Here is a 57,671-nt window from a genome sequence, read left to right on the forward strand (position 1 = left end):
CATCTCAAGCGATATCCGCAAGAAAGAAGGCAGCAGCTGGTACCGTGTGGTACTTGGCCCTTACAAACTTAAGCGTGACGCTGAGCGAGATCGCCATAAGCTACAAAGAGCCAAAATCGAACCTTGTGCGATTTGGAAAGACCAATAGATTCCGTAATGAAAACCTCCGCTTTCGGAGGTTTTCTGCTTTTTGAGCCCGCACCGTTTTCTACTGCCCTATCGGTATAAATTGCCCTACATCTACCATGGCAACTTGAATTCTCAGCAGGCCATCCTCATATTGTTTTTATACCCAAAGATAAAAAGATAAAGAGGCCCTACTCGTGACTACCATTGTATCTGTACGTCGTAATAATAAAGTCGTCATCGCGGGTGATGGACAAGTATCTCTAGGCAACACCGTAATGAAGGGCAATGCCCGTAAAGTACGTCGCCTATACAATAATAAAGTACTGGCAGGTTTCGCTGGCGGTACGGCAGATGCTTTCACGCTATTCGAAAAATTTGAAAGCAAGCTGCAAATGCACCAAGGCCACCTAACCAAAGCTGCCGTTGAGCTGGCGAAGGATTGGCGTAGTGATCGCGCTCTGCGCAAGCTAGAAGCCCTATTGGCTGTTGCCGATGAGACGGCATCTCTGATCATCACTGGTAACGGTGACGTAGTACAGCCAGAGCACGACCTAATCGCAATTGGCTCAGGCGGCAACTTTGCACAAGCAGCGGCGACAGCCCTACTAGAAAATACCGATTTAGATGCACGTGAAATCGCAGAGAAGGCGCTAACTATTGCAGGCGACATCTGTGTGTTCACCAACCATCACCACACTGTTGAAGAACTAGAAAGCACCGTTGAGCTACCGAAGCCGGAATAAGACTCAAACCAATATTGCACCCAACAGTGATTTAAGAATTAAGGAATAGACATGTCTGAAATGACCCCTCGTGAAATTGTTCATGAACTGAACCGCCACATCATTGGCCAAGAAAACGCGAAGCGCTCTGTGGCTATCGCCCTACGTAACCGCTGGCGCCGTATGCAGCTAGAAGAGAGCCTGCGTGTCGAGGTTTCTCCTAAGAACATTCTGATGATCGGTCCAACCGGTGTGGGTAAAACTGAGATTGCTCGCCGCCTAGCGAAACTTGCAAACGCACCTTTCATCAAGGTAGAAGCGACTAAGTTCACTGAAGTTGGCTACGTGGGTAAAGAAGTAGAGACCATTATCCGTGACCTGACCGACGTTGCGATCAAGATGACTCACCAGCAAGCGATGGAAAAAGTAAAATTCCGCGCTGAAGAGCAAGCTGAAGAGCGTATCCTTGATGCCCTTCTGCCACCTGCTCGTGACGCTTGGGGTCAAAACGAGCAAGCAGATGAAGGCTCATCAAACACGCGTCAGATTTTCCGCAAAAAACTGCGTGAAGGTAAGCTAGACGACAAAGAGATCGAAATCGATGTTGCGGCACCGCAGATGGGCGTTGAAATCATGGCGCCTCCAGGCATGGAAGAGATGACCAACCAGCTACAAGGCATGTTCCAAAACCTTGCTGGTGATACCAAGAAAAAGCGCAAGCTGAAAATCAAAGACGCATTCAAGGCACTGACTGAAGAAGAAGCGGCAAAGCTTGTTAACCAAGAAGAGTTGAAAGAGAACGCAATCTACAACGTTGAGAACAACGGTATCGTGTTTATCGATGAGATCGACAAGATCTGTAAGCGTGGTGATAGCTCGGGTCCAGACGTATCTCGTGAAGGTGTTCAGCGTGATCTACTACCCCTTATTGAAGGTAGCACAGTATCGACTAAGCACGGCATGGTGAAAACAGACCATATCCTGTTTGTTACTTCGGGCGCATTCCAAGTGGCTAAGCCATCGGATCTGATCCCTGAGCTACAAGGTCGTCTACCAATCCGTGTTGAACTTGAAGCACTATCAAGCCACGACTTCAAACGTATCCTAACTGAGCCAAAAGCGTCTCTGACTGAGCAGTATATCGCTCTAATGAAGACAGAAGAGGTGGACGTTGAGTTCACTGAAGACGGCATCACTCAGATCGCAGAAGCAGCATGGCAAGTTAACGAAACCACTGAGAACATCGGTGCACGTCGTCTACACACGGTAATGGAACGTCTAATGGATGAGATTTCATTCGAAGCGACAGACAAAGCTGGCAGCAAGCTAGTGATTGATGCTGGTTACGTGAAGTCTAAGCTAGGCGAATTCGTTGAAGACGAAGACCTAAGCCGCTTCATTCTGTAGCACAAAAATATCCAACTTGTTGCTCTAACGCAAAGAAACAGCAAGCTGATAACCGATTTCAAGGCCCACTCTCGAGTGGGCTTTTTATTACCTAAAAAATGAGCGTATACTCGAAATACGGTATGACACAGTGTCCTTACAACGACAAATAGACCTACGATGAAACAATCTCTACTGATTTGGCTTGATGCCGCACGACCAAAAACTCTGCCTCTCGCACTCGTCTCTATTCTTACAGGAAGTAGTTTAGCGTTCGCTAGCGATCAGTTTTCTCTCTCCATTGCTTTGTTGGCTTTTCTCACCGCGACCTTGCTGCAGATCCTTTCCAACCTCGCCAATGACTATGGCGACGCGGTAAAAGGCACCGACAATGATAAACGTCTAGGCCCAATGCGGGCGATGCAGTCGGGTGCTGTCTCAGCCGCAACAATGAAGCAAGCCATCATCCTAAACATTGTGTTTACCATGATTGCTGGGCTTATCTTAATTTTCCACGCCCTATCCTCTATTGAGAGTATTCTCTCTTTCATCGGTCTGGGTGTGCTGGCGATTGCAGCCGCGATTGCTTACACCGTCGGTAACAAGCCTTATGGTTATATCGGCTTAGGCGACCTGTCAGTATTCATCTTCTTTGGTCTGCTTGGTGTATCCGGGACTTACTTCCTGCACACAGGGCATATCGAACCAAGCCTATTCTTACCCGCTTTGGGCTGTGGCTTGATGGCGGTAGCCGTACTTAACATCAACAACATGCGTGACATCGAAAACGACAGTGAGTGTGGTAAACGCACCATGGCAGTTAGACTAGGACAGCGTAAAGCCAAGCAGTATCATTTTGTACTCCTGAGCATGGCAGTGATTGCTTTCGCTAGCTACCTGCTTATTCAAGATAAACCCGCTTGGATTAGCCTGCCGTTTTCACTGAGCATCATCACCGTTTACAAACATGGTAAGGCGGTTTGGGATACGGACAAACCCGCACAAATCGCACCTATGATGCCAGTTATCGTCAAATGCTCTCTGGTGACTAACTTATTGTTTGCTGGTGTTGTTGTAGCTCAAACTCTATTGACATAATTCAGACTAATCATTGCAAAGGGATCGAGCACCGATATACTCAAAGTAAGCTCATTGTTCAAAAGGTACGCGAATGGAATACAACACTTCAGCACTGTGCGACATCTATCTAGACCAAGTGGATGTCGTAGAGCCGATGTTCAGCAACTTTGGTGGAAGAGCCTCCTTTGCTGGACAGATCACGACACTCAAATGTTTCGAGGACAACGCGCTGATCCGCTCTGTGCTAGAACAAGACGGCTTGGGTCGTGTGTTGTTGATTGACGGTGGTGGCTCACTGCGTAAAGCGCTGATTGATGCCGAATTGGCACTGCTAGCCGAAGACAATGAGTGGGAAGGTATCGTGGTGTATGGCTGCGTTCGCGAAGTAGACGAACTAGAAGATATGAATCTCGGTATTCAAGCCCTTGCTTCTATTCCAGTTGGCGCTGTACAAGATGGCGTCGGCGAAGTCGATGTTCCAGTCAACTTTGGCAGTGTTAGCTTCCTACCTGAAGATTACCTCTATGCCGATAACACCGGCATCATTCTGTCACCAGAGCCACTCGATGTAGAGTTCGAGCTTGATGCAGAAGACGATGAGAACGAATAGTTGATACAAAAATGCCCGCTAACAAGCAGGCATTTTTTTCATCAGCGTTTATCGCAGCAAAAGTGGATTACTCAACTTCGTCCATCTTGCCTAGTAGGCTGCGAATGCGATCTTGCCATGCTGCATGCTCTTGCTGCATTTGCTGAGTTTTTTGCTCTAGCTCTTCACGGCTTGCTTTTAGCTCACCAGCTTCTGTCGCTAGCTGCTGCTTCTCTTCTTTTAGCTCTTCTACTTCCATTTGCAGAAGTGCAATAGTATCAACTGCTGTTTGAATTTTTGCTTCTAGTTGCTCTAGTACTTCAAAAGACATTCTGGCCTACCTTTAAGTTATCCATTTGATGTTGAAGGTTCACTCCACTTATTGCCCCATTCTACTCAGCAGAGCACGGATAAACACTCTATATCTTCGATATTTTGCGCCATTCGATGAAAAAAACATCGCTTTTTACCGAATATTGACGTTAATTGTGCCAGCACTATTACCTAACTGATTATTTCAGTGAATATTTTAAAATTTCAGCTCTGCTTTGATCGTAAGCAAAGCCACAAAAGCAAAAAAGCAAACGTTTCCTTTGAACTATGGTAAAATCCGCCGCGAAATTTCTATTCCCCCTTTGAAAATTTTGGAGTCCGCATGAAACGCGATTTAGCAATGGCATTTTCTCGTGTCACTGAAGGTGCAGCACTAGCAGGTTATAAATGGCTTGGCCGTGGTGATAAAAACGCTGCCGATGGTGCCGCAGTAGAAGTCATGCGCAGCCTGCTCAACAAAACCGAAATCAGCGGTGAAATCGTGATTGGTGAAGGCGAAATCGATGATGCACCGATGCTATACATCGGTGAGAATGTCGGTGTTGGTGGTGATGCCGTTGATATCGCCGTTGACCCAATCGAAGGGACACGTATGACGGCTATGGGCCAGTCAAACGCACTGGCTGTACTAGCAGCGGGTGAAAAAGGCAGCTTCTTAAAAGCGCCTGACATGTACATGGAAAAACTGGTTGTTGGCCCTGGAGCTAAAGGTGCTATCGACCTAGAAAAGCCACTAAAAGAGAACCTAGAGAACATCGCTAAAGCACTGGGCAAATCTCTAGATACGCTTGTGGTAACCACGCTAGCTAAACCTCGTCACGACCAAGTGATCGCAGAAATGCAGGCGATGGGCGTGCGTGTGTTTGCTGTGCCAGACGGTGATGTCGCCGCTTCTATTCTAACTTGTATGCCTGACAGCGAAGTGGACGTGATGTACTGCATCGGTGGCGCGCCAGAAGGTGTGGTATCAGCAGCAGTAATTCGCGCACTAGATGGCGACATGCATGGTCGTTTGCTGCCACGTCATGAAGTGAAAGGTGACAACGAAGAGAACCGTAAGCACGGTGAACTGGAACTTGAGCGTTGTGCTGAAATGGGCGTAACTGCAGGTGTGGTTTTAAAGATGGAAGACATGGCGCGCAGCGATAACGTAGTGTTCTCGGCAACAGGTATCACCAAAGGTGACCTATTAGAAGGCATCACTCGTCAAGGTAACATCGCAACCACAGAAACTCTGCTTATTCGCGGTCGCTGTCGTACGATTCGTCGTATCAAGTCGATTCACTACCTTGAGCGTAAAGACCCAGAAGTGATTGGTCACATTCTTTAGTAACGACCTCCACTCGATTCTCTTTAAGGCTAGCACTTGGGTGCTGGCCTTTTCTTTTTATAGCAATGCCGTTGAGTGACTATAGTAAATGGTTTGCTTTATAAATACCTTGCCTCATAATAGTAAGGTTCATGAGGTAGGGATAGTATGAAAACAAGCGACAGAATTTTACACACCATTAAGCGCCATGGAGCCGTTACTGCTAAGCAGCTCGCACAAGAGTTTGGCATGACCACCATGGGTGCAAGGCAGCATCTCCAAAGCCTAGAAGATGATGGTATTCTGGCGTTTCATGACGTTAAGGTAAAAGTTGGTCGCCCAACGCGTCACTGGTCTCTAACCCAACAAGGACACAGTCAATTCTCTGATCGTCATGGCGAGTTGACCATTCAAGTTATCGATGCCGTTGAGAATCTGTTTGGAAAAGAAGGCCTAGCCAAAGTCGCTGCAGAGCGTGAGCAATCGACCCTAAAGCAGTATCAACAAGCCTTAGTCAATTGTGATGACCTTCTTAGCAAACTCCAAACCCTCACTCAATTGCGTGAAGATGAAGGCTACATGGCCGAGCTGCACGACGAAGGCGATCACTATGTCTTGATCGAGAACCACTGCCCTATCTGTAAAGCCGCAACACGCTGTCCTAGCTTGTGCCAATCAGAGCTAAATGTGTTTACCGAACTGCTTAAAAATGACTGTAATATCAGTCGTTCCGAACACATTATTGCGGGTGAACGTCGCTGTACATACACTGTGATTCCGTTTTAGCGCTATCGACTATTGCTGTCTCAAATTTGAGAAGAACACAAACTGAACAAAAAATAACCAGATTTCTTTCTTAAGCTTAAAGTATCTCACTCACGATGCATCACTAAGGAAAGAAAGATGGGACATCCTCAACCCGATCTCAAACTGCCCCCTTTCGATGAATTGGTTGAACTTGCTCAGCGAGATCCGAATGCGTTCAACCAACTCAAGCAAGATATGTGCGAACAGATGATTTGTTCTGCCTCTCACATCATGCAGGACAGGCTGCGCGCTCAACAGAGCCATATCGACTTAGTGGTCAGTCGCTGTAAAAACCCTCATCAAACCAACGTTGTCTTAATGCGAGAGTTGCGCTGTCAGGTGTGTAAATTTCAGGAAGCGCTTCAGGGCAACGATTCTAACCCTGAGCCACCACAAGCTACCATCATTGCATTTAAACCAAGAAACACCGACTAACCCTTAGGGAACCTGATACAAAAAAGGAGGCGATATGCCTCCTTTTTCTTTCCTAACACTTTTTAACTTAATGCATCTCTGCAAGCTACTGCGGTTCGTCACCGTAATCATTACGACCCTCAGTGCCTTTCAAAAAGCCACACTCAACCAAAATCCACAGGCCACATACCAAAGCAGCGACCGTCGCCACCATATGAATTGGCGAAACAGTTTCAGCGGTTGGTGTCGCCATTGGTGATGCCAAACGTCCTAAAACTAAAGGCACATTCAACAGCAGCCACATATTTGATTTATTGCGGTCATGCCAGCGTTTTGCCGTAACTGCCAGATCAGGAACCACCAGCATCAGCAAGAATATTGGCAATAAGATGTATGAATATGCTGGGAACAACACAGAGATACCGGAGGCAAAGCCAGTAATCGCAACGTAGTAAAATACGTTCCAAATCCAGTAGGTTTTACGGCTGATTCTTCCTTGGAAGGAAAACAGTAACTCTTTCATCGACATCTTAAATACACTCTAATTTGGGATGCGGCCAAAAAGGGCTGCAAAAATTTAATTAATCACTTTTTGAAAACTGTTGATGTCCATATCGCGGATGTTCACTGTCAGGCTTCTTACATGGCTGGCTTGCTCTTGCAGCACCACCATTAATGCTCGTGACAGTTCTCTTTTCTGCTCATCAGTGCGGCCAGAAAGTAACTCAAAGCTGATATGAATAAAGTCCACACTGTCGTCTTCTTCCCCTACCAGCCAGTGATGGCAGCGCAGCGCACGAGATTTGACAGAAGGTGCATCAAACAATCCACAGTGTAATGCAACTTGATGGAGATCTTCTAGCAAACCTTGTACATTCACTCGCTCATCCACCGAGTTTGAGTACTCAAGAACTAAATTTGGCATGGTTACTTCCTATTCTTCACGCAATCGTTTGACCTTTAATAACAAGTTACCGTGAAAAATCCGAGGAGTTCACTATTATTCTGTCTGTTGGATCACTGATATCTGTCTATTATCTACTCTGACCAATCGATAAGATCCCATAAAGACATGACCACAATCATGATCTAACGCGTTTTATCTGTTATATTCTTACGAAGATTTTTTACATTAATTGATTAAATACGGAGATATTCCTATGCGTCGTCCTGTAGTGATGGGTAACTGGAAACTTAACGGTAGCAAAGCAATGGTAACTGAGCTGCTAACTGGTCTTAACGCTGAACTTGAAGGCGTTGAAGGTGTAGACGTAGCAGTAGCTCCACCAGCACTTTACATCGATCTAGCTGAGCGTCTTATCGCAGAAGGCGGTAACAAAATCATCCTAGGTGCACAGAACACTGACCTAAACAACAGCGGTGCTTTCACTGGCGACATGTCTCCAGAAATGCTGAAAGACTTCGGTGCTTCTCACATCATCATCGGTCACTCTGAGCGTCGTGAGTACCACAACGAATCAGACGAGTTCGTTGCTAAGAAATTCAAATTCCTACAAGAGAACGGCCTGAAGCCAGTTTTCTGTATCGGTGAATCTGAAGCACAAAACGAAGCGGGCGAAACTGAAGCAGTATGTGCACGTCAAATCAACGCAGTTATCGACGCTTACGGTGTTGAAGCTCTAAACGGCGCAATCATCGCTTACGAACCAATCTGGGCTATCGGTACTGGTAAAGCAGCAACAGCTGAAGATGCACAACGCATCCACGCTTCTATCCGTGCAATGATCGCAGAAAAAGACGCAGCAGTAGCTGAGCAAGTAATCATCCAGTACGGTGGTTCTGTTAAGCCAGAAAACGCTGAAGCTTACTTCGCACAACCAGACATCGATGGTGCTCTAGTTGGCGGCGCAGCGCTTAACGCAGCTGGTTTCGCAGCTATCGCTAAAGCAGCAGCTAAAGCAAAAGCTTAATTTAAACTTCACCGTTTAAATTGAAGAAAGGTCAACTTAGGTTGGCCTTTTTTATTGCCTGTTACCCCAGCCTCACCTGCTGATCTTTAGGCATAAAAAAACCGCTGACAATGCAGCGGCTCTTTACATTTTTAGACCAAGACCGGCTTAGAATAGCTCTTCAGCAACCTTGAATAGGTCTGAACGATCTGGGTTTTTCATGTTTTCGATACAGTCGATGATATCGTGGTGAACAAGCTGTTCTTTCTCGATACCAACACAACGACCACCGTGACCTTCTTGAAGTAGGTGAACTGCGTAGTTACCCATGCGAGAAGCCAGTACGCGGTCAAATGCTGTAGGGCGACCACCACGTTGGATGTGACCAAGAACCGTTGCACGAGTTTCACGACCTGTTGCCGCTTCGATCTCTTTCGCTAGCTCATTTGCATCCATCATTAGCTCAGTAAGCGCGATGATTGCGTGCTTCTTACCCTTCGCGATTCCATCTTGGATGTTTTGGATAAGTTGCTCTTTGTCTAAGCCAGTTTCAGGTGTGATGATGTATTCACAACCGCCAGCAATCGCAGACATTAGGGTTAGATCACCACAGTGACGGCCCATGATCTCTACGATAGAGATACGTTGGTGTGAAGATGATGTATCACGTAGACGGTCGATGTTGTCGATAACAGTGTTCAGTGCCGTTAGGTAACCGATTGTGTAGTCAGTGCCTGCAATATCGTTATCGATTGTGCCTGGTAGACCGATACATGGGTAGCCCATTTCAGTCAGCTTCTTCGCGCCCATGTAAGAACCGTCACCACCCACAACAACAAGTGCTTCGATGCCGTGTTTTTTCAGGTTTTCGATACCTTTTTGGCGAACTTCAACTTCTTTAAACTCAGGGAAACGTGCAGAGCCTAAGAAAGTACCACCGCGGTTGATCACGTCAGATACGCTAGAACGATCCAGTTTCTTGATACGGTCTTCAACCAGACCAAGGTAACCATCGTAAATGCCGTAAACTTCGATACCAGCAGACAGTGCTGTACGAACAACACCACGTACTGCCGCGTTCATACCAGGTGCGTCACCGCCACTTGTTAAAACACCGATTTTCTTAATCATGCTCACCCTCAATATTTGGGAATTTATTATCAATTCTTGCTCTTGCTGATTGTATATCAACAAGATTTTAAATCTATATTTGTGCGCTATGTTACATTTCCCCAACAGGAATACCACTTAAATCGCACAAAATTATGTAACTTTTCTACTTCTGTAGGAGTATTACAGTTTTACTCAATAACTTTGTTGATTCACATCAGAATCAACATTAATTGTTATTGGCTGGTTTTTATATCACCAAAGTATTAGCAAGTTTTACTCAATGTAGCCCAAAAATACCCCACTTACCATTTAGGTTGAATGGGGAGTCTCTCTACCAAGATTGAAACTTTTGCTGCTTCTCAGGGCCAAATACCACCGAATAGGGATCTTGGTGAATCAGTACATCAGCATCCGGGAAAACCGACAACAACTTGGCCTCAACTTCATCAGAAATGCGATGCGCTTCAATAAGTGGCATCTCATCTTGTAACTCCAAATGCAGTTGAATAAAACGAATTGGCCCCGAGCGACGCGTTCTTAACTGATGCACTCCCAATACCCCTTCAATACTGAGCGCCGCGCTTTTGATCTGTTTAAGTTCTTCATCTGGCAGTTTTCTATCGAGCAATGATTGAATCGCTTCCATCGCCATCTGATAGGCGCTGTAAAGAATGTAGCCACCAATTGCGATCGCAAAAATAGGATCCGCATGTTCAAAGCCAAACCAACTCAAAGCCAGTGCCAGCATGATCGCGGCATTCATATATAGATCGGACTGATAGTGGAGAGAGTCTGCGGCTATCGCTTGGCTGCCCGTTTTCTTAACCACATGTTGCTGGAAACGGACCAAACCAAAGGTGACGAAGATGGCAAACAAGCTGACATAGATACCTAGCTCTGGTGAGTTTAATTCTTGAGGTCTAAAGAAACGGTCAACGCCGTTTAGAATAAGGAAACAGGCCGATCCGGAAATAAACATTGCCTGTGCCAAAGCCGCTAAGGATTCTGCCTTTCCGTGGCCAAAAGTATGTTCTCTGTCAGCAGGTTGCAACGAGTACCGCACCACCAACAGGTTGACTAACGAGGCGGCAATATCGAGTAGGGAGTCGACTACCGAGGCCAATAAACTGACTGAACCTGTCACCCACCAAACGGCGACTTTTACGACCAATAAGAGTGTCGCAACGATAGTGGCTGCCCAGGCCGCGAGTGTCACAAGACGAGCGTATTCTGCTTTCATATTCTGACTATTGTTTGATCTATTGCACAAAGTATAACCTGACAACAACCGATTGAATATGACAGTCAGCCACTTAAATTTTTGTAATTGCGATCAAAAAAAGCGACACACGGTCGCTTTTTTAGTCTTGCTCATGTTGCTAGCGTGTGGTGTCACGCCCAATCATTAGCTGTCTTTATTTGCTCGTTTTTCCATTTTCTCTACACACTTAGCCATGCGCTCTTGTTGCAGCTCAGTCAGCTTAGTCTTCTGTTCAGGAGTCAAAACGCTCATCATTTCGTGCTGCTTCTTCAGCATAGCAACGCGACGTTCTGTCTGTTTCTCTACCATTTTGCTCGCCAGTTCATTCGCTGCTGCTTCATCGAAGGTATCCGCCAGAACCAATGCTTGAACTTGCTCACGGTGCGCCTTCATCTCGGCCATTTTTTCAGCTTTGTTCGCAGAGCGCTTCTCTTTCATCGCAGCTCGGTCTGCTTCACGCATCTCTTTAAGCTGATCTTTTTGTGCGTCTGTTAGGTCAAGCTGGCGCATCATTTTCTTATCAAAGCCACCGCATTTGCCGTGCATACCTTTGTGGTCACCTTTGTCACCGCCACCATACGCATACGCACTTGCTGTACCAAACACTAGTGGAAGAGCTGCAGCTGCTAGTACAAGTTTCTTAGTCATTTTCATAATCTTTGCCTCAAATTGGTATAATCATTTGTGTGTCTGCGTCTGTTGGTCAGCGCTTGAGTATAGAATAGAAGCTCACACGTAAAGCAACGTGTAGAAAGCGTAAAGAATCGTAAAGAGTGCAAATTGACGAATAGTTAGCAGTTATTATTTAGGTGTAAACAACACAACAAGGTTCTCCCTATGGCAAATATCCTCCTTATTGATGACGACACGGAACTGACCAGCCTTTTAAAAGACATCTTGAGCTTTGAAGGCTTTACCGTAACCGAAGCCAATGATGGTTACGCAGGCCTCGACGCGATCAATAGCGACATTGACCTTATCTTACTGGATGTGATGATGCCCAAGCTCAATGGGATGGAAACCCTTAAGAAGCTGCGTGAGTCATGGGAAACCCCAGTATTAATGCTTACGGCGAAAGGAGAAGAGATTGATCGCGTGATTGGGCTTGAGCTCGGTGCCGATGACTACTTACCAAAGCCGTTCAGTGACCGTGAACTGCTCGCTCGCATTCGCGCCATCTTGCGACGCACTCAATCGAGCAACAATAACGAGAAGGCAACCACCAGCGACTGCGTTCACTACCAAGACTTAGCCGTGTATCCGGGCAAGCAAGAGGCTTACTGCAATGAGCAATTGCTGGATCTCACCACCACCGAGTTCGCCCTATTGAGCCACCTAATTCAAAACCCAGGACAAGTGATCACTAAAGAGTCACTCAGCTTAGATGTACTTGGAAAAAGACTCGCGGCCTTTGATCGTGCCATTGATATGCACATCTCTAACCTAAGAAAGAAAGTACCAGAACGCCCTGACGGCAAAGCACGCATTAAGACTCTGCGTGGCCGTGGCTACCTATTTGTTGAGGAGGATTAATGCGCTTGCCTAAAATCACCAGCTTATATGGACGTATCTTTGCTATTTTTTGGTTCACCATGTTACTGGTGCTTTTATCAGTGCTATCTCTGCCACACCTAGATCCGCGTGTTGCACGAGATGTTCCTGCAGAACACTACGACAAACTCACTCGCATCGCTAAAGCCACAGAGAAACGCTTTGCGGGCGAAGACAACCTTGGCAAGATTGTCTTTCAACTTGAGGGGCCACCTCGCAGTCGCAAAGATTCTCGCCCACGCATTTACCTAACGGATTTGGACGGGAGCGTCTTGACGACTAAGCGTCACTCTAACTACAAGGTCAAAGCGATCCGCAACTTTGTGACGACCATTGATAACCCAGAGGTACCAAAGCAGAAGCTGTATGGGCATTACATGGTGGCAGGCCCGGTTCCTGTTGTGCTCGCCAATGAAGACCTGATGATGTACGTCAGTGTTAAATGGAATCAACCGCCACCTTTCCTACTAAGGTTGTTTGATAAACCACTGCAACTGCTTCTTGCCGTCATGCTGGCGAGTACTCCACTACTATTGTGGCTTGCTTGGGCACTCAGCCAACCCGCAAGAAGATTAGAGCGCGCAGCACAACGTGTCGCAAAAGGACAATTTGAGGTCGACCCAACCTTGGAAAAAGGCACCTCAGAGTTTCGTCAGGCAGGTGAAAGCTTCAACCAAATGGTCGAGGCGGTCAATCAGATGATTTCAGGGCAACAGCGACTGCTTTCAGACATCTCACATGAACTGCGCTCCCCTTTAACACGCCTAAGAATGGCTAACGCGCTTGCTATCCGCAAGCAGGGAGAAAGCCAAGAGCTGGAGCGAATTGACACCGAAGCGCAGCGACTGGAGCAGATGATCAGTGAGCTGCTGACTTTGTCGCGCATGCAGGTCGATAGCCATATCACGCGAGAGATCCAGCCACTTTCGAGCCTATGGGAAGAGATCCTAAAAGACGCAGAGTTCGAAGCAGAACAGATGAGTAAAAGCCTCACCTTCTCTGAGATTCCAGAACGCTCGATATCTGGCAACCCTAAGTTATTGATGAGCGCACTCGACAACATCATTCGCAATGCCATCTACTACGGTAAAGACAAGGTCGATGTACAGATGAGCGTGAAGCAAGACCAACTCACGATTCAGGTCAATGATAATGGCGATGGCGTCCCTGAAGCGGAGCTTGAGTCGATATTCCGACCATTCTATCGAGTGTCAACCGCGCGCGACCGCCATTCGGGAGGCACAGGGCTTGGGCTAACCATCACCGAGAGTGCGATTCGTCAGCACAGCGGCACCATTACCGCGAGTCGCAGTTCACTGGGCGGATTGCAGGTGGAAATTACCCTACCTATCATCCCTTTGTAATAACCTTACAAAGATCTAGTTGATAATGAGATCCATTATCATTATGGTAAATCCTCTAATTAAGGAGGATTTACCATGTCACACACCTTTCCAGAATTGCCTTATGCTTACGACGCTTTAGAGCCTTACATTGACGCAAAAACAATGGAGGTTCACTACAGTAAGCACCACAGAACCTATTACGATAAGTTCATGGCAGCGATCTCAGGTACCGATTTAGAGACGCAGCCTCTAACAGAAATTTTTGCCAACATCTCTAAGCATTCACCGGCAGTACGCAACAACGGTGGTGGCTACTACAACCACATTCTTTACTGGAACTGCATGTCTAAAGACGGTGGCGGTGAGCCAAGCGGTGATCTAGCTAAAGAAATTCTGGCGACGTTTGGCGACTTAGAAAGCTTTAAAGATCAGTTTGCTCAAGCCGCTATCAACACCTTTGGCTCCGGCTTCGCTTGGCTTGTCGTTAAAGATGGCGCACTGAAAATCGTCTCTACCTCCAACCAAGATAACCCTTGGATGGATGCGGTGGACAGCCAAGGTGAACCTATCCTAGCGCTTGATGTTTGGGAACACGCTTACTACATCAGCTACCAGAACCGTCGTCCAGATTACATCAATGCATGGTGGAATGTGGTCAATTGGAATGCCGTTGCCGAAAACTACGCGCAGGCACTCGCTAACAACGCTTAATCCTTCGGTGGCAACTGTACTCACCCAGCTTGCCACCGTATACTCAAGCTACTTTTTATCTATCTAGTGAACCAGTATGTTTGATATCGCGCTTTACGAACCTGAAATTGCACCTAACACGGGTAACATCATTCGCCTTTGTGCCAACTGTGGTGCCAACCTACACCTGATTGAGCCACTTGGTTTTGATTTAGAAGAGAAAAAAGTACGCCGCGCAGGGTTGGACTACCATGACCTAGCTCGTGTAAAACGTCACAAGAACCTTGAAGCGTTTCTAGAATATTTAGAGAACGAGCGCGAGGGTGAGTTTCGCATTTTTGCCTGCACCACCAAAACCACAGGCCATCACGTGGACGCGAAATTCCAACAAGGTGATGTACTGATGTTTGGTCCAGAAACTCGCGGCCTACCAGCCGAGTTAATTGAAAGCATGCCAATGGAGCAGCGCATCCGCATACCAATGATGCCCGATGCACGCAGTCTAAACCTATCGAATGCCGTTGCGATCATCGCGTTTGAGGCGTGGCGACAAATGGGTTTTGAAGGCGCTGTTTAGTTAGAAATCGAATATAGACAATAAAAAAGGCTCTCTCCTTTTGTTCTAATAAAGGAGAGAGCCTTTTTGATGGTGAGATAGAAATTAGTTCAAACGGTTACGATCGTTGTTATCGTCGTCTTTCTTCTCAAACTCACCCTCGAAGGTGTTTCCGCCTTTCGATTGGTCAAATGGGTCTTGCTTAAACGAACCTGAGTTGAATGGGTCATCTCCAAATGGGCTCTGACCAAAACCAGCATGACCACCTGCATGGAAGCCACCTGATACATTCTTCACCACCATTTTTTCCATCAGCTTTTTCGCGATAGCGGCGCGCGGCGCAGGCAACAATACCAACATACCCAAAGCATCAGTCATAAAACCTGGGGTTAATAGCAATACACCCGCTACAGCAAGCATAACGCCCTCAAGGATTTGTTGCGCTGGCATTTCGCCTTGCTGCAGACGACCTTGCACCGACATTAATGTCTGGATGCCTTGGCTACGTACTAGAGATGCACCAACAAATGCCGTCACTAACACCAAAGCGATTGTTGGCCACAATCCTAAGAAGCCACCAACTTGAATAAATAAGCCAATCTCAATGATAGGCACAAAGATAAATAGTAATAATAAGATAGGAAACACAAGCCCTCCTTTGTTGTGTTCAGTGTACGTTGAAAGCTGTATCAATCACAAATTTATCCTGTAAATAAGCGTGTCCCATCTTCAAAAAATAGTTTGCAAAAGATTGACGAAACAAAAGCAAAAAAGGTGATCAACTTACTATTTTTATGCGCTAGGTACAGTATTATGTGCCACATAAGTCAGGACGGATTTATCAGCCCAAAATTCTAGTGAACGGAGTTTCGCGTAACGAATAGGCTAATAACTAACTATATTATCAGAATAATTCTCTAAGGATCCTGTTATGGCTACTCAATCTAAAGCTCCTGTTGAAGCTCCTCAAGCCACTCGTCTCGAAGAAGATCTATTAGGTCAACGTCATGTTCCGGCTGATGCTTACTACGGCATCCACACTCTACGCGCTATCGAAAACTTTAACATCTCAAGTGTAACTATCTCAGACGTACCTGAGTTTGTGCGCGGCATGGTGATGACGAAGAAAGCTGCTGCTTTAGCAAACAAGGAGTTAGGTGTAATTCCAAGTGAAGTAGCGAAGCACATCATCGCAGCATGTGACCTTATCCTAGATACGGGTAAGTGCATGGACCAATTCCCTTCTGACGTGTTCCAAGGCGGTGCTGGTACTTCTGTAAACATGAACGCAAACGAAGTGGTTGCGAACGTGGCTCTTGAACTTATGGGCAAAGAGAAAGGCCAATACGAGTTCATCAACCCGAATGACCACGTAAACAAGAGTCAATCAACTAACTGTGCATACCCAACAGGCTTCCGTATCTCGGTTTACAACAGCGTACGTAAGCTTATCGATGCTATCGAATACCTAAAAGGTGCATTCGAGCTTAAGAGCCAAGAGTTCAACACGGTTCTTAAAATGGGTCGTACTCAACTGCAAGACGCGGTGCCGATGACTGTAGGCCAAGAGTTCCACGCTTGGGCAGTGACGATCAACGAAGAGATCAAAAATCTAGAGTACACATCAAAGCTGCTTCTAGAAGTAAACCTAGGTGCAACTGCGATCGGTACTGGCCTAAACGCAGCACAAGGTTACCAAGAGCTAGCGGTTAAACACCTTGCTGAAGTAACTGGCCTAGAAGTTTCTCCAGCAGAAGACCTAATCGAAGCAACGTCAGACTGTGGTGCATACGTAATGACCCACGGCGCACTGAAGCGTCTAGCGGTTAAACTATCTAAGATCTGTAACGACCTACGCCTGCTTTCTTCTGGTCCACGCGCGGGTCTAAACGAGCTGAACCTTCCTGAGCTTCAAGCAGGTTCTTCAATCATGCCAGCTAAAGTAAACCCTGTAGTGCCTGAAGTAGTAAACCAAGTGTGCTTCAAAGTACTCGGTAACGACAACACGGTTTCTTTCGCAGCAGAAGGTGGTCAGCTTCAACTGAACGTAATGGAACCCGTCATTGCACAAAGCATGTTTGAGTCTCTAGACATTCTAACTAATGCTTGTGTGAACCTACGTGACAAGTGTGTTGATGGCATTACCGTGAACAAAGAAGTGTGTGAAGCGCACGTGTTTAACTCTATCGGTATCGTAACTTACCTAAATCCATACATTGGCCACCACGAGGGTGACATCGTTGGTAAGATTTGTGCAGAAACCGGTAAGAGCGTTCGCGATGTGGTTCTAGAACGCGGTCTTCTCACTGAAGAAGAACTTGATGACATTTTCTCAGTTGAAAACTTGATGCGTCCTCAGTATAAAGGCAAACGTTACGAGTAAGTTTGAATGTAGGGCTCCCAACGGAGCCCTTTTTTAGTCTCGAAAACGATTAACCATATATTTGAAGTGGTTTTAGAGCGAGACAAATTCTTACAGTGGCTTCTAGCCAAGGTTCTATTATTTGAACACTCATTGGCGAGTTTTCAGATAATAAAATCTAAAAATGAGGTGTTACTATGATTGCAGTAGAACTGTTCGTTGTCCTACTCTTTATCTTTTTAGGGGCCAGAATTGGCGGTATTGGTATCGGCTTTGCCGGTGGTGCAGGTGTTATCGCACTGTCGCTGATCCTTGGCGTTCCAACCAGTCAATCTTTTATCCCAATTGACGTTATTCTGATCATCATGTCAGTTATCACTGCTATTGCAGCTATGCAGGTCGCAGGTGGTATGGACTGGTTAGTTCAGATTGCAGAAAACTTTTTACGCAAACATCCTGAGCGCATTACTTTCTATGCACCGATCGTGACGTTCTTGATGACACTAATGGCCGGTACAGGTCACACCGCATTCTCGACTCTACCTGTGATTGCAGAAGTAGCGAAAGGCCAAGGTGTTCGTCCATCTCGTCCATTATCTATTGCAGTTGTCGCGTCTCAGATTGCGATCACCGCTTCACCAATCTCAGCGGCGGTTGTTGCTTTTGCTGCGATGCTAGCGCCATTTGGTGTTGATTACCTAACACTACTAATGGTGTGCATCCCAACTACCTTCATCGCTTGTATGGTTGGTGCAGTTGTTGCGAACTACATGGGCAGTGAGCTTAAAGACGATCCTGTATACCAAGAGCGTCTAGAAAAAGGCCTAATCAAGCTGGCAACAGAAGAGAAACGCGAGATCCTACCTACAGCGAAGAAAGCAACTTACATCTTCCTAGCGGCTATCGGCTTCGTGGTTTGCTACGCAGCGGCAATCTCTAGCTCTGTGGGTCTAATCGAAAACCCTGCACTAGGCCGTAACGAAGCGATCATGTCTGTGATGCTAGCAGCAGCGGCTGCAATTGTACTGTTCACTAAAATCGATGCTGCGAAGATCTCTTCAGCACCAACATTCCGTTCAGGTATGACAGCATGTGTGTGTGTACTTGGTGTGGCTTGGTTAGGTTCAACGTTTGTAAACGCGCACGTTGCAGAGATCAAAGACGTAGCAGGTGCTCTTCTGTCTGATTACCCTTGGATGCTGGCACTAGTTCTCTTCTTTGCTTCTATGCTGCTTTACTCTCAAGGCGCAACCACTGTTGCTCTTATGCCTGCAGCACTGGCAATTGGCGTAGCGCCTCTAACTGCGGTAGCGTCATTTGCAGCAGTTAGTGCTCTGTTCGTTCTTCCAACTTACCCAACTCTGCTTGCAGCGGTTGAGATGGATGACACAGGCTCAACTCGTATCGGCAACCTTGTGTTCAACCACCCATTCTTTATTCCGGGTGTGGTAACTATCGCAACAGCGGTTGCGCTTGGTTTTGGCTTCGGTGGCTTGTTCATCTAATCAGAATCAATCAGTTAACTTTAAAAGGAAGCTTCGGCTTCCTTTTTTGTTTCACAACAACCATGAAGACTCTCTTGGTATAACCAAAACATTTTTATAATAAAAGCGGCAATTTGAAACTTATTAGTCAGCAATAAGGTCTGATTAAGTTAATATCGCTGTTAACTTAATCAAGATGACTTCACTTATGCGCGCATTTCTCATCACGCTGTGTGTTGGACTGCTTAGCTTGTCCCATTCAGCCTATGCTCTCTTTGGTAATAATGACCAAGGACTTGAACTCAACTCAGCCAATAGCTTTGTTCCTGTTGATCAAGCATTCCCTTTTAACTACTACCAGCAAGACGGCAAGGTCCTTATAGACTGGCAAGTAAAAGAGGGTTACTACCTCTATCAGCACAGTCTTGATTTTACGGGTAAAAACCTCGCGATCGGCTCAGTCGAAATTGAAAACGGACAACCATATCAAGACGAGTTTTTTGGTGAGGTAAGCATTTACACTCAACCACTGTTTGTACAAGTTCCACTACAAAGCTACCAAGATGGTTCTCAGCTTATCGTTAAGTATCAGGGCTGTGCCAAGGCTGGGTTCTGTTACCCACCCGAAATTCGTGTCATTGATATCGAGCCATTTACGCCATCAGCAGACGTAGCCAATGCTTCAAATACAACGGCCAATAACGAAACATCAGAGCAGGCAACTTCAACACCTCTCGCGGAAGAACGCAGCGCGGCTCCAGTTTCAAAAGAAGCAGGACTTGCTGAACAGCTCAGCGACAGTTGGTGGACTCCACTACTATTCTTAGCTCTCGGTGTTGGCCTTGCCTTCACACCATGTGTTCTACCGATGTATCCGATTCTGACGGGCATTGTGCTGGGTGGCGGAAAGCTAAGCCAAGGCCGTGCACTGATGCTGTCGTTCATCTATGTACAGGGGATGGCGCTGACCTACACCCTACTTGGCCTTGTTGTGGCATCGGCTGGCATGCAATTCCAAGCCGCAATGCAGCACCCTTATGTACTGATGGGCCTAAGTGTCCTATTTGTGGCGCTGGCACTGTCGATGTTTGGAGTCTACAACCTACAGCTTCCAAGCAGTGTTCAGACTTGGCTCAATAACCAGAGCAATAAGCAGCAAGGCGGTAACACTCTAGGTGTGTTTGCAATGGGTGCGATCTCTGGCTTGGTGTGCTCACCATGTACCACCGCTCCGCTCTCTGGTGCTCTACTTTATGTGGCACAAAGTGGTGATCTGTTTACTGGTGGTATTGCCCTGTATGCATTAGCAATGGGTATGGGTATTCCACTGATGCTAGTTGCTGTATTCGGCAATAAACTGCTACCAAAAGCGGGCAGCTGGATGGACAAGGTCAAAATCGTGTTTGGCTTTATTTTACTGGCAGCCCCTATCTTCCTATTAGAGCGCATCATCCCTGAGTTTTGGGCAACGGTATTGTGGTCAGCATTGGGCTTTGTTGCCTTTGGTTGGCTGTATCACAGCAAAAACTCTCTGCCATTTGGCGGTTGGAAACAGAGCGCGGTCGGTATTATTGCCATGCTTGGTTTATTCGCATCAGCACAACCGGCTCTGAATTATTGGTTTGCAGAGAAGAGTGTTGAACAGGTTGCTCAAATTGAGTTTGCTCGTATCAATACCGTTGAGGAGCTTGAGATCCAGCTTATCGAGGCGAAGAAGCTAGGCAAGCCGGTGATGCTCGACTTCTATGCTGATTGGTGTGTGGCCTGTAAAGAGTTTGAGAAGTACACCTTCCATCAAGCCGATGTTGAAAACAAGCTTTCTGGTTTTGTTCTACTGCAAGCCGATGTGACGAAAAACTTGCCTCAAGACATTGAACTGCTTAAACAAATGCAGGTGCTAGGTTTGCCAACTATTGAGTTCTGGGACGGTAAGGGTAACCATGTTCCAAATGCTCGTGTAACGGGTTTTATGAACGCCGAAACCTTCTTACAACACATGCAAAACCACCAGCTATAACTACGCGGAGTGGATAAAATACGAGCCACGTTTTATTTCTCAAATGAGAGCTGAAACGTGGCTTTTACATTTTTATAAAACCTTTCTATACCCGCCTCTCAGCAAAAGTGGATATGCTTCAGACTTTTAGTGCATAAATATTGTCCGCATAGTCAATCGGGTCAATAATAAATGTTAACTAAATTGTTAAAAGTATGAACGTCATGGACTCGACCTATACCATCATCATTGCTGATGACCACCCTCTGTTTCGTAACGCCTTGTTTCAGTCAGTGCATATGGCGATCAGTGGCGCGAACCTTCTAGAAGCGGATTCTTTAGATGCTTTGCTGGCACTACTCAAGAAAGAAGACGAGCCAGATCTGCTGCTACTCGACCTCAAAATGCCAGGTGCCAATGGCATGTCGGGACTTATTCAACTGAGAGCTGAATACCCAGACCTACCTATCGTGGTTATCTCTGCCAGCGAAGATGCTAGCGTTGTAACTCAGGTGAAGAGTCACGGTGCATTTGGCTTTATCCCTAAATCGAGTGATATGCGCGAACTCGTTAGCGCTCTCAACCAGGTCTTAAATGGTGACCCCTTCTTCCCTGAAGGCTTAATCACCAACAATGCTGCATGCAGTGACTTGGCGGAAAAAATTGCGACCCTAACACCACAGCAATACAAGGTTTTAGGGATGTTGTCTGATGGTCTGCTTAACAAACAAATCGCCTATGAACTCAATGTTTCTGAAGCAACCATCAAAGCCCATATGACTGCTATCTTCCGTAAACTGGACGTGAAAAACCGTACTCAAGCGGTGATCTTGTTGCAGCAAATGGAGACCGAAAGTTAACCTTTTTCGCAACATCTCACACAGTGATGACTTAAAAGGAATAATAGCCGCTATAATTTAAGCACTGCGAAATTAGCGGCTTCATCCCTCTGTCATTAACTCTGGGAGATTATCCTTGCTTACTAGTATCATCATTACTCAATTTGTCGTTCTTTGGGCGGTCATCGACCCAATTGGCTCCGTTCCTGTTTATCTATCACAAACACAGCATCTAACACCTAAACAGCGCCGCGCCGTTGCCCTTAAAGCGATCGCCATCGCCACTGGTGTACTGCTCTTTTTCCTTATCGCAGGCCAATTGCTTCTAGAAGCGATGCAGATCCCACTACCCGCCTTCCAAGCTGCTGGCGGACTCGTGCTGCTGCTGTTTGCGTTGACCATGATTTTTGGTGAAAGTAAGCCAGAACAAGAACAGAAGATCTCCGAAGAGGTGTGCAGTAAGCAACTTTCCGATCTTGCCGTTTACCCACTGGCGATCCCTTCTATTGCCTCACCTGGCGCTATGATGGCGATTGTAATGCTGACGGACAATAATCGTTACTCATTGATCGACCAGAGTATTACCGCTGGTGTTATGGTGTTAGTGCTGGTTATCACCTTATTGCTGCTATTGGGCGCCACGAAGATTCAGAAGGTGATTGGGAATGTCGGCGCTGCCATCATCAGCCGTGTCATGGGACTTATTCTTGCAGCGGTTGCAGTAAACAACCTCCTGATGGGTATCAAAGACTTCTACCTGTAAAATTTGATCGCCTTCAAACATGGTTTGCTCTCAGCTTCAACTTAGTTGAGAGCAATGCCACTCCATTCATTTCCCCAAGAACACCTTCAAACAACCTCTCTTTCATCAACACAAAAAAAATCCACTTCCTTTTGAGTTTTCTCTCATCAAAAAGAGCTATTTCGTTAGACCTTTGGCTAATTTAACAACATTGTAACATCACATTTTTGAGTTAACTTGCGTTCTAACCCCCATAAAACAACGACTTTATAAACTTTTCGCCCCGACTAAAGTTGCACAGATCCCTTGACTTATCCTTGCTACATTTCAAACCGTAACATTACGTTAACACAAACATTCTACGGAATCGGAATAAAGGAGAAGGCAATGGCGTTCGAATCAACAGAACATGCTCAAGCCTATTGGAAGGAAAACTTGGGAATTATGGGGACTCTGCTGGCCATCTGGTTTGCAGTGTCTTACGGCGCTGGCATCTTATTTGTCGATGCGCTTAACACCGTACAACTAGGCGGTTTCAAGCTAGGGTTTTGGTTCGCTCAACAAGGGTCGATCTACACCTTTGTCGCCTTAATCTTTATTTACGTAGTGCGTATGAATGCGCTCGACAAGAAATACAACGTACAGGAAGACTAGAGGTTTAGAACATGGATATTCAAACTTGGACGTTTATTCTCGTCGGTATCACTTTCGCACTGTATATCGGCATCGCAATCTGGGCTCGTGCAGGCTCAACCAGTGAGTTCTACGTTGCGGGCGGTGGTGTACACCCAGTAGCAAACGGCATGGCAACCGCCGCTGACTGGATGTCGGCAGCATCATTCATCTCAATGGCAGGTATTATCTCATTCGTTGGTTACGACGGTGCGGTATACCTAATGGGTTGGACAGGTGGTTATGTACTACTTGCACTCTGTTTGGCACCTTACCTACGTAAGTTCGGTCAGTTTACGGTTCCTGATTTCATCGGTGAGCGTTACTACTCGAAAACAGCTCGTATGGTAGCGGTATTCTGTGCGATCTTCGTATCGTTCACGTACGTTGCAGGCCAGATGCGTGGTGTGGGTGTTGTGTTCTCACGTTTCCTAGAGGTTGATATCAACCTAGGTATCATCATCGGTATGGGTATTGTGTTCTTCTACGCAGTACTTGGCGGCATGAAAGGCATCACTTATACGCAGGTAGCTCAATTCTGTGTCCTCATTTTCGCTTTCCTTGTGCCAGCTATCTTTACGTCAATCATGATGACAGGTAACCCTCTTCCACAAATCGGTATGGGTTCAACGATTTCAGGAACGGACGTTTACCTGCTCGATAAACTGGATGGGTTAACCGAAGAGCTCGGATTTACCGCCTATACCGAAGGTAATAAGAGCATGGTGGATGTATTCTTCATCTGTGCAGCTCTAATGGTGGGTACTGCGGGTCTACCACACGTAATCATCCGTTTCTTCACGGTACCAAAAGTACGTGATGCACGTATCTCAGCAGGCTGGGCACTACTGTTCATCTCACTACTTTACACAACAGCACCAGGTGTAGCAGCGTTTGCTCGTGTAAACATGATTGAGACAATCAACGGTCCAGACATGCAAGGTGTTCCAGCAGCAGAAGCTCCAAGCTGGTACAAAAACTGGGAAAGCACTGGTCTAGTAGGCTGGGAAGATAAGAATGGCGATGGCAAGATGTTCTACTCAGGCGATGAGCGCAACGAGATGAAGATCAACCGTGACATCATCGTACTGGCTTCTCCAGAGCTTGCGAAACTACCAAACTGGGTTGTAGCACTATTGGCAGCCGGTGGCCTTGCAGCCGCACTATCAACAGCAGCAGGTCTACTACTGGTAATCTCAACATCCATCTCGCATGACTTGTTGAAGAAAGGGTTTAGACCAAACATGAGCGACAAGCAGGAATTGTTAGCCGCTCGTCTGGCAGCAATGGTCGCGATTATTGGTGCAGGTTACTTGGGTATTAACCCACCAGGCTTCGTAGCACAGGTAGTAGCGTTTGCATTCGGCTTAGCCGCTGCATCCTTCTTCCCAGCGATTATCCTAGGTATCTTCTACAAGAAGATGAACAAGGAAGGTGCAATTGCAGGTATGTTGGCGGGTATCCTATTCACAGCGTCATACATCATCTACTTCAAGTTCATCAACCCAGCAGCAAGCACGCCAGACAACTGGTGGTTCGGTATCAGCCCAGAGGGCATCGGTACGCTAGGTATGTGTCTGAACTTCGTAGTATCTATCGCGGTGAACAAGGTTACAGCTGAAGTACCACAAGATGTACAAGAGATGGTAGAGAACATCCGTTACCCTAAAGGTGCAGGTGCAGCTCACGACCACTAAGCAACAACTCTCGCAAGAGACTAAAATAAACCAGTGCTTACATTGTAGGGATTAGGCACTGGTTCTCAGAAAGCCGATGCATCATGTATCGGCTTTTTCTTTTTATCCCGCCACTTATAAAAAGAAAGGGTTGTTTTTAATGTCTCATTTGATAATAATTATCATTAACATCCAATTAACGATGGTGAGAGATTAATGCAGCAACAGCAACTTATCTATTCCACTTTTTACAAAGCACAAGACCGTTTTCTCGCATGCGATGTGGTTGAGGGATATGAGCCATCAACAGTCCAAAGCTACATTGACTGCAGTCTAGAGCTTGCGCTTCAGTATGAAAAAGATGGTGAGCATGAAAACATTCTGCTGTGCGAACTGTTCCTCCGTCAGCTGTTCTTTCACCTAATAGAAGCCATCGAGTCACCACAACGCAGCCTGACCTTTCGTCGCGTTTGCCTTGATTTGATCCACACGCCTCTATTTTGTTTAAAGCGCCATTATTACCAACAGCCTAACGGTAAACACAAGTATTTACCGCTCCAACAAACCCTACAACAAGTCCAAGCCCCACTTGGCTAACAAGGATCCAACATGACCCAAGAATTTCGAATCGAAAAAGACAGCATGGGTGAAGTAAAAGTACCAGCCAATGCACTTTACCAAGCACAAACCCAGCGCGCCGCTGATAACTTCTCTTTCAGTTCGCACACAATGCCTGCAAGCTTCATTCAAGCACTCGCTTTCATCAAACAGGCTGCAGCTAACACCAATGCACAATTGGGTCATCTTGAGGGTGATATTGCTCATGCGATTATCGATGCGAGCCAAGAGATCATCGATGGCCAACACCTTGAGCAGTTCCCTGTGGATGTTTACCAAACCGGTTCAGGCACCAGTTCCAATATGAATGCCAATGAAGTTATCGCAACGTTGGCTTCACGCGCACTGCAAGGCGATGTTAGCCCGAATGACCACGTGAATATGGGGCAAAGCAGTAACGATGTTGTACCGACAGCAATCCAAGTCAGCGTGGCACTAACGGTAGAGAAGCAGCTACTGCCAGCCCTTGCACACTTATCAGACGTGTTAGCCACCAAACAGATGCAGGTTGCCGATGTGGTGAAGACAGGCCGCACTCACCTAATGGATGCCATGCCAATCACCCTCTCTCAGGAATTAGGTGGTTGGAAATTCCAAATTGACCATGCAAAACAAGGCATTGAATCGAGCTTGGAGGCAGTAAAAGCACTCGCTCAGGGTGGAACGGCCGTCGGCACCGGGATCAACGCCGATCCACGATTTGCTGATGCCTTCGCGCACAACCTATCTCAAACAACGAAACTGCAATTCAGTTCGAGCGAAAACTTCTTCTTCAATCTGAGTAGCCAAGATGCGATCGTTGCGCTGTCTGGACAGCTTAAAACGGCAGCAGTTGCGATCATGAAGATCGCAAACGATCTTCGTTGGATGAACTCTGGTCCATTGGCGGGTCTTGGCGAAATTGAACTACAAGCTCTGCAGCCAGGCTCCTCTATCATGCCGGGCAAGGTAAACCCTGTGATTCCAGAAGCAGCAGCAATGGCGGCAGCACAGGTGATTGGCAACGACACCACCATCACAGTCGCAGGTCAATCTGGCAACTTCCAACTCAATGTGATGCTACCTGTCATTGCACACAATGTGCTTGAGAGCATCGAACTGCTGAGCAACAGCTCGGTGGCACTGGCAGATAAAGCCGTAGCCACCTTCACCGTTCGTCAAGACAACCTTGATGAAGCCTTAGCGAAGAACCCAATTCTAGTGACAGCGCTCAACCCAGTTATTGGTTACCTAAAAGCCGCAGACATCGCCAAAAAGGCGTATAAAGAAGGTCTACCAATCTTAGATGTAGCGGAGCGTGAAACCGATATTCCACGTGAAGAACTAGCGAGCTTATTGAACCCAAGCCAGCTGACTAAAGGCGGGATTGCAGGCTGATTAAGCCCAATAAAAAAGCGAAGCCGACAGTTGGCTTCGCTTTTGGCCTACTATGATCCAAATACTAATTAAGCGACACGATTGAGCACAGCCCTGAGTTTCAGTGGCTTAACTGGCTTGGCAATAAAACTAAAACCATGCGCTTTGATTGCCGCTAACATGTCATCAGTACGATCAGCACTGATAATCACCCCTTCGAAGCTATCACCCAACCTCAAGCGACATTGCTGCAGAACTTCGAGGCCAGTGCGCCCGTTATCGAGTCGATAGTCCGAGAAGATCACGTCCGGTTGCCAACTGTCTTCCAGACACTTCAAGCTTTCGACCAGATCACCCGCAGTTCGCACATCGCATCCCCAGCGACCAATCAGATTCTCCATACCGACTAGAATGTCACGCTCGTTATCCACACACAGAATTTTCAGTTGCGCTATCTCGCTGTTGACGGTCGGTGCCGCAACTTGCGGTGCAGCCACTACCTTCTCAGCCCGTGGCAAGGTAATCGAGAACACGCTGCCCTCATCCGGCCAAGATCGCATCGATATTTCATGTCCAAGGACGTGTGCGATCCCTTTTGAAATCGCCAAGCCTAGCCCTAGCCCTTGATCTGAACGCACTTGGCTACCACGAGTGAACTCTTCAAAGATCTCTTGCTGCTTATCTTCATCGATACCAGTGCCGTTATCCCACACATCGATGCGCACTCGACCATTCACGCGCCGTGCACCCAACACAACTTTACCACTGGGGTTATAACGGAAGGCATTGGTCAAAAAGTTCTGAATCACGCGACGCAGCAGTTTCGGATCCGACTGAATAAACAGCGATGATGGCACCATATGGAAATCGATATTTTGTTGCCCTGCCAAAGCGCTAAATTCTGCGTTGAGATTGGACAAAACATCATTGATCGCGAAGCCATGAACGTTGGTTTCTAGCTTGCCGGACTCGAGGCGCGAGATATCAAGCAGGTCACCAATCAAGTCCTCTGCCGCACCCAGCGCACTTTCGATATGCGAAGAGAGTTGCTTAACCTCTTGCTCTTTTGCTACCTCAGATAGCGATGAAGCGAACAAACGTGCCGCATTCAATGGCTGCATCAAGTCGTGACTCACAGCGGCCAAAAAGCGCGACTTGGATTGTGATTCCTGCTCTGATACTTGCGTTGCTTTCACCAAACGTTGGTTGAGCTTTTCGAGCTCTTGCGTACGCTCGTGGACGCGACTTTCTAGACTTTCGTTGGCGTCTTTCAGCGCCTGCTCCGCTTGTCTAAACACCGTGATGTCGGTAAAGCTCATCACAAACCCACCACTTGGCATCGGGTTACCTTGCACTTCGATTACTCTGCCATCTGGTCTCACTCGTGAAGAGGTATGACGGGTGCCTTGCTCAAGGTGGAAGATGCGTCGCTTAACGTGGTCTTCCGGATCGCCCGGCCCACACAAGCCTTGTTCGGCATTGTGTCGAATCACATCGGCTATTGGCCTGCCGACCTGAATCAGTCCGCTAGGGAATACAAACAACTCAAGATAACGCTGGTTCCACGCCACTAAACGTAATTGTTGATCAACTACCGCAATGCCTTGACCGATGTGTTCAATGGCCCCTTGCAACAACCCACGACTGAAATCATACAGTTCAGAGGCTTCATCAACGATGGTCGCGACCTCTTCGAGCTGCATGTTTCTTCCCTGCAGAGCAGAAGTAAGTACTAACTTAGCTGAAGAGGCTCCAAACACACCGGCGAGCACACGTTCAGCATGTCGGATCAAACTGGCGGGAGACTGCTGGTTGGGCAGCAATGGCCGACCTTGCTGCTGCCAATACGCCTGAAAGGCACTTTTCGCACGCTTGCGTCCCACAAAGCGTGAGGCGAGCATCTCTAGCTCAGCAACCGTTACACGGCTCTGGTAAAGGCTCATGTTTTCGTTTTCAGGTAACGGCGCACCAACGAATGCCGCCGATTGTAAGCGCTCACTTAGGCTTGGCCTTGTCGACAGAGATATCACCACATAACAGAGTGTGTTCACGGTAATACTGAGCACGATACCCCAGTTAGAGCTACTCACATCCCAGTTAGCCAGTAGGTCAGGTGGCGTGATAAGCCAGAGCAGTAAATTACTCTCCTGATCGCCTGCCAACATACTGGTTTGGCTCATTAAAGTGATCAACCAAATCAGAGAGCCGAACAGCAAACCAACATAAACACCTTTGCGGTTACCCAGTCGCCAGTACATGCCACCAATCAGTGCAGGTGCAAATTGTGCGATGGCAGCAAACGAGAGAAAACCTATCGCAGAGAGTGAGTGGATACTATCTAATGCTTGATAAAATCCCCACGCACCTAACAACAACAGTAAAATTAATGCGCGACGAATCACCAGCAGCAATCCAGAGAAGTGTCTGTGAGTACGCTGAGTCAGTCGCATACGACGCAGCAATAACGGCATCACCAAGTCATTAGACACCATAATCGCCAGTGCAATCGTAGAAACGATCACCATGCCACTCGCTGCTGAAGTACCACCAAGGAATGCCAGCAAAGCAATATTGTTGGCCCCTTCAGCCATTGGCAGACTGATCACATAGGTATCCGCGGGCATGCCCGTCAGTAACCCTTGGCCTGCCCACGCAATCGGCAGCACAAACAGCCCCATCAGGATCAGGTAAACAGGGAATAACCAACGCGCAGTATGCAGATCTTGTGGCCTTTCATTCTCTACCACCATGGTATGGAACTGTCGTGGCAGACACACAATCGCCAGCATGGTCAGCACAGTATGAATAATAAGGGTGGGAATATTGGGTGATTCATAGGTCTGCGCAGCGACCTCCAGCAAGTCAATCTTATCGCTGCTGGTTGCGACATAAATGATAAACAGCCCGACAATTAAGAAAGCCACCAGCTTGACGATCGATTCAAACGCGACCGCCATCATCATCCCACGGTGGTGTTCGGTGTTATCGATATGGCGCGTACCAAACAACATCGTAAAGATGGCTAAGGCACCCACCACAAACCAAGAAACGTGGTAATCCTGATAACCAAAATCTTGCGCCAGACTCGGAGCAACAATATCGAGCCCCATGGTGATACCACGCAATTGCAAGGCGATATATGGAAGAATCCCCACCACGGCGATGATGGTTACGGTCACCGCAAGTCCTTGTGACTTGCCATAACGAGCCGCAATGAAGTCGGCGATCGAGGTGATATGTTCACGCTTGGCTATAACAATCAGCCGCGCCAATATCCGCCAACACAAAGTAAAAACAAGAATCGGGGCAATATAGATAGGAAGAAAAGACCAAGGGTTATTACTGGCTTGCCCCACGGTGCCGTAGAAGGTCCACGAGGTACAGTAAACTGCAATAGACAGACTGTAGATCCAAGGTCGCCAACGCGATAACCAACGCGTTTGTCGATCTCCATACCAAGCAATTAAAAACAGCACGCCCAAATAGGCGAGTGAGACGGGGATTACGATCCATCCTTGCATTGCGAACCCTTTTCTTCCATAAAAAAACCTCTCCATAAGGGAGAGGTTTCATTTAACTCGCTAAGAGTAATCAACACAATCAGGTCGATTAATTTCTGTGCTTTAGACTCTAATTCTCTGCTTTAGCTGGAGTCACGTCCAATTCGACATCAACCACTGAACTGCGTTCATCAAGTTTAATAAACAGAGCAAATACACCCATTGCCGCCATCACCCAGAAAATATTTGCGCCCCACAGCTCATAACCCCAACCACTTAAAGTAGTCATCAACGCGATAAAGGCACCAAGTGGGATCGCATTATAGAGAGCTTGCAATGCCACCATCTTATTCTCTTCTTCCGATTGGATGTATTGGATCGCCGCAATATGCGCCATCGCGAACGTAACACCATGTAGCAACTGTACGAGTACCAGTCCTAAAATATCAGTTGTTGATGCGGTGATACCCCAACGTGCAATCACGCCCAACGCAGCAATAACAAATAATGTTCTAAGCGCCATGCCTGAGAAAAGTCGTTTACTTAAAGCAAACACCCCCACTTCAGCAACCACCCCTAAACTCCATAAATAGCCAATGATGGCTTCAGAGTGGCCCGCTTCTTTCCAATAAATCGCACTAAAACTGTAGTAAGCAGCATGACTGCCCTGTAGCAGCGCCATTAAAGCAAGGAACTTCATGACCGAGCGCTCACGCATCAAAGCTCCCAACTTCGGACGCACTTGATGTTGTTCAGATTGCGTCACTGGCATCAAATTTGGATTTCGCATTGCCAGTATCAGAGAGACAAACACACCTGCCAATGCCGTATACAAGATCATATCAGTGCCAAATTGCGCGACCAGATAACCAACTACCGTCGAACCAGCAATAAACGCAATCGACCCCCAGAGTCGTGTGCGGCCGTAATCCAACACCTTAAGTCGGCTATAGTAGTTAGCCATGGCGTCGGATAACGGAACCACTGGCCCACAACAGAGGTTAAACAAGATGGTCGCTAGTAGCATTAGTAGGAAGCTACCACCGGTAAAGAAATGAAACGCTACAAAAATCAACGCCGCTAAACTGAGCCAGCGCAGCGCAGGCATTAAGTGCTCCGCTTTATGTACACGTGGTGTAATCAAGAGGTTCGCCACACATCGCGTCGCAAAACCCACACCGATCAACACACCAATATCGCCTGCTGAAACCCCTTGGTCTTCAAACCATAATGCCCAAAACGGCAGATACACACCGTAAGCGAAAAAGAAACCAATGAAATACTGAGATATCCACCCATAAGGGGAAGGGTTAAACATATATATACCTATAAAAACGATTGCAGAGAGGCAGCGGAGATTATGCCTCTCCAGAATCATATGAAAAAGGGAATAATTGCTGCTTTGAGTTTCCGTGTTATCTATCACTGCATCCGGCATCAAAATTACACGTTTAGACTAAAGTCGTCTGGAGCTTCAGTGAGTTTTTGTCAGACTTAACTTTAGGTTCTTCACTCTATCTGCGACGCTTATGCCTGATAAATTTAATATGCAGCACCCACCCTTCGATAGCTTATCTGAGGCTGAACAACTGACCCTACGTTCTGCGCTCGACGTGGTTTACTATCGTGCTCAAGAAACCATTCTCGAAGCGGATCGTCCAAGCCACCATCTGCATATTTTAATCAAAGGTGCTGTGGAGGAGCGTGCTAGCCAAAATGGGGAAATTTACGCCCACTATGCGAACGACGATATCTTTGATGTACGCAGCCAATTTGAACCTCACACTAAACACCAATACATCGCGCTAGAAGATACCCTCAGCTATCTGCTTCCGACCGACGTGTTCCTTGAGCTCTACAATGCCAATGGCCAGTTTGCGGCCTACTTTGATAACAACCTCGCCAAGCGTAAAGAACTCATAGAAGCCGCTAAACAGCAGCAAAACTTGGCTGAATTTATCTTAACCAAAGTCGACGATTCGATTTATCACCCACCTCTGATCCTAGAGCCTAATCAACCTATCAATGAAGTAACCAAAACCCTTAAAGAACAAGGGCTCGACTCGGCTTTAGTTCATTTAGCCTATGATGATCCAAAAGCTTTTGGATCATCATGTACCTTACCCTATTCTATCGTCACACGAACCAACTTATTGCACGCTGTGATGCTTGAGGATTATCCCCTTGATGCCCCTGTGGGTGAGATAGCAACCTTCCCAGTTTTGCATGTTAATGATGGTGATTTTCTGTTTAACGCCATGATTAATATGACGCGTAATCGAGTAAAAAGGGTCATGGTTTGTGATGGGCAAGAAGCGGTTGGCATGCTCGATATGACGCAAATTTTGAGTGCATTTTCGACTCACTCGCACGTACTGACGCTACGAATTGCGCGCGCCACCAGCATCGAAGAGTTGGCCATGGCTTCCAACAAACAGCGTCAATTGGTTGAGAGCCTAATCAGCAATGGTATTCGAACGCGCTTCATCATGGAGCTTATTTCTGCAGTTAACGAGCAGATCATCGAAAAAGCCTTTGAGTTGATTTTGCCTCCTGCGCTGCAGAATCACTGTTGCCTAATTGTGCTCGGCTCTGAGGGGCGCGGAGAACAGATACTCAAAACCGACCAAGACAACGCGCTGATCATTCAAGACGGTTTAGAGTGGCATCACTGTGAAGAGGTCATGGCTGAGCTCACTCATACCTTGCAACAGCTAGGCTACCCGCTCTGCCCGGGCAATGTGATGGTGAACAATCCGAAGTGGGTGCATTCACAACAAGGTTGGAAAGAAACCCTCTCGCAATGGGTGAAGAAAGCCACTCCCGATACAGTCATGGACATTGCTATCATGGCAGACGCCCATGCGGTGGCGGGCAATCGAGAGCTACTGCAACCCGTTAAAGATCACTTTAGAGATTTAATGGTGGGGCAAGAACTCATCCTCACCGAATTCTGTCGCCCTGCCCTTAACTTCTCTGTTCCACTATCTCTGTTTGGTAATGTGAAGGCGTCAAAATCAGGCTTAGATATTAAGCAGGGAGGCATTTTCCCTATCGTTCATGGCGTGAGAGCACTCAGCCTTGAACATGGTATTAGCGTCAACAACACCTTCGAACGCATCGAAGCGCTAGTCCAAAAGAATGTTCTAGAACAAAGCACCGCTGACAACCTCAGTGAGGCTCTCAAGCAATTCTTTAAGTGGCGTTTGTCCCAACGTTTATCGCAGCAACACAGCAGCAACAAACTCGACGTCAAACTCATGGAGCGCGCAGACCGAGACCTACTCAGACACAGCTTGCATGTCGTGAAGAAGTTTAAACAGTGGTTGGGCTATCACTACCAAATTAGGGACTAGATCACCATGAACCGATTAGTGCGCTATTACTGGTATCGAAAGCTCAGAGGTTCTCCCTATCAGGAGCTCTTCACCACTAATTCTGGGCAAGAGTTAGTGTCTCTTGATTGTGAAACCACCAGCCTCGATCCTAATCAAGCAGAGCTGGTCTCGATCGCAGCCACCAAAATCGTCGGGAATCGAATCATTACCAGCCAGCCGTTTGAGGTCAGATTAAGAGCGCCTCAATCTTTAGATTCTAACTCGATAAAAATCCATCGAATCCGCCATCAAGACCTCAAACATGGGGTCGAAGAGAAACAGGCCATCAGCGCCCTGCTCGACTTCATCGGCAATCGACCTTTGGTCGGCTACCACATCCGTTATGACAAAAAAATTCTCGATAAAGCGTGTTTAAAACATTTTGGCTTTCCGATGCCTAATCTCTTAGTAGAAGTCAGTCAGCTCTATCAAGAAAAGCTCGAAAAGCATCTACCTAATGCCTATTTCGACCTAAGCCTCGATACCATCTGTCGTCAACTCGACCTACCGCTGCCCACCAATAAACACGATGCATTACAAGACGCTATCTCGGCTGCACTGATATTTGTTCGTCTACAACATGGCGACTTACCGCGCTTTAACTCCTCTTATTCATAAATCAACACGCGTAAATAGTTGAAACGATCCAACTCTCAAAAAAACACTTAACTCGCTATTTTTTAAGTAGAAACACGCTTCTCATCCTAAAGTCTAATTGTGGAAATGGCTCTGCTAGCCGACAGTGATAGCACAACGACAGTCCACTGACTTGACTTAGAAACTGAACATAAAGGAAGTTGCCAATTCATTAGGAATGTAGGCACAAGGAGAGATGCAATGAGTGAAGCACACGTTTATCCGGTAAAAGAAAACATCAAAGCAAATACACACGCGGATAATGACACTTACCTAGCCATGTACCAACAATCTGTTTCTGACCCTGAAGGCTTCTGGGGCGAGCATGGAAAAATCGTAGATTGGATTAAGCCTTTCACCCAAGTGAAAAGCACTTCATTTGACCCTGGCCACATCGACATTCGCTGGTTTGAAGACGGCACACTCAACGTGTCTGCTAACTGTATTGACCGCCACCTTGCTGAGCGCGGTGATGACGTCGCAATCATCTGGGAAGGCGACGATCCAGCTGACGACAAGACTCTAACCTTCAACGAACTGCACAAAGAAGTCTGTGAATTCTCTAACGCTCTTAAAGAGCAAGGCGTACAAAAAGGCGACGTAGTGTGTCTGTACATGCCAATGGTGCCAGAAGCGGCGGTTGCAATGCTTGCTTGTACGCGTATCGGTGCAGTTCATACTGTGGTATTTGGTGGTTTCTCACCAGAAGCACTATCTGGTCGTATTATCGATTCCGATTCTAAAATCGTAATCACCGCAGATGAAGGTGTTCGTGGCGGCCGTGCCGTTCCTCTTAAGAAAAATGTCGATGAAGCTCTGACTAACCCAGAAGTAAAAACGATTCAGAAAGTTATCGTCATGAAACGCACTGGTGGTGATATTGATTGGCACGAGCATCGTGACGTTTGGTGGCATGAAGCAACGGCAAACGTATCCTCAGAGTGCCCACCAGAAGAGATGAAAGCAGAGGACCCTCTATTCATTCTCTACACATCTGGCTCTACAGGTAAACCTAAAGGTGTTCTACACACCACCGGTGGCTACCTTGTGTATGCAGCAATGACATTCAAATACGTATTTGACTACCAAGAAGGCGAAACCTTCTGGTGTACCGCGGATGTAGGTTGGATCACTGGTCACACCTACCTAATCTACGGCCCACTGGCTAACGGCGCTAAGACAATCCTATTTGAGGGCGTGCCAAACTACCCGAATACTAGCCGTATGAGTGAAGTGGTTGATAAGCACCAAGTCAACATCCTATACACCGCACCAACAGCGATTCGTGCTCTGATGGCGAAAGGTAACGAAGCGGTTGAAGGCACAACACGTAGCAGCCTACGTATTATGGGCTCGGTAGGTGAACCAATTAACCCAGAAGCGTGGGAGTGGTACTACAAAACAATTGGTAACGAGAACTCTCCGATTGTTGATACATGGTGGCAAACCGAAACGGGCGGTATCTTGATCGCTCCTCTACCGGGTGCAACGGATCTAAAACCAGGTTCAGCGACTCGCCCATTCTTTGGCGTTCAACCTGCGCTGGTCGATAACATGGGCAACATCATTGAAGGCGCAACCGACGGTAACCTAGTGATTCTAGATTCTTGGCCTGGTCAAATGCGTACTGTTTATGGCGACCATGAGCGCTTCGAGCAAACTTACTTCTCAACCTTTAAAGGTATGTACTTCACCAGTGACGGTGCTCGTCGTGATGAAGATGGCTACTACTGGATCACAGGTCGTGTCGATGACGTTCTAAACGTATCAGGTCACCGTATGGGTACTGCAGAGATTGAATCAGCGTTAGTTGCATTCGATAAGATCGCAGAGGCAGCGATTGTGGGTATCCCTCACGATATCAAAGGCCAAGCAATCTACGCTTACATCACCCTAAACGACGGTGAATTCCCAACAGCCGAACTTCATAAAGAGGTGAAAGACTGGGTGCGTAAAGAGATTGGTCCGATTGCAACTCCAGATGTACTGCACTGGACAGACTCTCTACCGAAAACACGTTCTGGTAAGATCATGCGTCGTATCCTACGTAAGATTGCAACAGGTGATACAGGCAACCTTGGTGATACGTCAACGCTTGCGGACCCGAGCGTGGTTGACAAGCTAATCGCAGAAAAAGCTGAGCTTGCATAAACCGAAGATAAACAGCCCTAACTTGGGCATGTTTACCTGATATGTTTAAAACACCCCCATATGTAAACCGTCACCTGTGTGGCGGTTTTTTTATGCCTGATCTTGATCTCAAATATCCCGCTTTAAATTAAGGCTTCTCCCGTTTTTTGTTAACTTGGTAACAATTCTGGACCATTACATTAGGAGATTAGACCAGTAAATTGCTGCGATTTGCGCTGAATTAGCTATAATCTGGTTCTAATTTTTAAAATCGGTCGTTTTAGCTCTAGCAAAACGGCATGATTTGTAAATAAAATGGGACATTCACACTCGTCGTCACGATAAAGGAAGATAGCCCCACGATGTCTACAAAGTTTCGCATTCTAGTTTTAAATGGCCCAAACCTTAACCTTTTAGGCCTAAGAGAGCCTGCTCATTATGGTTCTCAAACACTTGACCAGATAATTAACGGTCTTAAAGAGCAAGCGAAAACGCAGGACGTTGAGCTATCTCACTTACAGTCAAATCGTGAGTACGAGCTAATTGAAGCCATTCACGGTGCATTCCAAAACATTGATTTTATTATTATCAATCCAGCGGCGTTCACACACACAAGTGTGGCACTGCGCGATGCACTGCTTGGCGTAGCAATCCCTTTTATTGAGGTGCACCTTTCGAATGTTCACGCGCGTGAACCATTTAGGCACCACTCTTACCTCTCAGACAAAGCCGAAGGGGTAATTTGTGGCTTAGGTGCACAAGGCTACCAATTTGCTTTGACCGCTGCGATCAACAAGCTTCAGTCAAAGTAACGAACATAACCGAACTAATAGACACCAGCTCCAGTCATAGAGCATGGTTAATTAACAAATAAGAGAAAGAAACGATGGATATTCGCAAAATCAAAAAGCTGATCGAATTGGTTGAAGAGTCTGGTATCGCAGAACTAGAAATCTCTGAAGGTGAAGAGTCAGTACGCATCAGCCGTAACGGCACTGCACCAGTAGCAGCACCAGTTCAATACGCAGCAGCGCCAGCACCTGTAGCAGCTCCGGCTCCTGCAGCGGCTCCAGCAGCAGCGGCGGCTCCAGAAACAGCTGAAGCTCCAGCAGCGGTAACTGGTCACCAAGTTCTTTCTCCAATGGTTGGTACTTTCTACAGCGCACCAAGCCCAGACGCAAAACCATTCGTTAAAGTTGGTCAACAAGTTAACGCTGGCGACACACTATGTATCGTTGAAGCGATGAAGATGATGAACCAAATCGAAGCGGACAAATCTGGTGTTGTAACTGCAATCCTAGTTGAAGACGGCCAACCAGTTGAGTTCGACCAAGCTCTAGTAATTATCGAATAATAGAGAAGCCTCATTATGTTAGATAAATTAGTAATCGCGAACCGTGGTGAAATTGCACTGCGTATTCTGCGAGCATGTAAAGAGCTAGGCATTAAAACGGTAGCTGTTCACTCAACAGCTGACCGTGACCTTAAGCACGTACTGCTTGCAGATGAAACTATCTGTATCGGTCCTGCTCGTGGTATCGATAGCTACCTGAACATCCCTCGCATCATTAGTGCGGCAGAGGTAACAGGCGCTGTTGCTATCCACCCAGGCTACGGCTTCCTATCTGAAAACGCAGACTTTGCTGAGCAAGTTGAACAAAGCGGTTTCATCTTCGTAGGCCCTAAAGCTGAAACTATCCGAATCATGGGTGATAAAGTTTCTGCAATCACGGCAATGAAGAAAGCTGGCGTACCTTGTGTACCTGGTTCTGACGGCCCACTAAACGACGACGAAGCAACCAACAAAGCTCACGCTAAGCGTATTGGCTACCCAGTAATCATCAAAGCATCTGGTGGCGGCGGCGGTCGTGGTATGCGTGTTGTTCGTTCTGAGAAAGAGCTAACTGAAGCTATCGCAATGACACGTGCTGAAGCAAAAGCATGTTTCAACAACGATATGGTTTACATGGAAAAATTCCTAGAAAACCCACGTCACGTTGAAGTGCAAGTGATTGCTGATGGTCAAGGTGGTGCTATCCACCTTGGTGAGCGTGACTGTTCTATGCAGCGTCGTCACCAGAAGGTTGTTGAAGAAGCGCCAGCACCAGGTATTACTGCAGAGATGCGTAAGTACATTGGTGAGCGTTGTACTCGTGCTTGTCTTGAGATTGGCTACCGTGGTGCAGGTACTTTCGAGTTCCTATACGAAAACGGCGAGTTCTACTTCATTGAGATGAACACACGTATTCAAGTAGAGCACCCAGTAACTGAGATGGTAACTGGCGTTGACCTAATCAAAGAGCAACTGCGTGTTGCTGCGGGTCAACCTCTGTCTTTCACTCAAGATGACATCAAGATCAGCGGTCACGCTATCGAGTGTCGTATCAATGCGGAAGACCCAGAGAAGTTCCTACCTTCACCAGGTAAGATCGAGCGTTTCCACGCGCCAGGCGGTATGGGCGTACGTTGGGATTCTCACATCTACACGGGTTACACAGTACCACCTCACTACGATTCAATGATTGGTAAACTAATCACTTACGGTGAGAACCGCGATGTCGCGATCTCTCGTATGAAGAACGCTCTAGGTGAGATGATTGTAGAAGGCATCAAAGTGAACATCCCTCTACAAGAGTCGATCATGAATGACGAGAACTTCCAACACGGTGGTGCAAACATCCACTACCTAGAGAAGAAACTTGGTCTTCAATAATCGGTTCATATAAGAACACAGTAAAATGCCCACCTCGGTGGGCATTTTTATTTTTAATAATTTTATAAATACAACTCACTGAAAAAACGAAATTAAATAGGTCAAATTCACATTTGGGCCTCTACTCTTCCCCAATATTACTGATCCTTTGTTCAAACAAGTCGTAGATCTGTGTGATGTAAAAATCACCTGGAGACAAGACAATGAAACTGATTAGAACTATTGCAATTGCGACCGCTCTTAGCGCAACGCTAGTAGGTTGTGATGACGACGACCCAAACTATATCTCAGCAGCAGACTCCTCTTACCTTCGCGTTTTCCATGCTGCTCCTGATGCACCTAAAGTCAACGTACTTCTTGATGGTCAACCGGCTCTACAGAACGTTGATTATCAACAGTCTTCTGGACAAATCCCTGTTCCTTTCGGTACTCACACAGTACAAGTTGATGCCATTCTCGCTGATGGCACTACCACCACTGTCGTTCCCGAAACCAGTCTCGACCTAATGGCGGGCCAGGAGTACAACGTGGTTGCCACAGGGAAAGTCGGCGACAACACGTTTGGACCACAAATCATAGCCAGGGACTACATGGTTCCGACCGATGCCCGAGTTCAAGTGATGCACTCAGCTCCTGATGCGCCCACTGTGGATGTGTTCATCACCGCTCCCAATGCTGACCTGACAACAGCATCCCCCTTCGCCAACGATGTTTCCTTTCTCGGCGTGACCGATCCAATGAACGTTCCGGCAGCTACTTACCAAGTGCGTATCACCGATCCATCTGACCCAACCCAAGTATTTTACGACTCGGGGACGATAGTGGTTCCTGCTGGCGCAGACTGGTTCGTCGCAGCCACCAATAACACCATGGCTGGTGAGTCGCCAGTCGCTCTGTTAGTAGACACCGGCAGCAGCTCATTGACCGTTCAAGACATCAATAGTGGTGCTGATATCCGCGTAGTACACACAATTTCAGATGCCCCTGGTGTTGATGTATGGGTGAATGGCACGGCACCTATCAGCGGATCGCCCCTGTTTAACCTAATGTATAAAGATAAAACAGATTATCTAGCACTTGATGCTGCATCGACAGACTTTGCAGTTGCTGTTAACGGCAGCAGCCCTGTCAGCATCGTCAGTGCCCTTGGGCTAACAGCTTCACTTGCAGAGAATACAACCTACACCGCTTTAGCTATCGGCAACCTTGCAGATGGACTAAGCAATGATGAGCTTTATGTCGTGGAAGATGATGTAAGAAGAATCGCAACGGAAGCAAAACTACGAGCGATTCACGCCTCGACCTTGGCAGGTGTGGTCGACATTTATGTCAGTGCAGACGCGACTCCAAGTTCTGACGACGTCATTTTGGAAGACATTCCTTATAAAGGTGACAGCGGTTTGCTACCCGTGATGCCGGGTACGGTATACATCATGATTACGCCAGCTAACACGCCTAGTACAGTCGCTATCGGGCCTGTAATGCTCAATCTCACTGGCGGCTCTATCACAACGCTTGTTGCGATTGATGACCCCGTCGCACCCACCAGCGTATCCGCAATCAGTTTAGATGACTAATGACGAATTCAGCTTTCCACTAACCCAGTGCTCACCGCGAACACTGGGTTTGTTTATATCTGGAACGATGGTTTTAATAGAGGGTAATCGCTCATTAAATCTGCTAAACTCTGCGCCCAATTCATTTTCAACCAATGTTAAGAGCACATACCCATGCCTTGGATTCAAATCAAGCTTAATGCGACCAACGAAAATGCCGAACAGATCGGCGACATGTTGATGGAAGAGACTGGCGCTCTTTCTGTCACTTTCCTTGATGCACAAGATACCCCTGTATTTGAGCCTCTGCCGGGTGAGACGCGACTTTGGGGTGATACGGATATCCTAGCTCTATACGACGCTGAAATTGATACCAGCGCCGTTCTAGCACAAATCAAAGCAAGCAACATGTTCCCTGCTGATTTCGCTCACAAAGTCGAGCAGATCGAAGACAAAGACTGGGAGCGTGAATGGATGGACAACTTCCACCCAATGAAATTCGGTGAGCGCCTATGGATCTGCCCAAGCTGGCGTGACATCCCGGAACCGGACGCAGTAAACGTAATGCTTGACCCAGGTCTTGCATTTGGTACCGGTACGCACCCAACAACGGCACTGTGTTTAGAGTGGTTGGAAGGCCTCGATCTATCTGGTAAGACAGTGATCGACTTCGGTTGTGGCTCTGGCATCCTAGCGATCGCAGCGATCAAACTAGGCGCAGCAAAAGTCATCGGGATCGACATTGATCCTCAAGCACTACTTGCATCAAAAGACAATGCCGAGCGCAATGGCGTTGCTGACCAACTGGAAGTGTTCCTTCCTCAAGATCAGCCAGAAGGCCTTATTGCTGATGTCGTGGTTGCGAACATCCTTGCAGGCCCACTACGTGAACTTTCAGGCATCATTAAGGGTCTAGTAAAAGAAGACGGTGTATTAGCGATGTCGGGTGTTTTAGATACACAAGCAGAAGACGTTGCGACTTATTACCGTGATGAGCTTCACATTGATCCGATTATCGAGCAGCAAGAGTGGTGTCGAATCTCTGGTCGCAAGCAAGGCTAGATAAGACTTTGAGCGCTAATTGACTGAATTTTATGCAAATTACAAAAACAAATTGTAAATGCTCAAATATTAGTCTTTTCACGCAGCAAAAAAATGCGTAAAATGCGCGCCCTTGCTGGTACAGAACTGTGATGACGTTTTGAAAATCGGAAATTATCAACTTAAGAACAATCTAATCGTCGCCCCAATGGCTGGCGTAACGGATAGACCATTCCGTGAGTTGTGTCTTCGCTATGGAGCGGGGATGGCAGTCAGTGAAATGATGTCCTCCAATCCAAAGGTTTGGAAAACGTCAAAGTCTCAGCAGCGTATGGTACATGAAGGCGAATCGGGCATTCGTTCAGTGCAAATCGCTGGTGCAGATCCACAGCTTATGGCCGAAGCTGCGCAATTCAACGTTGAGAACGGTGCTCAAATCATCGATATCAACATGGGTTGTCCAGCCAAAAAAGTGAATAAGAAGCTTGCGGGCTCCGCACTACTGCAATACCCAGATCTTATTGAAGAGATCTTGAAGGCTGTAGTAAATGCGGTTGACGTTCCAGTAACGTTAAAAACTCGTACAGGCTGGGACACAGATAACAGAAACTGTGTCCAAATCGCTAAAATAGCCGAAAACTGCGGCATTCAAGCGCTTGCCCTTCACGGGAGAACTCGCGCTTGTATGTACAAAGGTGAGGCCGAATACAAACACATTAAAGCGGCGAAACAAGCTGTCTCTATACCGGTTATCGCTAACGGTGATATCGATAGCCCAGAGAAAGCGAAGTTTGTGCTGGAGTACACCGGTGCTGACGCTTTGATGATTGGCCGTCCTGCCCAAGGACGTCCTTGGATTTTCCAGGAAATCCACCACTATTTGGAAAACGGCACCACGATGGACCCACTCCCGACTTCGGAAGTGAAGGACATCATGCTTGGTCATGTTCACGCTCTGCATGAGTTTTATGGAGAGTTTTTAGGCCCGCGCATTGCTCGTAAGCATGTGGGTTGGTACCTAAAAGAACACGAACAAGCGAGTGAGTTTCGCCGTACCTTCAACGCACTCGAAGCAGGTGATCTGCAGCTTGAGGCGTTAGAAGGTTATTTTGATAACGTTGCACCATAATTACGAGAAGAGCTAGACCGAATATGTTCGAACAAAATCTGACTTCAGAAGCATTGACAGTGACTACAGTAACATCACAAGACCAAATCACGCAAAAACCACTACGTGATTCAGTGAAAGCATCATTGAAAAACTACCTTGCTCAATTAAACGGTCAAGAAGTCAGCGAGTTATACGAACTAGTATTAGCTGAAGTTGAACAGCCACTACTAGACACCATCATGCAGTACACTCGCGGTAACCAAACTCGCGCAGCAACTATGATGGGTATCAACCGCGGTACTCTTCGCAAGAAACTTAAAAAATACGGCATGAACTAGAAACAACTAGTTAACCGATTGATAGCAAAGGGGATTATTCTTAATTGAATAGCCCCTTTTTGTTTTGAACCCACAAATTAACCCACGCGCAAATTTCCACCAGTTGTTTTCACCCTAAATTTAAATCATGTGAAAAATATGGGGAAAAAAACGCAAAAAAGTGGTGACACTTAGGACGTACGGACAAGCCATTGAAAATAAAGAGTTTTTACCTGACCTGACTTTGAATCATGTCCGGACTAGATAGGCCTAATGGTTAGGACAAAGCAATTTAGTTGTCGTTCTCTTGCTTTCGGATGGTTTGAAGAACTCTACGCGCTCGCTTCTTCACCACCTGATAAACAAGCGCTTTAGACGCTGGAGTCATGGGTTCACGGAAATTTGGATAGAATACTTCCCAACATTCAGCGCATAACGCGTCTACCAGTCTTTCGTCGCTCTCTCTCATAGCGTCACCTCATCACATGCCAATGTAAAAACGTCTTGTAGAAGTTGCATGGACTTGGTGAAGTCGTCGTCCACATGTTTTTTGTTGTATCTGGGGTTTAGTGCCGGCTTAATACTCTTTGACTTGCCCACCATAGACTTAATTAGCTCTCGCTTTGCTTCTCTCATTGCCCCGCCTCCACTAAGAAAATCACGCTTAATTGGTCGCTTGGATAGCTCTCTATGGCTTCCAGTTCATGTGTAGCTAGTGTGTTACGCATCGCTTCATCTTCTGACTGTCCACGCTTCACAGGTACTATGTAGGGCTTGTATGTGGATTTAATCTTACTCTCAAGTGATGCCAGTCTACGCTCGGTTATGGTTTGAGTTTTCATCACACCTCCTCATACAAGTTAGAGAATGAATTGTGCGTGCTAATGATGTCTTCTAGGGCTTTGCTGGGCTTGTTATTGGCTCTCATCCACTCATCCCATGTCATGCGCTTACCGGCACAAAAGAACTGTGAGAACGTAGGGAATTTGATATTTGAGGGGTTATTGAGTCGCTGCTCTATCTTGTTGATTCTACTCTCTAGATTCATTTAGCGACTCCTCAAGAGCTAGTATGCGCTGCTCAAACTCTGAAATCTCTTTCATCTTCAATTCTAGATATTGCCCGTCCAGTGAGTCGGCATCCGTCACTGGTTTTAGTGGTGGTGCAATACGTTTTAGGACTTCCACAATAGCCCACTGTTCACCGGCCTTAACTGCTTCACTCAATTGGCGTTTGGCGTCTGATATCGTGTTTTCATCAAGTATCTTGCTTAACTTTGACTTACCACGCCCACGACGTTTAGCCGGTTGGTTCTCACTGCTGAATTTTGCCATTTATGCCACCTTAAAAGCTTCTAAGGCTTTGACTAGGTTTGAAAATTCTTTTGTGGATGACTCTGCAATTACACCGTTTTCATTCAGTAGAGTGTAAACGTCACTTAGAGTAACAACCGCATCTTTGAACGGCTCTCGAACTGTTACGACTTCCTGAGCAAGTGTGAACCCGTTAAATTTCTTGATAGGTCGGTAATGCTTTTCGTTCACACAGATTGTTTCGATTTCAACTTGCATAAATACTCCTAACTTTGAGCCTTTTAATGTCATGCTCAGGACAGGTGACTCTAGACTTGAGAGGTAATGAATGCCACAGGTACATTCTCGCGCTCAAATCGACGAGTCCAGTTAGCAGCGTCTTCTAGTTCAGCGTTAGTAGGCGATTGACCAGCTACATTGATGTCATTCCAGTCATAACCAAACGGGTGAATAATAGGGCTTACACGTGACCACACAGCCTCTGAGCCGCCACCGTCAGCACTAGCCTCATCACGAGACACAGCAAGCGGATTTAGAGGCTTACCCATAGCAGCAGCCACAGCACCGTCGCCTAGTACGATTGACGTGTAAACAGGTGTTGCGCCTGAAGTGTCAACGGGTACGGTTGAATCAACCTGAACCGCTAGGCCACCATAAACAGGAATAACCATGTTTAGTTCTTCAATGCGACGGTACTCTAGTTTAAGTTCGCCGTTGCCCTTAGCATCCTTACAGATTTTGCCGAACACATCAGGGTGAACAACTAGCGTGCGCATTTGGTCTAGGTTCTCAGACAAGCCCACAGCAGCGTCTACAACTAAGTCATAATTCCAAGGAGCCGCAGAACCATCCTGAAGCATGTCACCGTTATGGTTTGCTACAGACTCTGCAAGGATACCTTTCAGTGTTGAGACAGTTCGCTTGTTGAATACTCGCGTCCAATAGCTATTGATACGGCCTCGAATCATGTTTGATGCGTTTGTACCCGATAGCTCATTTGCAAGGTCAATAGACGACCAACCGTTGTTTAGATTGGCAATGCGAGTTTTCATCTCTACAGCTTTCACACCGTGTGGAGTTGCACGACTCGCAATGTTGTCACTAGATAGGTTTGGATCAGTGTCTTCTAGGTCTTTCCACACAGGGATAGTTACCGACACACCGCCAGAACTCGCTTTAGACTGAATAAGGTCTGAAGTGACTACCGCGCCACTTTGAAACAAAGCAGAGCGTAGAATTGAATTTTCCTGAATGTAATCAACAAACTGTTCAGGTTGGATAAGGTCTTGTAATGTACTCATAATTAAATCTCTTTTCTTAATTTGCTATTTCCCAATACCGAATAATTGCGGATTGGCTTTAGATTTAACTCGGCTTGAGCTATGTGATTGTCCAGCAGCTCCACCGCGAGCTTCAGCCCCTGAACTTTTAGGTGCCTTCATAAACATTCCGTATTCTTCAACCATCAAGTCTCTAAGTTCTTTTACAGATAATTCGTTTCCGTCTTTATCAATGTATGCAAACTTGTTCTCTTTGATATCAATAGAAATGTGGTCTTTCAGCACTTGCTTGAATAACTTTTCAGCGTCGTGACCGTTAGCAACATCAATAAATGTGTTAACCATTTGGTCTTCGACGTGTTGTCTAAAGTTAGATGCCACAGTATCTAGTTCGGCTTGAACTTCGTGGCTTGCATCTGACTTAGCGCGTTTTTCTTTGAGAATGTTGTCTCGGTTCTCTTCCAACTTTGCTATTGAAACGTTAGCTTCATTTAGCTTTGCTTCTAGCTCTTCGTATGAAAGTTTCTGTTCTTGAGATGCTACTTCTGTTTCAGTATCAATCTCGGCTGGAGTTGTGTTGTCTGTCATTTGTACCACCTCAAAAAGTACCTAAAGAAAAGGGGCAACCCGTAAGTTGCCCCTCGTCTGCTGATGTTGAAAGAGTCAGGACTGGCAGGCAACGAGACCACTCTTTCAACACCTATTTTACTAAAAACTGTGAACGATATCACTCTTTTTATGCAATTAATTTGACAAATTACGAAAATAACCACCACAAAAACATCATTACCACCAGTTAAACCAGTTTCTTATTAATCACTCAACTTGAGCCGTTAAAATTCCGTATTTTTACGGTAGGGTTCATATGACGTTTAGAGTCTTGCAGTGCAAGGGTTAGATGTCCCAAACTTTTGGTAGGTCTTTTTATGGACTCTAAGAATTGCCCCATGACTTCCGAAAAGTAACTTCCACAGGTGGTGAGTTCGACACTGTTGTCGATGATGTGTCCAGATTTGGACGGAATACATACAAAGATATTGCGCTTACTCAAGTTGAGTAACCATTAGACGCGCCCAATTATTTAGAATCCCAATAAATTAGACGGTGGAATATTTTCACCCCTCCATATTTGGATAGTTCCTAACTGGAATCATGTTTTGGTTGTACCCTTACCTATCAAAAACATGAGTCAAAAAGTGCGAGTATTGGGGTTTACGGTGGGTTTAAAATAAGAAATCCAAGCAAAAATCGCAGAACAACCAATAATTAACAACAACTTATGAGGTTTAATTTGTTCATAGGTGATTATCAAACCAAAAAAACCGCCCTTTATTGGACGGTCATTATTACTTGTATTCGTAGTGCTCATTAAAGAGTCGTTCCATTTCCTCTAATGGTTTTGTTCTGTAGCAGTTAGGGCGCTCCCCATTAATTGACTTCTTACCACCATCAAGCAAACCGACCACTCTCTTTAAGTATGTTCCAAGCTTAATATCATTACACCTGTCATAGCTTTGTAAGCTCATCCTGTCGCAATATTCCGTGTATGAATTAAAGAAACTCTTTTTAGGAATGACTTTAACAGAATCAAGATCGTGACAAACATTACCATCAACCAGTGAACCCTCATCTAGAACTGACTTAAGCCATACAGCCTCACTAGGTAGTGACTCCATAATCTGCTGCTGTGTAGCGTCTGTCTTTGGTGCTTTGCTTAGGTTGTACGGTTCAATGTCGTACGTCTTTAGAAAATTAAACAACTGTCCCATAACCTCACCAGATTCAATATCTTGATACAGCTCTGAGAAATATTGCTTATCCTGCTTCTTTTCTTCCGACACTTCGAGCACAAAGAAACGTCTTTCATCTTGCGTTTGTGGCACTGCCCAATCGTTATTTGTACACATCATAAAGCGGTGGTAGCTATCCACTTCAATAGCATCCTTTCCTTTAGCTTCAATGGTGACGGTGCTCTCTGTGATTAACGTTCTTAGTTTGCCAGCGTCTTTAGCTGAACCACTCCAGAATGCTTCCTCAATGGTCACAAATAGCTTATTTGCTAGGTGACTGTTAAATGCTCCAAGTAAATGCTTACCATCCTGTACGCGCATAGCGTGTTGGCCTAATAGCTTTTCAAGCAATATTGATACTGTGCTTTTCCCCGTGCCTCTTGCTTCTGACTTAAGAACAACACAAACACCGCTCTTTTTCTCTGGTTTTTGAACAATATGAGCCATCCAAGCAAGTAGGTATTTAAAGTGCTCGTTGTCTCCATTACAAATAATGTGGAGCAAGTGCCACATAATACGGTCTAGCTTGTCGTCACCCTCTACAGCATCAACCGCAAAGCCTGACCACATGTTTAAGAATCGACCACCAGCGCGATTTGATGGGTCAAACACAACACCGTGATATGTCTTTCGGTCAATATCTTTCATCCATAAATCAAAACAGTTGGCTTTCTTAATCTTGTCCTCTGCCATGTATGTAAAATTTAAATTCGCATAAAAGCCGCGCTTTTGGTGTTCCTGTGTAAATTCGTAGCTAACATTGCCCTTGTAGTCTGTAGATTTCTCACACACAAGCGTTTTAGAGCCATGCTTCACAACTGAATGGCTAGCATTGAACGTGTTAACTATCTGCTCCCTGTGTTCGTCCAATTCTTCATCTGTGGCCTTGCGACACAAATCAATCAAAACGTCATAAGCTAATGGTGATTCTTCTTTGCTTACTAAGTGTAAGTAGGTTGGCTTGGTGGTGTCAGTGGTGAGGTAGTTAATTGCGTCAGCTACTAGGCTAACGTTTGGCTCTCTCTTTCTTCCCGTGAGTGATTCAACTGCGTCAGCTTCTTTATCTGCGTCTGTTGCTGAATAGCCAGCTTGAACCATTGAGCAATGAATATCATCGGCAATCTGTTTGTTGCTCGGCTGTGTGGTTGGGGTTTGATAAAGCTCTTTGAATGTAGATATGATTCGTTTGTTGGTTTCATTACCGATGCGCGACACATCAATATTTTCAGCGTCACCAAATGAGATAGGCATTTCGTGACAAATTGCGTCAGCTAGTGCTTTCTCTAGTCTGTATGACTCGTCTTTTTTTCGTGATGTCTTAGCCATAATGGTATAAACTCTTTTAAGTTGGCTGGCGGTCATTCTTTGGTCGGATACACCACCAGCCTGTTTTGGAAAGCCTGCTTACTTAGTGGGCTTTTTTCATTTCAAGCAGTTCAAATAACTTTGCTTTTGCCTCTTCAAGTTCTTCAAATGCGCTCTTAACTCGGTTTGCACCGTTCATTGCTTCTTTATGAGAATCAGACTTTAGCTCTGCTTTTCTCTCGGCTCTTGCTAATGCGTCCATTGTTCTGTCTTGGCTTAAGTGCCTTGGGTCAATGTATCTAGACTCGATAACACCATCCTCAACACAATCAATGAACCTCCAATGTAGATATCTATCACCACGCAACCTTTGTTGTATTGAGCGGTAGTTTCTACCGAATCTTTCGCACAGCTCATCTTCAGAAACGGCATCACCTTCAAGATAAAGATCCAGCATTTGCCTTTCTGGTTTACCTAGTGGTGGAATCGCCTCTGTTGGTACGCCTATTAACTCACTATTGCTCATATTTTCCCCTTTGATAACTACCTATGAATTAACTAACTCCCTACAACTGATTGTTTTAAAATGATTTAACACAACCAAACCAATGAGATTCAATCCATAAACCCCAACATGAACCCATTAACTGTTTGATTCAATCCAGTTATTGTATGAAGACACAGTCCAGCCTTGTGTTCTGTTTCTAACGATAATTGGGCGCGGCAATCTCCCATCCTTAACCATTTTGTAAATAGTTGTTCTTTTCTTGCCTATCAGCTCCATCATTTCTTTAATAGTGATTAGTTTTTCTGGCATGTCGCTTACTCCTGTTTGTTGATTTATGTTCATTTTACCTAGAAACGGATAAGTCCGCTCGAACTAGAGTAGAGGAAAGTTGATTAATTAATCGAGTTCTACTGTGTTTGGCGCTATCTAATCCCCACCACATTTTGGTGTGTATGCGTCTCTGTTAGTTTTGATATCCATATCTCTAATGCTGCTCTTTTCTTTTCAATGTGCTGCGAACGGTTATAGATAGCCATTACCCCACCTAGTGCGTGACCTAACATCTGCTCTACTACATAAGGCTCTATTTCCATGTCATTTAGCTTTGTTGCGAACGTTCTACGTAAATCATGAAGCGTCCATGATTCCTTGTGCCCCAACTTTTTACATAAGCCACTACCAACACTAGATACTGCCTCTGGTCTTTTTAACTCTCCTAAGATGTACCCAGACTTTGATATTCTAATTAGGCTTTGGATATGGTCTTTTAGGCTTTCTGGTATTGGTCGTTTAATCTCTTGGCCTGTCTTACTGTTCGCTTTTGGCGTTGTCCAAATCATCTCGTCCAAATCCCATTCATCCACCTTTGATAGTCTTATCTCTTGAGTGCGACAACCAAACACGATTAATAGGTGTACTAGGTTTTTGTAATACCAGTTAGATTTGATGTCCTGCGTCCAGTGCCAAACATCCATGAGTTCAGACCATGACAAAACACGGTCTTTCTTCCCTTGGTGTTCGCCTATGTCGGAGATATTAAGGTCATCTAGTGCTGTAGAGTGAGCAAACTGTCGATTACGACAAAACTTAAGTGCTTGCTTGGCATTCTGTAGGATGTAGCCACTAGCTTTAGGTGCTGCTCTGTGGTGTGTGCCGTTGGTAATATCATCGAAAACTTTCACCCAGTGTCGAGTTTCACACTGCTCTAAAGGCAAATGACCAATAAATGGGAACACATGCTTATCAAACTGTGCTCGGTGCTTTTCGTGGTTGGCTCTGTTCTTAGCCGCGTAGTTATCTAGCCAGTATGTAATGGCATCTTTAACCGTAACGGCTTCTAGTATCTTCTCTTTTTTTAGTTGCTTCTGAACCTTTGGATCGTGACAACTAGCTAAAACCTTTCGACACTCAATAGCTTCACTTCTGGCCTCTGCCAAGCTCATTACCGGGTAAGTACCAAGTGTTAAATCTTGAGGTTTGCCGTTGTAGCGGTATCTAAATACAAATGAGAGTTTGCCTGTCTTGCGGTGGTAGATGGTTAGCCCGTCACGGTCTGCAATCTTGATAGGTGCTTTATCGTGTTTCTTTCCGTCTAGTGCTTTCAGCTTTGAATCTGTTAATGCCATGTCTCAACCCTGTCCTAATACTGTCCTAATTAGAATTAAAGGTTAGGTCACTTTAAGTTGTTGTATTTACTTACTTTGTCCTAACTGTCCTAACTGTACTAAGTTAATAATGAATTACTTACAGATTTTATGAGCAATAAACCAACCCACACTAAAACCCACAATTAACCGTACTCAAACAAAGATAAAGATAAACAAACAGAAACACAATCAGCCCGTAAACCACTGTAATTAGTGACTTTAGCTGAACTAATGATAGAAATAGATAAACAAAGAGAAATGTTAGAATTGATAATACGGCATGAACTAATCGTTCTGACGTATAGAAATTTAAAGCCCAGCTTACTCAGTAAGTTGGGCTTTTTTTATATCGGTGCTCAGTCGCCGCAACAACTGCCTTTCTGGGTATTCTCGGAATCCAATGCAGCTAAAATCGAGCAATGGCTTGCATCATCATCCACATGCCCACAACAAGCGTCATTGATTTTTTTCAGTGCGATTCGAATACGGCTCAACTCGGCAATTTTCTCATCAATCATCGTCAACTTGGCGCTGGTAATCGACTTCACTTCCGCACAACTGTGTTGCGTGGCCTCTAACCGAATATCGAGTAATTCTTTAATCTCTTCGAGACTCAGGCCCAGCGCCTTTGATTTTAGAATGAATGTCACTTGCTTTTGGTTATTTTCATCATAGAGGCGATACCCAGAGTCACTGCGACTTGCAGGGGCAATCAGACGGTTTTTCTCATAAAACCTCAGCGTATCCGCCGTCACGCCACAACGTTTCGCCAATTCTCCTATCTGAAACATAGTTTTTCCTGATTTTTCGTTACTGCCACAATTAACCTTTTCGTTACTTTTCAAGCTCAAATGGCAATTTTCATAATTATTTTTGAGATGCCAAACGATTGCGCGAGCTTTTTTGTAATAAATTAGTTAGAATGTGCGCCATCAAATTTGGAGACTGTTACTTTCTTAGGTATTAAACATAAGAAGAAGCGGAATCTCAAAGGTCTTTACCAAAACTGGCCAATATTTTATCTCTTGCTCTGTTGTACTCCACTCAGAGTGTAGAAGATAGAAACAAGTTCTTTTTTGGCAAATATCTTTATTTTAACTCCATGAATTTGAGGAAGATGGAAGCATGAATAACGCTCGTCCAATTCGCCGCGCCCTAATCAGCGTATCAGACAAAACTGGTATCGTTGAATTTGCACAAGCCCTTGCTAACCGTGGTGTAGATATCCTATCTACCGGTGGCACTGCTCGCCTGCTTGCTGAAAAATGCATCTCTGTAACAGAAGTATCTGACTACACTGGCTTCCCAGAAATGATGGACGGCCGCGTTAAGACTCTACACCCAAAAGTTCATGGTGGCGTTCTAGGCCGTCGTGGTCAAGATGATGAAGTGATGGAAACTCACGGCATCAATCCTATCGATATGGTTGTTGTTAACCTATACCCATTCGCAGAAACCGTTGCTAAAGAAGGTTGTACGCTTGCTGATGCCGTTGAGAACATCGACATCGGTGGTCCAACAATGGTTCGCTCTGCAGCGAAAAACCACAAAGACGTTACTATCGTTGTGAACGCTCATGACTACGACCGCGTTATCGCTGAAATGGACGCGAACGAAAAATCTCTAACACTAGAAACTCGCTTCGACCTAGCTATCGCAGCATTCGAGCACACGGCTTCTTACGACGGCATGATCGCAAACTACTTTGGCACTATGGTTCCATCTTATGGTGAGAACAAAGAAGGTGATGAAGAGTCGAAATTCCCTCGTACGTTCAACCAACAGTTCGAGAAGAAGCAAGACATGCGCTACGGTGAGAACAGCCACCAAGCAGCTGCATTCTACGTTGAAGCAAACCCTGAAGAAGCGTCTGTTTCTACGGCTCGCCAAATCCAAGGTAAAGCACTTTCTTACAACAACATCGCTGACACTGACGCAGCACTTGAGTGTGTGAAAGAGTTCGACGAGCCAGCATGTGTGATCGTTAAGCACGCTAACCCATGTGGTGTAGCACTAGGTAAAGATATCCTAGAAGCTTACGACCGTGCGTTCAAAACAGACCCAACGTCTGCATTTGGCGGCATCATCGCATTTAACCGCGAACTAGACGCAGCGACAGCAACCGCTATCACTGAACGTCAATTCGTTGAAGTTATCATTGCTCCTTCTGTTTCTGCTGAAGCAGTAGAAATCGTCGCGGCTAAGAAAAACCTTCGCCTACTTGAGTGTGGTGAGTGGACAACTAAGACAACTGGCTTTGACGTGAAACGCGTTAACGGCGGCCTACTGGTTCAAGACCGTGACCAAGGCATGGTGTCTGAAGATGACCTTAAAGTGGTTTCTAAGCGTCAACCAACCGCTGAAGAACTAAAAGATTCTCTATTCTGCTGGAAAGTAGCGAAGTACGTGAAATCTAACGCGATCGTTTACTCAAAAGGCGACATGACTATCGGTGTAGGCGCTGGCCAAATGAGCCGTGTTTACTCTGCGAAAATCGCAGGCATCAAAGCTGCAGACGAAGGTCTACAGGTTGAAGGTTGTGTAATGGCATCTGATGCATTCTTCCCATTCCGTGACGGTATCGACGCGGCTGCAGAAGCGGGCATCAAGTGTGTTATCCAACCAGGCGGCTCAATGCGTGATGACGAAGTTATCGCTGCAGCAGATGAGCACGGCATGGCGATGATCTTTACGGGCATGCGTCACTTCCGCCACTAGAAAGAAAAGATACGAGAGCGCTTCGCTACGGGAAACGAGAACGCTGCGCTCCGAGATGAGCAACACTATCATTTAGTGTTGCTCAGACATTTTCTAGTTCTACTACTATCAATTTTGATTGAAGGTTTAAAACATGAATGTATTGATTATTGGTGCAGGCGGTCGTGAGCACGCACTGGGTTGGAAAGCAGCACAAAACCCAAACGTTGAAACAGTTTTCGTTGCTCCGGGTAACGCAGGTACTGCACTTGAGCCAAAACTAGAAAACGTAAACATCGGTGTTGAAGACATCGCTGGTTTAGTGGCGTTTGCTCAAGAGAAACAAATTGAACTGACTATCGTTGGCCCAGAAGCGCCACTGGTTATTGGTGTGGTTGACGCGTTCCGCGAAGTGGGTCTGCCTATCTTTGGTCCAACTCAAGCAGCAGCGCAGCTGGAAGGCTCTAAAGCATTCACTAAAGACTTCCTAGCTCGTCACGATATCCCAACCGGTTCTTACGCGAACTTCACTGAGATTGAGCCAGCTATCGCTTACGTTCGTGAGCAAGGTGCGCCAATCGTAGTTAAAGCTGACGGCCTTGCGGCTGGTAAAGGCGTTATCGTTGCGATGACTCTTGAAGAAGCGGAAGATGCAATCAAAGATATGCTAGCAGGCAACGCATTTGGCGAAGCCGGTAGCCGCGTAGTGATTGAAGAGTTCCTTGAAGGCGAAGAAGCTAGCTTCATCGTGATGGTAGATGGCTCTAGCGTACTGCCTATGGCCACCAGCCAAGACCACAAACGTGTGGGCGACAAAGACACTGGCCCTAACACCGGCGGCATGGGTGCTTACTCTCCTGCTCCTGTAGTCACGCCAGAAATCCACAACCGTATCTTGGAAGAAGTTATCTACCCAACGGTACGCGGTATGGATGCTGAAGGCGCACCTTACACAGGTTTCCTTTACGCTGGCCTAATGATCGACGCTGACGGCACGCCGAAAGTTATCGAATACAACTGCCGCTTCGGCGATCCAGAAACGCAGCCTATCATGATGCGTATGGAGTCTGACCTTGTTGAACTTTGCCTAATGGCTATCGACGAGAAGCTCGACCAAGCTGAGTCGAAGTGGGATCCACGCGCTTCAATCGGCGTTGTTCTTGCAGCTGGCGGATACCCTGCTGACTACGCAAAAGGTGACGTGATTTCACTACCGACAGGCGATGTTGAAGGTCAAAAAATCTTCCACGCTGGTACAGCGAATAACGAAGCTGGCGACGTTGTGACGAATGGCGGTCGAGTTCTATGTGCAACGGCCCTTGGCAATAGCGTTTCTGAGGCTCAGGAGCGTGCGTACGCGCTAACTAAGCAAGTTAGCTGGAATGGTATGTTCCACCGCAATGACATCGGTTACCGTGCGATTGAGCGCGAACAGAAGTAATCACTGTTAAGATTGCAGATACTAAAAAGGCGCATCATGCGCCTTTTTTAATTTTTGAGCCTAATTTATACCAATCGTAGTAAATAATTGCTCACCCTAGCTTGTAAAAATGCTCGATAACTGCGTTAGAATTTTTGATTGTAGAATAACTACTTATCGAAAAATTCTGCCTTGTCCTCAAGCCTTTTTCCTGCGCTATTTTTGATCACTTATTTACTGTGATTGGTATTACAGCCTTCAGAGTATTTGGCCTACCATGATCCTTTTACTCCAAATATTGCTCAACACCATAATTCTACTGCTCTTTCAGCAACGTAGGACGCACAATACAGTTGTGACTGTCTTCTGCTAGCATCAGCAGCTCTTCAACAGAAACACTACCCTTACCAAGCGATACATTACCTAATACCGCAGCATAGCTGTCGACGGTTGCCAAGCGATTAATCACAAAGCTTGGTAATGTTTGGTTAAACTCAAACTCGGAGAACTCGTCACCATCACAACTCTCAAATGAGCGGCCATTCCAGTAGCCTTGTAGCAACTCTAAGCCTTCACCGTTTTGCTTATCAGTCGCGGTTAAGACACCACTCGCCTCTTTTTTGTAGCGCTCTAACTGTTCGGCTTGAATCGGTAAGATTTTTCCATCGATGCGATGTTGTTGATAGACCGCGTCACCCGATGTATTAAAGCGTACATGAACTCGATATGGAACGAGTTTGCCATTAGAGTCGCGCTGTTCACCTTCACGGATGAATTCGCGTAGGATGCCATCTGACCAAGCATAATCGGTTTTGTACCAGCCATAATCGCCTACAGTAACGTAATCGGCAGAGCTGTGTGGCTGTGTAAGCTTATTAGTGACCCAGTAAAAGCTGGTTGCATCACCCATAACCTGACCGCCGGTGTAGGTTTCAAATTGTTCGAGATTTTGTGTCGGATTAGATGAAGAACATCCAACGAGAAGTGCTGAGAAGAGAGAAACGAGAAGAAATGTTTTTTTCATAAAACCTGTACCGAGGTGGAATACGACTACCTCGGTACAGTTTAGATTATTTCACTGAATCTTTCAGTGCTTTACCCGCAACAAATGCTGGAACATTTGCAGCAGCGATTTGAATCTCATCACCAGTTTTTGGGTTACGACCAGTGCGAGCTGCACGGTGGTTTACTTTGAAAGTACCAAAACCAATTAGCTGAACTTGATCGCCGTCTTTAAGAGCATCAGTTACACCGCCAAGAGTCGCTTCTAGCGCAGCTTTCGCTTGAGCTTTAGAAAGGTCCGCTTTTTCAGCAATAAAGTCGATTAATTGGGTCTTGTTCATTTTAGGTTTCCCTTCTTTGTATTTTTAAATTCAATTCACTCTAAAACATAAATGCCCCATCTGGCAAAGGTTTGTCGACGATCTTTGACTCTAATGCCGTAGTTTTAGCCATAATATGAGTAATAACTCACAATTTGTTACTGAAATTCCCTTCCCAGCCCTTGTTTAAAGGGGGCTGAGACTAAAATTAATGATGACCAAAGCATCAATTTTTTTCTATAATCCAGCTTGAATCGCTGACAAAGCGTACAATCTATCATTAAGGGCAAACATGCTGCTGCTAACTATCTACGTCTCCATTGCTATTGGAGTTTCTTTCATCTGTTCTGTTTTGGAAGCTGTGCTACTGAGTATTAGTCCGAGCTACATCGCTCAACTAAAACAAAATGAGCACCCTGCGGCCGAGTCTCTCGACAAACTGAAAACAGACATCGATAGACCTCTCGCTTCTATCCTAACGCTTAACACCATCGCGCATACTATCGGTGCTGCGACTGCGGGTGCACAAGCGGCAGTTGTGTTTGGTAGCCAGTGGCTAGGTGTTTTCTCTGCCGTACTTACGTTAGGCATTCTAGTACTGTCAGAAATCGTACCTAAGACGATTGGTGCAACCTACTGGCGTCAGCTAGCGCCAGCATCGTCTACTGTACTGCGCTGGATGGTGTTCTTCCTCACGCCATTTGTATGGTTCTCAGAACAAATTACCAAGCGTCTAGCGCGTGGTCACGAAGCACCAAAGATGCGCGACGAATTATCTGCGATGGCGATCTTAGCGAAAGAGAGCGGTGAGTTTGCAGAGGGTGAATCTAAAATCCTCAGCAACTTGCTTGGCATTCAAGACGTTCCAGTCACTCAAGTAATGACGCCACGCCCTGTCGTATTTCGTGTTGATGCTGAGATGACAATTAATGAGTTTCTATCTGAGCACAAAGAGACGCCATTCTCACGCCCGTTGGTTTACAGCGAGCAGAGTGACAACATTATTGGCTTCGTGCACCGTTTGGAGCTATTCAAGCTACAACAAGCGGGCAGTGGTGAAAAATCACT

General features: G+C 46.1%; 58 protein-coding genes (2 of these 58 only partly in view). 35 read left to right on the forward strand and 23 right to left on the reverse strand.

Annotated features, from left to right (window positions below; all coding sequences use genetic code 11):
- The 5 genes from L1D60_RS15625 to rraA all read left to right on the forward strand — a co-directional run.
- Positions 1–148, forward strand: the final stretch of a protein-coding gene (locus L1D60_RS15625; RefSeq protein ID WP_032550059.1) for an SPOR domain-containing protein. It extends 386 nt beyond the left edge of the window; the window shows 148 of its 534 coding nt (coding positions 387–534); the start codon falls outside the window, past its left edge; it ends in the stop codon at positions 146–148.
- 175 nt (positions 149–323) lie between these two features.
- Complete coding sequence (hslV, locus tag L1D60_RS15630; protein WP_032549976.1) at positions 324–872, forward strand: ATP-dependent protease subunit HslV; 549 nt, start codon at positions 324–326, stop codon at positions 870–872.
- Between the two features lie 51 nt (positions 873–923).
- Positions 924–2,258 (forward strand): HslU--HslV peptidase ATPase subunit, encoded by a 1,335-nt coding sequence (gene hslU / locus L1D60_RS15635; RefSeq protein WP_032549974.1) that lies wholly within the window; start codon positions 924–926, stop codon positions 2,256–2,258.
- 159 nt (positions 2,259–2,417) lie between these two features.
- Positions 2,418–3,335, forward strand: coding sequence for a 1,4-dihydroxy-2-naphthoate polyprenyltransferase (locus L1D60_RS15640; protein ID WP_239841937.1), 918 nt, complete (start codon positions 2,418–2,420; stop codon positions 3,333–3,335).
- Positions 3,336–3,408: 73 nt separating this feature from the next.
- Positions 3,409–3,927: a ribonuclease E activity regulator RraA gene (gene rraA, locus L1D60_RS15645; RefSeq protein WP_032549971.1), complete on the forward strand. Its 519-nt coding sequence runs from the start codon at positions 3,409–3,411 to the stop codon at positions 3,925–3,927.
- 67 nt (positions 3,928–3,994) lie between these two features.
- On the opposite strand, the gene zapB is transcribed toward rraA, so the two are convergent.
- Positions 3,995–4,237, reverse strand: a complete 243-nt coding sequence (gene zapB / locus L1D60_RS15650) for a cell division protein ZapB (protein ID WP_032549970.1) — start codon at positions 4,235–4,237, stop codon at positions 3,995–3,997.
- Between the two features lie 324 nt (positions 4,238–4,561).
- On the opposite strand from zapB, the gene glpX reads away from it, so the two are divergent.
- The 3 genes from glpX to L1D60_RS15665 all read left to right on the forward strand — a co-directional run bounded on the left by glpX (position 4,562) and on the right by L1D60_RS15665 (position 6,790).
- The gene (glpX, locus tag L1D60_RS15655) at positions 4,562–5,569 is read left to right on the forward strand and encodes a class II fructose-bisphosphatase (RefSeq protein ID WP_032549969.1); all 1,008 of its coding nucleotides are present in this window, start codon (positions 4,562–4,564) and stop codon (positions 5,567–5,569) included.
- Positions 5,570–5,716: 147 nt separating this feature from the next.
- A complete protein-coding gene (locus L1D60_RS15660; RefSeq protein ID WP_239841938.1) occupies positions 5,717–6,334 on the forward strand; it encodes a metalloregulator ArsR/SmtB family transcription factor in 618 nt (205 codons plus the stop codon).
- A 117-nt stretch (positions 6,335–6,451) separates the two neighbouring features.
- Complete coding sequence (locus L1D60_RS15665; protein ID WP_152469397.1) at positions 6,452–6,790, forward strand: DUF3135 domain-containing protein; 339 nt, start codon at positions 6,452–6,454, stop codon at positions 6,788–6,790.
- Positions 6,791–6,875: 85 nt separating this feature from the next.
- Here the strand turns inward: L1D60_RS15665 and L1D60_RS15670 are convergent, their stop codons facing one another.
- Together L1D60_RS15670 and L1D60_RS15675 are read right to left on the reverse strand one after the other, a co-directional pair.
- Positions 6,876–7,298, reverse strand: coding sequence for a DUF805 domain-containing protein (locus tag L1D60_RS15670; protein WP_152469398.1), 423 nt, complete (start codon positions 7,296–7,298; stop codon positions 6,876–6,878).
- A gap of 48 nt (positions 7,299–7,346) precedes the next feature.
- Positions 7,347–7,694, reverse strand: a complete 348-nt coding sequence (locus L1D60_RS15675) for a 5-carboxymethyl-2-hydroxymuconate Delta-isomerase (RefSeq protein ID WP_239841939.1) — start codon at positions 7,692–7,694, stop codon at positions 7,347–7,349.
- Between the two features lie 235 nt (positions 7,695–7,929).
- Here L1D60_RS15675 and tpiA point away from each other — a divergent pair, with 235 nt between their 5' ends.
- Positions 7,930–8,700: a triose-phosphate isomerase gene (tpiA, locus tag L1D60_RS15680; RefSeq protein WP_032549963.1), complete on the forward strand. Its 771-nt coding sequence runs from the start codon at positions 7,930–7,932 to the stop codon at positions 8,698–8,700.
- A 147-nt stretch (positions 8,701–8,847) separates the two neighbouring features.
- Here the strand turns inward: tpiA and pfkA are convergent, their stop codons facing one another.
- The 3 genes from pfkA to L1D60_RS15695 form a co-directional block, all read right to left on the reverse strand.
- The gene (pfkA, locus tag L1D60_RS15685; RefSeq protein WP_239841940.1) at positions 8,848–9,810 is read right to left on the reverse strand and encodes a 6-phosphofructokinase; all 963 of its coding nucleotides are present in this window, start codon (positions 9,808–9,810) and stop codon (positions 8,848–8,850) included.
- A 313-nt stretch (positions 9,811–10,123) separates the two neighbouring features.
- Entirely contained in the window at positions 10,124–11,032 is a 909-nt protein-coding gene (gene fieF, locus L1D60_RS15690) for a CDF family cation-efflux transporter FieF (RefSeq protein ID WP_239841941.1), read from the reverse strand.
- A 165-nt stretch (positions 11,033–11,197) separates the two neighbouring features.
- The gene (locus tag L1D60_RS15695; RefSeq protein WP_239841942.1) at positions 11,198–11,707 is read right to left on the reverse strand and encodes a CpxP family protein; all 510 of its coding nucleotides are present in this window, start codon (positions 11,705–11,707) and stop codon (positions 11,198–11,200) included.
- Positions 11,708–11,890: 183 nt separating this feature from the next.
- On the opposite strand from L1D60_RS15695, the gene L1D60_RS15700 reads away from it, so the two are divergent.
- The 4 genes from L1D60_RS15700 (at position 11,891) to trmL (ending at position 15,217) form a co-directional block, all read left to right on the forward strand.
- Positions 11,891–12,586 (forward strand): response regulator, encoded by a 696-nt coding sequence (locus L1D60_RS15700; protein WP_239841943.1) that lies wholly within the window; start codon positions 11,891–11,893, stop codon positions 12,584–12,586.
- Positions 12,586–13,968 (forward strand): envelope stress sensor histidine kinase CpxA, encoded by a 1,383-nt coding sequence (gene cpxA / locus L1D60_RS15705; RefSeq protein ID WP_239841944.1) that lies wholly within the window; start codon positions 12,586–12,588, stop codon positions 13,966–13,968. The genes L1D60_RS15700 and cpxA overlap by 1 nt, the downstream gene beginning before the upstream one ends.
- Before the next feature lie 75 nt (positions 13,969–14,043).
- The gene (locus L1D60_RS15710) at positions 14,044–14,661 is read left to right on the forward strand and encodes a superoxide dismutase (protein WP_239841945.1); all 618 of its coding nucleotides are present in this window, start codon (positions 14,044–14,046) and stop codon (positions 14,659–14,661) included.
- A 76-nt stretch (positions 14,662–14,737) separates the two neighbouring features.
- Entirely contained in the window at positions 14,738–15,217 is a 480-nt protein-coding gene (gene trmL, locus L1D60_RS15715; protein WP_032549953.1) for a tRNA (uridine(34)/cytosine(34)/5-carboxymethylaminomethyluridine(34)-2'-O)-methyltransferase TrmL, read from the forward strand.
- A gap of 84 nt (positions 15,218–15,301) precedes the next feature.
- On the opposite strand, the gene L1D60_RS15720 is transcribed toward trmL, so the two are convergent.
- The gene (locus tag L1D60_RS15720; RefSeq protein ID WP_239841946.1) at positions 15,302–15,844 is read right to left on the reverse strand and encodes an FxsA family protein; all 543 of its coding nucleotides are present in this window, start codon (positions 15,842–15,844) and stop codon (positions 15,302–15,304) included.
- A 283-nt stretch (positions 15,845–16,127) separates the two neighbouring features.
- Here L1D60_RS15720 and aspA point away from each other — a divergent pair, with 283 nt between their 5' ends.
- The 9 genes from aspA to L1D60_RS15765 all read left to right on the forward strand — a co-directional run bounded on the left by aspA (position 16,128) and on the right by L1D60_RS15765 (position 26,962).
- Positions 16,128–17,579: an aspartate ammonia-lyase gene (gene aspA / locus L1D60_RS15725; protein WP_032549951.1), complete on the forward strand. Its 1,452-nt coding sequence runs from the start codon at positions 16,128–16,130 to the stop codon at positions 17,577–17,579.
- Between the two features lie 176 nt (positions 17,580–17,755).
- On the forward strand, positions 17,756–19,063 hold the full coding sequence (locus L1D60_RS15730) for an anaerobic C4-dicarboxylate transporter (protein WP_150869398.1): 1,308 nt from the start codon (positions 17,756–17,758) through the stop codon (positions 19,061–19,063).
- Between the two features lie 187 nt (positions 19,064–19,250).
- Positions 19,251–21,059, forward strand: a complete 1,809-nt coding sequence (locus L1D60_RS15735) for a protein-disulfide reductase DsbD (RefSeq protein ID WP_239841947.1) — start codon at positions 19,251–19,253, stop codon at positions 21,057–21,059.
- A 203-nt stretch (positions 21,060–21,262) separates the two neighbouring features.
- A complete protein-coding gene (locus L1D60_RS15740) occupies positions 21,263–21,898 on the forward strand; it encodes a response regulator transcription factor (RefSeq protein WP_239841948.1) in 636 nt (211 codons plus the stop codon).
- Positions 21,899–22,013: 115 nt separating this feature from the next.
- Positions 22,014–22,640: a MarC family protein gene (locus L1D60_RS15745; protein ID WP_239841949.1), complete on the forward strand. Its 627-nt coding sequence runs from the start codon at positions 22,014–22,016 to the stop codon at positions 22,638–22,640.
- 366 nt (positions 22,641–23,006) lie between these two features.
- Positions 23,007–23,273 (forward strand): DUF4212 domain-containing protein, encoded by a 267-nt coding sequence (locus tag L1D60_RS15750; RefSeq protein WP_239841950.1) that lies wholly within the window; start codon positions 23,007–23,009, stop codon positions 23,271–23,273.
- Between the two features lie 11 nt (positions 23,274–23,284).
- Positions 23,285–24,988 (forward strand): sodium:solute symporter family protein, encoded by a 1,704-nt coding sequence (locus tag L1D60_RS15755; protein ID WP_150869400.1) that lies wholly within the window; start codon positions 23,285–23,287, stop codon positions 24,986–24,988.
- 195 nt (positions 24,989–25,183) lie between these two features.
- Positions 25,184–25,564 carry a hypothetical protein gene (locus L1D60_RS15760; protein WP_239841951.1) on the forward strand — a complete coding sequence of 127 codons (381 nt, stop codon included), beginning with the start codon at positions 25,184–25,186 and terminating at the stop codon, positions 25,562–25,564.
- Between the two features lie 12 nt (positions 25,565–25,576).
- The gene (locus L1D60_RS15765; protein ID WP_239841952.1) at positions 25,577–26,962 is read left to right on the forward strand and encodes a class II fumarate hydratase; all 1,386 of its coding nucleotides are present in this window, start codon (positions 25,577–25,579) and stop codon (positions 26,960–26,962) included.
- 68 nt (positions 26,963–27,030) lie between these two features.
- Here L1D60_RS15765 and L1D60_RS15770 read toward each other — a convergent pair whose 3' ends face one another.
- Both L1D60_RS15770 and L1D60_RS15775 read right to left on the reverse strand, forming a co-directional pair.
- On the reverse strand, positions 27,031–30,462 hold the full coding sequence (locus tag L1D60_RS15770) for a PAS domain-containing hybrid sensor histidine kinase/response regulator (RefSeq protein ID WP_239841953.1): 3,432 nt from the start codon (positions 30,460–30,462) through the stop codon (positions 27,031–27,033).
- A gap of 109 nt (positions 30,463–30,571) precedes the next feature.
- Complete coding sequence (locus L1D60_RS15775; RefSeq protein WP_239841954.1) at positions 30,572–31,759, reverse strand: 3-phenylpropionate MFS transporter; 1,188 nt, start codon at positions 31,757–31,759, stop codon at positions 30,572–30,574.
- A 211-nt stretch (positions 31,760–31,970) separates the two neighbouring features.
- Here L1D60_RS15775 and L1D60_RS15780 point away from each other — a divergent pair, with 211 nt between their 5' ends.
- The 10 genes from L1D60_RS15780 to fis all read left to right on the forward strand — a co-directional run bounded on the left by L1D60_RS15780 (position 31,971) and on the right by fis (position 43,343).
- Positions 31,971–33,797, forward strand: coding sequence for a DUF294 nucleotidyltransferase-like domain-containing protein (locus L1D60_RS15780; protein ID WP_239841955.1), 1,827 nt, complete (start codon positions 31,971–31,973; stop codon positions 33,795–33,797).
- A 6-nt stretch (positions 33,798–33,803) separates the two neighbouring features.
- Complete coding sequence (locus L1D60_RS15785; protein WP_239841956.1) at positions 33,804–34,436, forward strand: 3'-5' exonuclease; 633 nt, start codon at positions 33,804–33,806, stop codon at positions 34,434–34,436.
- Positions 34,437–34,655: 219 nt separating this feature from the next.
- On the forward strand, positions 34,656–36,605 hold the full coding sequence (gene acs, locus L1D60_RS15790) for an acetate--CoA ligase (RefSeq protein WP_239841957.1): 1,950 nt from the start codon (positions 34,656–34,658) through the stop codon (positions 36,603–36,605).
- 341 nt (positions 36,606–36,946) lie between these two features.
- A complete protein-coding gene (gene aroQ, locus L1D60_RS15795; protein WP_239841958.1) occupies positions 36,947–37,396 on the forward strand; it encodes a type II 3-dehydroquinate dehydratase in 450 nt (149 codons plus the stop codon).
- A 74-nt stretch (positions 37,397–37,470) separates the two neighbouring features.
- Positions 37,471–37,938 (forward strand): acetyl-CoA carboxylase biotin carboxyl carrier protein, encoded by a 468-nt coding sequence (gene accB / locus L1D60_RS15800; RefSeq protein WP_239841959.1) that lies wholly within the window; start codon positions 37,471–37,473, stop codon positions 37,936–37,938.
- 15 nt (positions 37,939–37,953) lie between these two features.
- Complete coding sequence (accC, locus tag L1D60_RS15805; protein WP_152469412.1) at positions 37,954–39,297, forward strand: acetyl-CoA carboxylase biotin carboxylase subunit; 1,344 nt, start codon at positions 37,954–37,956, stop codon at positions 39,295–39,297.
- A gap of 203 nt (positions 39,298–39,500) precedes the next feature.
- Positions 39,501–40,874 carry a DUF4397 domain-containing protein gene (locus L1D60_RS15810; RefSeq protein WP_239841960.1) on the forward strand — a complete coding sequence of 458 codons (1,374 nt, stop codon included), beginning with the start codon at positions 39,501–39,503 and terminating at the stop codon, positions 40,872–40,874.
- 153 nt (positions 40,875–41,027) lie between these two features.
- A complete protein-coding gene (gene prmA, locus L1D60_RS15815; RefSeq protein WP_150893190.1) occupies positions 41,028–41,915 on the forward strand; it encodes a 50S ribosomal protein L11 methyltransferase in 888 nt (295 codons plus the stop codon).
- Positions 41,916–42,054: 139 nt separating this feature from the next.
- Positions 42,055–43,023, forward strand: a complete 969-nt coding sequence (gene dusB, locus L1D60_RS15820) for a tRNA dihydrouridine synthase DusB (RefSeq protein ID WP_172974252.1) — start codon at positions 42,055–42,057, stop codon at positions 43,021–43,023.
- A gap of 23 nt (positions 43,024–43,046) precedes the next feature.
- Positions 43,047–43,343, forward strand: a complete 297-nt coding sequence (fis, locus tag L1D60_RS15825; protein ID WP_004729744.1) for a DNA-binding transcriptional regulator Fis — start codon at positions 43,047–43,049, stop codon at positions 43,341–43,343.
- A 271-nt stretch (positions 43,344–43,614) separates the two neighbouring features.
- Here fis and L1D60_RS15830 read toward each other — a convergent pair whose 3' ends face one another.
- The 12 genes from L1D60_RS15830 to zntR form a co-directional block, all read right to left on the reverse strand.
- Positions 43,615–43,791: a hypothetical protein gene (locus tag L1D60_RS15830; protein ID WP_239841961.1), complete on the reverse strand. Its 177-nt coding sequence runs from the start codon at positions 43,789–43,791 to the stop codon at positions 43,615–43,617.
- A gap of 163 nt (positions 43,792–43,954) precedes the next feature.
- On the reverse strand, positions 43,955–44,164 hold the full coding sequence (locus L1D60_RS15835; protein WP_239841962.1) for a hypothetical protein: 210 nt from the start codon (positions 44,162–44,164) through the stop codon (positions 43,955–43,957).
- Positions 44,164–44,370 carry a hypothetical protein gene (locus L1D60_RS15840; RefSeq protein ID WP_239841963.1) on the reverse strand — a complete coding sequence of 69 codons (207 nt, stop codon included), beginning with the start codon at positions 44,368–44,370 and terminating at the stop codon, positions 44,164–44,166. The genes L1D60_RS15835 and L1D60_RS15840 overlap by 1 nt, the downstream gene beginning before the upstream one ends.
- A complete protein-coding gene (locus L1D60_RS15845) occupies positions 44,354–44,656 on the reverse strand; it encodes a hypothetical protein (protein WP_239841964.1) in 303 nt (100 codons plus the stop codon). Before L1D60_RS15845 ends, L1D60_RS15840 begins: the two co-directional genes overlap by 17 nt.
- A complete protein-coding gene (locus L1D60_RS15850) occupies positions 44,657–44,893 on the reverse strand; it encodes a hypothetical protein (protein WP_239841965.1) in 237 nt (78 codons plus the stop codon).
- Between the two features lie 50 nt (positions 44,894–44,943).
- On the reverse strand, positions 44,944–45,936 hold the full coding sequence (locus L1D60_RS15855) for a hypothetical protein (protein ID WP_239841966.1): 993 nt from the start codon (positions 45,934–45,936) through the stop codon (positions 44,944–44,946).
- Between the two features lie 24 nt (positions 45,937–45,960).
- Positions 45,961–46,503 (reverse strand): hypothetical protein, encoded by a 543-nt coding sequence (locus L1D60_RS15860; protein WP_239841967.1) that lies wholly within the window; start codon positions 46,501–46,503, stop codon positions 45,961–45,963.
- Positions 46,504–47,261: 758 nt separating this feature from the next.
- Positions 47,262–49,031, reverse strand: a complete 1,770-nt coding sequence (locus tag L1D60_RS15865) for a DUF5906 domain-containing protein (RefSeq protein ID WP_239841968.1) — start codon at positions 49,029–49,031, stop codon at positions 47,262–47,264.
- A gap of 82 nt (positions 49,032–49,113) precedes the next feature.
- Positions 49,114–49,536, reverse strand: a complete 423-nt coding sequence (locus tag L1D60_RS15870; RefSeq protein WP_239841969.1) for a hypothetical protein — start codon at positions 49,534–49,536, stop codon at positions 49,114–49,116.
- Between the two features lie 117 nt (positions 49,537–49,653).
- A complete protein-coding gene (locus L1D60_RS15875; protein WP_239841970.1) occupies positions 49,654–49,827 on the reverse strand; it encodes an AlpA family phage regulatory protein in 174 nt (57 codons plus the stop codon).
- A gap of 113 nt (positions 49,828–49,940) precedes the next feature.
- Entirely contained in the window at positions 49,941–51,143 is a 1,203-nt protein-coding gene (locus L1D60_RS15880) for a site-specific integrase (RefSeq protein WP_239841971.1), read from the reverse strand.
- Positions 51,144–51,520: 377 nt separating this feature from the next.
- Positions 51,521–51,955: a Zn(2+)-responsive transcriptional regulator gene (gene zntR, locus L1D60_RS15885; protein WP_239841972.1), complete on the reverse strand. Its 435-nt coding sequence runs from the start codon at positions 51,953–51,955 to the stop codon at positions 51,521–51,523.
- A 334-nt stretch (positions 51,956–52,289) separates the two neighbouring features.
- On the opposite strand from zntR, the gene purH reads away from it, so the two are divergent.
- Positions 52,290–53,882 (forward strand): bifunctional phosphoribosylaminoimidazolecarboxamide formyltransferase/IMP cyclohydrolase, encoded by a 1,593-nt coding sequence (gene purH / locus L1D60_RS15890; RefSeq protein WP_239841973.1) that lies wholly within the window; start codon positions 52,290–52,292, stop codon positions 53,880–53,882.
- Between the two features lie 133 nt (positions 53,883–54,015).
- Positions 54,016–55,302, forward strand: coding sequence for a phosphoribosylamine--glycine ligase (purD, locus tag L1D60_RS15895; RefSeq protein ID WP_239841974.1), 1,287 nt, complete (start codon positions 54,016–54,018; stop codon positions 55,300–55,302).
- A gap of 295 nt (positions 55,303–55,597) precedes the next feature.
- Here purD and L1D60_RS15900 read toward each other — a convergent pair whose 3' ends face one another.
- Both L1D60_RS15900 and hupA read right to left on the reverse strand, forming a co-directional pair.
- Positions 55,598–56,305: a DUF1481 domain-containing protein gene (locus L1D60_RS15900; protein WP_239841975.1), complete on the reverse strand. Its 708-nt coding sequence runs from the start codon at positions 56,303–56,305 to the stop codon at positions 55,598–55,600.
- A gap of 46 nt (positions 56,306–56,351) precedes the next feature.
- Positions 56,352–56,624, reverse strand: a complete 273-nt coding sequence (gene hupA / locus L1D60_RS15905; RefSeq protein WP_004729753.1) for a nucleoid-associated protein HU-alpha — start codon at positions 56,622–56,624, stop codon at positions 56,352–56,354.
- 271 nt (positions 56,625–56,895) lie between these two features.
- On the opposite strand from hupA, the gene L1D60_RS15910 reads away from it, so the two are divergent.
- Positions 56,896–57,671 carry the 5' portion of a hemolysin family protein gene (locus L1D60_RS15910; RefSeq protein ID WP_239841976.1) on the forward strand. 400 nt of this gene lie beyond the right edge of the window, so only the first 776 of its 1,176 coding nucleotides appear in the window; it begins with the start codon at positions 56,896–56,898; the stop codon falls past the right edge of the window.

It is taken from the genome of Vibrio sp. Isolate30 (assembly GCF_022397975.1).
Classification (GTDB): Bacteria; Pseudomonadota; Gammaproteobacteria; order Enterobacterales; family Vibrionaceae; genus Vibrio; species Vibrio fortis.

What these genes read in the sequence shown, in the direction of transcription:
- pfkA (WP_239841940.1), bottom strand. Translation starts at nt 9,810, where the DNA reads ATGATTAAGAAAATCGGTGTTTTAACAAGTGGCGGTGACGCACCTGGT.
- L1D60_RS15695 (WP_239841942.1), bottom strand. Translation starts at nt 11,707, where the DNA reads ATGAAAATGACTAAGAAACTTGTACTAGCAGCTGCAGCTCTTCCACTA.
- fis (WP_004729744.1), top strand. Translation starts at nt 43,047, where the DNA reads ATGTTCGAACAAAATCTGACTTCAGAAGCATTGACAGTGACTACAGTA.
- L1D60_RS15750 (WP_239841950.1), top strand. Translation starts at nt 23,007, where the DNA reads ATGGCGTTCGAATCAACAGAACATGCTCAAGCCTATTGGAAGGAAAAC.
- prmA (WP_150893190.1), top strand. Translation starts at nt 41,028, where the DNA reads ATGCCTTGGATTCAAATCAAGCTTAATGCGACCAACGAAAATGCCGAA.
- L1D60_RS15675 (WP_239841939.1), bottom strand. Translation starts at nt 7,694, where the DNA reads ATGCCAAATTTAGTTCTTGAGTACTCAAACTCGGTGGATGAGCGAGTG.
- L1D60_RS15865 (WP_239841968.1), bottom strand. Translation starts at nt 49,031, where the DNA reads ATGGCTAAGACATCACGAAAAAAAGACGAGTCATACAGACTAGAGAAA.
- L1D60_RS15670 (WP_152469398.1), bottom strand. Translation starts at nt 7,298, where the DNA reads ATGTCGATGAAAGAGTTACTGTTTTCCTTCCAAGGAAGAATCAGCCGT.
- L1D60_RS15730 (WP_150869398.1), top strand. Translation starts at nt 17,756, where the DNA reads ATGATTGCAGTAGAACTGTTCGTTGTCCTACTCTTTATCTTTTTAGGG.
- hupA (WP_004729753.1), bottom strand. Translation starts at nt 56,624, where the DNA reads ATGAACAAGACCCAATTAATCGACTTTATTGCTGAAAAAGCGGACCTT.
- zapB (WP_032549970.1), bottom strand. Translation starts at nt 4,237, where the DNA reads ATGTCTTTTGAAGTACTAGAGCAACTAGAAGCAAAAATTCAAACAGCA.
- L1D60_RS15840 (WP_239841963.1), bottom strand. Translation starts at nt 44,370, where the DNA reads ATGAATCTAGAGAGTAGAATCAACAAGATAGAGCAGCGACTCAATAAC.
- accC (WP_152469412.1), top strand. Translation starts at nt 37,954, where the DNA reads ATGTTAGATAAATTAGTAATCGCGAACCGTGGTGAAATTGCACTGCGT.
- hslU (WP_032549974.1), top strand. Translation starts at nt 924, where the DNA reads ATGTCTGAAATGACCCCTCGTGAAATTGTTCATGAACTGAACCGCCAC.
- zntR (WP_239841972.1), bottom strand. Translation starts at nt 51,955, where the DNA reads ATGTTTCAGATAGGAGAATTGGCGAAACGTTGTGGCGTGACGGCGGAT.
- L1D60_RS15870 (WP_239841969.1), bottom strand. Translation starts at nt 49,536, where the DNA reads ATGAGCAATAGTGAGTTAATAGGCGTACCAACAGAGGCGATTCCACCA.
- cpxA (WP_239841944.1), top strand. Translation starts at nt 12,586, where the DNA reads ATGCGCTTGCCTAAAATCACCAGCTTATATGGACGTATCTTTGCTATT.
- aspA (WP_032549951.1), top strand. Translation starts at nt 16,128, where the DNA reads ATGGCTACTCAATCTAAAGCTCCTGTTGAAGCTCCTCAAGCCACTCGT.
- L1D60_RS15765 (WP_239841952.1), top strand. Translation starts at nt 25,577, where the DNA reads ATGACCCAAGAATTTCGAATCGAAAAAGACAGCATGGGTGAAGTAAAA.
- L1D60_RS15845 (WP_239841964.1), bottom strand. Translation starts at nt 44,656, where the DNA reads ATGGCAAAATTCAGCAGTGAGAACCAACCGGCTAAACGTCGTGGGCGT.
- L1D60_RS15860 (WP_239841967.1), bottom strand. Translation starts at nt 46,503, where the DNA reads ATGACAGACAACACAACTCCAGCCGAGATTGATACTGAAACAGAAGTA.
- acs (WP_239841957.1), top strand. Translation starts at nt 34,656, where the DNA reads ATGAGTGAAGCACACGTTTATCCGGTAAAAGAAAACATCAAAGCAAAT.
- L1D60_RS15785 (WP_239841956.1), top strand. Translation starts at nt 33,804, where the DNA reads ATGAACCGATTAGTGCGCTATTACTGGTATCGAAAGCTCAGAGGTTCT.
- L1D60_RS15810 (WP_239841960.1), top strand. Translation starts at nt 39,501, where the DNA reads ATGAAACTGATTAGAACTATTGCAATTGCGACCGCTCTTAGCGCAACG.
- purH (WP_239841973.1), top strand. Translation starts at nt 52,290, where the DNA reads ATGAATAACGCTCGTCCAATTCGCCGCGCCCTAATCAGCGTATCAGAC.
- purD (WP_239841974.1), top strand. Translation starts at nt 54,016, where the DNA reads ATGAATGTATTGATTATTGGTGCAGGCGGTCGTGAGCACGCACTGGGT.
- L1D60_RS15760 (WP_239841951.1), top strand. Translation starts at nt 25,184, where the DNA reads ATGCAGCAACAGCAACTTATCTATTCCACTTTTTACAAAGCACAAGAC.
- rraA (WP_032549971.1), top strand. Translation starts at nt 3,409, where the DNA reads ATGGAATACAACACTTCAGCACTGTGCGACATCTATCTAGACCAAGTG.
- L1D60_RS15855 (WP_239841966.1), bottom strand. Translation starts at nt 45,936, where the DNA reads ATGAGTACATTACAAGACCTTATCCAACCTGAACAGTTTGTTGATTAC.
- L1D60_RS15640 (WP_239841937.1), top strand. Translation starts at nt 2,418, where the DNA reads ATGAAACAATCTCTACTGATTTGGCTTGATGCCGCACGACCAAAAACT.
- L1D60_RS15700 (WP_239841943.1), top strand. Translation starts at nt 11,891, where the DNA reads ATGGCAAATATCCTCCTTATTGATGACGACACGGAACTGACCAGCCTT.
- aroQ (WP_239841958.1), top strand. Translation starts at nt 36,947, where the DNA reads ATGTCTACAAAGTTTCGCATTCTAGTTTTAAATGGCCCAAACCTTAAC.
- L1D60_RS15735 (WP_239841947.1), top strand. Translation starts at nt 19,251, where the DNA reads ATGCGCGCATTTCTCATCACGCTGTGTGTTGGACTGCTTAGCTTGTCC.
- L1D60_RS15740 (WP_239841948.1), top strand. Translation starts at nt 21,263, where the DNA reads ATGGACTCGACCTATACCATCATCATTGCTGATGACCACCCTCTGTTT.
- accB (WP_239841959.1), top strand. Translation starts at nt 37,471, where the DNA reads ATGGATATTCGCAAAATCAAAAAGCTGATCGAATTGGTTGAAGAGTCT.
- L1D60_RS15880 (WP_239841971.1), bottom strand. Translation starts at nt 51,143, where the DNA reads ATGGCATTAACAGATTCAAAGCTGAAAGCACTAGACGGAAAGAAACAC.
- L1D60_RS15875 (WP_239841970.1), bottom strand. Translation starts at nt 49,827, where the DNA reads ATGCCAGAAAAACTAATCACTATTAAAGAAATGATGGAGCTGATAGGC.
- L1D60_RS15665 (WP_152469397.1), top strand. Translation starts at nt 6,452, where the DNA reads ATGGGACATCCTCAACCCGATCTCAAACTGCCCCCTTTCGATGAATTG.
- L1D60_RS15850 (WP_239841965.1), bottom strand. Translation starts at nt 44,893, where the DNA reads ATGCAAGTTGAAATCGAAACAATCTGTGTGAACGAAAAGCATTACCGA.
- tpiA (WP_032549963.1), top strand. Translation starts at nt 7,930, where the DNA reads ATGCGTCGTCCTGTAGTGATGGGTAACTGGAAACTTAACGGTAGCAAA.
- L1D60_RS15710 (WP_239841945.1), top strand. Translation starts at nt 14,044, where the DNA reads ATGTCACACACCTTTCCAGAATTGCCTTATGCTTACGACGCTTTAGAG.
- L1D60_RS15755 (WP_150869400.1), top strand. Translation starts at nt 23,285, where the DNA reads ATGGATATTCAAACTTGGACGTTTATTCTCGTCGGTATCACTTTCGCA.
- fieF (WP_239841941.1), bottom strand. Translation starts at nt 11,032, where the DNA reads ATGAAAGCAGAATACGCTCGTCTTGTGACACTCGCGGCCTGGGCAGCC.
- L1D60_RS15835 (WP_239841962.1), bottom strand. Translation starts at nt 44,164, where the DNA reads ATGAAAACTCAAACCATAACCGAGCGTAGACTGGCATCACTTGAGAGT.
- L1D60_RS15830 (WP_239841961.1), bottom strand. Translation starts at nt 43,791, where the DNA reads ATGAGAGAGAGCGACGAAAGACTGGTAGACGCGTTATGCGCTGAATGT.
- L1D60_RS15770 (WP_239841953.1), bottom strand. Translation starts at nt 30,462, where the DNA reads ATGCAAGGATGGATCGTAATCCCCGTCTCACTCGCCTATTTGGGCGTG.
- L1D60_RS15660 (WP_239841938.1), top strand. Translation starts at nt 5,717, where the DNA reads ATGAAAACAAGCGACAGAATTTTACACACCATTAAGCGCCATGGAGCC.
- L1D60_RS15775 (WP_239841954.1), bottom strand. Translation starts at nt 31,759, where the DNA reads ATGTTTAACCCTTCCCCTTATGGGTGGATATCTCAGTATTTCATTGGT.
- trmL (WP_032549953.1), top strand. Translation starts at nt 14,738, where the DNA reads ATGTTTGATATCGCGCTTTACGAACCTGAAATTGCACCTAACACGGGT.
- glpX (WP_032549969.1), top strand. Translation starts at nt 4,562, where the DNA reads ATGAAACGCGATTTAGCAATGGCATTTTCTCGTGTCACTGAAGGTGCA.
- L1D60_RS15900 (WP_239841975.1), bottom strand. Translation starts at nt 56,305, where the DNA reads ATGAAAAAAACATTTCTTCTCGTTTCTCTCTTCTCAGCACTTCTCGTT.
- L1D60_RS15780 (WP_239841955.1), top strand. Translation starts at nt 31,971, where the DNA reads ATGCCTGATAAATTTAATATGCAGCACCCACCCTTCGATAGCTTATCT.